Here is a 57,306-nt window from a genome sequence, read left to right as displayed (position 1 = left end):
CCGACTGGACCTATGTCACCCTCTTGATCGTCTCCGGTCTCGCCGCGATGATCGCCATGAACCGCGTCGGCATCCGCACTTTCTGGGCGTCGATTGAAAACACCGTGCCGCGGGTGGTCGTCATCGAGATCACACCCGTCGTCGTGTTGCTCGCCACCTGCATATACCTCAGCGTGCAGGCCGGCCCGACGATGCGCTACATGCAGGCGACGGCGGACTCGCTTCTGAACCCGGCAGGCTATGCAGAACGCGTACTCACCGCACCGCGGGCGGGAGGGCAATAGCCGATGCGCACCTGGTTTCCCTACCCGCTTCTTTCGGCGGGTTTGCTCGCCATCTGGCTGCTGCTCAATCAGTCGGTCGCCCCCGGCACGATCCTCATGGGTTCCGTGCTCGCCACCGGTCTCGGCTGGGTGACGCTCAAGCTCGGTCTCGCCCGTTCGCACCCGCGGCGGGTCCTGCTGATGCTGCGTTTCGGCTTTACCATTGCGCTCGACATCATCCGATCCAACCTGGCCGTCGCTGCCGTCATTCTAAGGGGCCGACGCAGACCGCCGAATTCCGGCTTCCTGACCGTCGATATCGATCTCGATGACGAAAATGCCCTGGCGCTGCTCGCCTGCGTCATGACGGCGACGCCGGGAACGGCCTGGCTCGAATACGATCGCCTGCGCAAATCCCTGCTCTTCCATGTGCTCGACATGGAGAACGAGCGCGTTTGGATCGATACGGTCAAGCGCTACGAGGCCGCCTTGAAGGAGATATTCGGATGATGGAACTCACGATCATCTGGTCGATCCTGATTGCCCAGATCATGCTCGGCCTGGCTATGGCCTTCGCCTTCTACCGCATGGTGAGAGGACCGCGCGCGCAGGATCGCATCCTCGGCCTCGACACGCTCTACATCAACGCCATGCTGATGCTGCTCACCTTCGGCATCCGCACGGCAAACTCGATCTATTTCGAATCGGCGTTGATCGTCGCGCTGATCGGTTTCGTTTCGTCGATCGCCTTCGGCAAGTTCCTGATGCGCGGGGAGATCATCGAATGAGCCATGTCACCGACCTTCCCGTCTGGGCGGCCATTCTGGTCTGCGGGCTCACCGTTCTGGGCGCTGCCATAGCGCTGATCGGCTCGGTCGGCCTGCTGCGGTTTACCAGCTTTTACGAACGGCTGCATGCGCCGACGCTGGCAACCAGCGGCGGCGTGCTGCTGATCTGCACAGCCTCGATCATCTGCTTCGCCGTGCTGCAGAGCCGCTGGGTGTTCCACGAAATCCTGATCATCGTCTTCGTTCTCGTCACCACACCGATGACGCTGATGCTGCTCGGGCAGGCCGCACTCTATCGCGACCGCGTGGAAGAAAAACACGGCGTGCCGCTCAAGCAGCGTCCGCCGCGCGAAGAACCGGTAGAATAGGTTTCAGCTTGCGCAAAGACGCAGAAAGCCGCCAACAAATTTCTGCAATGCGCTGGCCTATTCGCCGCGGCCCCTGAACCGTCGCTGATAGGCGGGATCGTAGAGCGAACTCTCGCGGAAATCGGAGGCTTCGAGCCCCGGGCCGACGAAGATCAGCGCCGTGCGCTCGATCGGCTCTTCCGCGACCTTGGCGGCGATGTCCCCGAGCGTTCCACGCACCACCCGCTCGTCCGGCCAGGAGGCTTTAACGACGATAGCAACAGGGCAATCGGCGCCATAAAGCGGCGTCAGTTCCTCGACCACCTGCTGGAGCGCGTGGATGGCGAGATGGATCGCCAGCGTCGCGCCGGTGGCGCCGAAGGCGGAAAGCGTTTCGCTGTTCGGCATCGGCGAGGCACGGCCGGAGACGCGGGTCAGCACCAAGCTTTGAGCCACCGCCGGAATGGTCAATTCGCGCCCGAGCGCTGCGGCCGCCGCCGCAAAAGACGGCACGCCCGGCGTCATCGTGTAGGCGATGCCGTGCTTCTCCAGTCTCCGGATCTGCTCGGCCACCGCACTCCAAACCGAGAGGTCGCCAGAATGGAGCCGCGCCACGTCGAGGCCTTCGGCAGCTGCCTTCACATATTCCGCCTCGATTTCGTCCAGCGACATCGGCGCGGTATCGACGATACGCGCACCCGGCGGGCAATACTGCAGCAGCTCCGGCGAAACGATCGAGCCGGCATAGAGGCAGACCGGGCAACGCCCGATCAGGTCGCGACCGCGCACCGTGATCAGGTCCGCAGCACCCGGACCGGCGCCGATGAAATGTACCGTCATATCTAGCTCTCTTTTTGTTTCACGCGGTTCCGGACGCCAATCCGCTTCACACTTTTGCTGGAACCGCTCTCTTGTTCTTACGCAATCCCGGACGCAAAACCGCTTCGCAGTTTTGCTGGTACTGCTCTAGCTCTTCATCCAGGACCACTGGGTCACCGGCATGGCCGGCCGCCAGCCGGTCATTGCGCCGACCGGGCCGGCCCTGGCGATATCGATGCGGATCAGCGAGCCGCCGAACCGCGCGTGGTGATCGAGCAGCACCGCTTCCATGTCCGTTGTCACCGCGTTGGCGACCAGACGTCCACCAGGCCCGAGCGCCGCGATCGCCGCCTCCATCACGCCGGCTTCGCTGCCGCCGCCGCCGATGAAGATCGCATCGGGCTGCGGCAGGCCGGCAAGGGCGGCCGGCGCATCACCTTCGACCACCGTCAGCCCGGGCACACCGAACATCGTCGCATTGCGGCCGATGCGGGCCGCACGCTCCGGCGACACTTCGATAGAGATCGCGCGCATGGTCGGGTCGGCGAGCATCCATTCGATACCGATCGAGCCGGAGCCGCCGCCGATATCCCAGAGCAGTTCGCCCTTGCGCGGCGCCAGTGCTGACAGCGTCAAAGCCCTGACCTCGCGCTTGGTGATCTGCCCGTCATGCTCGAACAGCGCGTCGTCGCGGCCGGCCGCAAGCGGCAGGATGCGTGCGCCCTCGTCGGCCGTCACCTCTATGGCGCAGACATTCAAGGGGTGCACGAGGCCGAGCATGAAACGCGAAGCGATTTGCGTCGTGACCCGTTCGCCGGCGCCACCAAGCGCCTCCAGAACCGTCAGCCGCGACTGACCGAATCCGCTTGAAACCAGCAGCTCGGCAAGGTCCCGCGGACCTGCTCCATCCGACGTCAGCGTCAGCACGCGAGCCCCCGGATGCAAATGCGGCCGCACCAGATCGAGCGGGCGTCCGTGCACCGAGACGAGCGTCGCATCCTGCAAGGCCCAGCCCAGCCGCGAGGCGGCAAGGCTGATCGACGACGGTGCGGGGAGCGTGCGGATTTCGGCAGACGCAATACGGCGCGCCAGCGTCACCCCGACGCCGAAGAAGAATGGGTCGCCCGAGGCAAGCACCACCACGGGGCTGCCACGGCGACCGACGATTTCCACCACCGAGCGCTCGAGCGGGCTCTGCCAATGATGAGCCTCGCCTGTGATAAGGGGAGCGGCGAGCTCCAGGTGGCGATGACCGCCATAGACGACGGGTGCCTCGGCGATCAACCGCTTGGCCTCGTCGCCGAGACCCGCTACACCATCTTCACCGATACCGATGACGGTCAGCCAGGGGGAGACGATGGCGGGTTCGCTGTTCGACACGTCAGCCATGGAAAAACCTCGCGTTCTGATATTGGGCGGCACCACCGAGGCGCGCGAACTGGCGCGCCGGTTGGCCGAAGACGCCCGCTACGACACCGCAATCTCGCTTGCCGGTCGTACCGCCGACCCGCGGCCGCAGCCGGTCAAGACCCGCATCGGCGGTTTCGGCGGCGCTGATGGGCTGGCGCACTTCCTGCGCGACGAAAACATCGCCCTGCTGGTCGACGCCACGCATCCCTTTGCCGCGCGCATATCGCACAACGCCGCGGAAGCGGCGCAACGAACCGGAATTCCGCTGCTTGCCCTGCGCCGACCGGAATGGCTGCCCCTGCCCGGCGATCGCTGGACCACCGTCGACAGCGTTGTCGAAGCGGTGAGCGCGCTTGGCGATCGCCGCCGGCGCGTCTTCCTCGCCATCGGCAGGCAGGAGGCTTTCCACTTCGAGGCAGCCCCGCAGCACAGCTACGTTATCCGCAGCGTCGATCCGGTCACTCCACCGCTTAACCTGCCCGACCAGGAGGCAATCCTGGCGACCGGCCCCTTCAAGGAAGCCGACGAGGCTGTGCTGCTCGAGAGCCGGAAGATCGACGTGATCGTCGCCAAGAACAGCGGCGGCAGCGCCACCTATGGCAAGATCGCCGCGGCGCGCCGGCTCGGCATCGAGGTGATCATGGTCGAGCGGCGCAAACCGACGGACGTGCCCGCCGTTAGCAGTTGCGGCGAGGCACTCGACCGCATCGCTCACTGGCTCGCCCCCGCATAGAAGCGCGGCGTGTAGACGAGATCGGGCTGCCCATCCCGCTCGACGATGCGGGTTTCCGGAGAGCCGATGATGACGCAGGTCGCCATGTCGGCGCGATTGGCATCGGCTTCGCTAAGCGGCATCACCGCGATCCGCTCGTCCGGCCGTCCGGCCGCGCGGCCGAAGATGACCGGCACCGTTGCCGGCAGCACACCGCGCAGGATCTCGAAGGCTTCGCCGAGTTGCCACGGGCGTGCCTTGCTGATCGGATTGTAGAGCGCAATGACGAGGCCTGCTTCGGCCGCCAGCCGCAAGCGCCGGGTGATGACTTCCCAGGGCTTCAGGTTGTCGGAGAGAGACATCGCGCAGAAATCATGACCGAGCGGCGCGCCGATACGGGCGGCGACGGCGAGCATCGCGGTCACGCCGGGCGTAATCACCAGTTCGACCGATTTCCATTCCGCCGGCCCCTTGTCGATCGCCTCGCAGACTGCAGCCGCCATCGCAAAGACACCGGGATCGCCGCCGGAGACCATGCAGACCTTCACGCCGGCAGCAGCCCGCGTCAGCGCCACCTGTGCCCGGTCGAGCTCCTCGCGATTGTCGGAGGCGACGCGCAGCTGGTCGGGACGCAGGTTCAGCCGATCGAGATAGGGAAAATAGCCGTAAAACTCTTCCGCCGCCGCAACAGCTTCCGCCGTCTCCGGCGTCATCTGCTTCGGGCTGCCCGGGCCGGTGCCGACCACATAGAGCGTACCGGTCATGGCCTGTCCTTCCAGCCGGGCACGAGCACCAGCGAGAAATAGGGCGCCTCGTCATCGGCCTTGTCGGCCAGCGCCGTCATCGCCGCGTTCTTCATCGTGCCGCGCTCGACATAGACGGCCTGGTCGAGACGACCCGAGGCGGCAAGCGCCCGGCGGATCTTCGGCAGGTTGCGGCCGACCTTCATGATGACGGCGGCTTCCGTGTCCCCAAGTCGCCGGCCAAGCTCGGCCTCGGCCATGGTGCCCGGAAGCACGGAGAGAACATCATCGCCCTGCACCAACGGCAGGCCGGCAAGCGACCAGCAGCCGGACATCGCGGTAATGCCGGGGATTACCTCGACCGGGAAACGGTTGGCCAACCGTACATGCAGATGCATGTAGGAGCCATAGAACAGCGGATCGCCTTCGCTGAGGACCGCGACCGTGCGCCCGGCAAGAAGATGCGTCGCCACGGCTTCGGCGGATGCATTGTAGAAATCGGTGATCTGGCTCTTGTAGGCGCCGTCGTCCTTGTCGATTTCGGTCGTCACCGGATAGTAGAGCGGCAGCTCCAGGAGATCGGGCTTCAGCAGACCTTCGACCACGGCGCGGCCGTTGCCGCTGCGCCCGGCCTTGGCGAAATAGGCAAGCACATCGGCCTCGCCCAGTGCCTTCACCGCCTTGACCGTCAAGAGCTCCGGATCGCCGGGGCCGGTTCCAACGCCGATCAGGCGCCCCACGCCGGCGCCGCTCACAGGCCCGGCCTCGCGAGCGAATTCAGCGCCGCAGCGGTCATGGCGCTGCCGCCGAGGCGACCGCGCACGATGGCGAAGGGAACGCCGTAGGAATTCTCGGCGAGCGCATCCTTCGATTCCGCCGCGCCGACGAAACCGACGGGCATGCCGAGGATTGCCGCCGGCTTCGGCGCTCCGTCCCGCAGCATTTCGAGCAGGAAAAACAGGGCCGTCGGCGCGTTGCCGATCGCCACGACCGAACCGGCCAGACGCTCGCTCCAGAGTTTGAGCGCCGCGGCAGAGCGGGTGTTACCGATCTCGGCGGCAATCTCAGGCGTGCGCGGATCGCGCAGCGTGCAGATCACCTCGTTGCCGGCCGGCAGCCGTGCGCGGGTAACACCGTGAGCGACCATCTCGGCATCGCAGAGGATCGGTGCGCCGGCCTTGAGCGCCGCGCGGGCCGAGGTCACGAAATCGGGAGAGAAGACGAACTGCTTGGTCGCTTCGACCGAGCCGCAGGCATGCACCATGCGCACCGCCAGATCCGCTTCCTCCTCAGAGAAACCGGAAAGGTCGGCCTCGGCGCGGATGATGGCGAAGGAACGCTCGTAGATGGCGTTGCCATCGCGGATGTAATCATACTCAGGCATGTCTATTCCTGTTCGAACGCTGCCGAGACGCGCGCAGCTCCGAGCCGTGTAAGACAGGACTGCGCCGATTCGCCAGCGTCTTTGTTTTGCCGCACCAGCCGGCCGAGCCGGGCGAGCGCGGATTTCACTCCATTCTCATCGGTGTAGGCGCTTGGCAAGCCGTTCGCAGCCCCATTTACGACAAGCCCGTATCCTGATGGCGCACCGGCCAGCGTCAGCTCCGACCGCCTCGGTCGGGCACAGCCCTTGGCGCAGCCGGACAGATGGACGGTAAGCGAGCCGTCGAGCAGCTCGGGCGCCATCTCGACAAGGCTTTGTGCCATGCCCTTGGTCTCCATCCAGGCGGAGGCACAGCCCTTGCTGCCGGCGCAGGTGGCGATCGCGTTGCGCGGGTCGTCTTCGACGATGCGAAAACCATGCGCCGCTGCCAGGCTCTGGGCGACAGCCGCGGTCTCGTGGCTGAGGCCAAGCACGAAGAAGGCGTGCCCCGGCGCAAGCCGGATCGCAGTGGCGCCAAGCTCCTGGACCTGATGGAGGAAGGCCGCCAGCGCGGAGGCTTCCACCTGGGCAAAGGCAAGGCCGAGACCAAGAACGACCCCGGCGTCACCGAGGTCATGACTGCCGGGAATCGAGGCCGAACTCAGAACTGCCGGACATTCGGACAATGCCTCGCACCGACAAAGGGCGCGGATTTCTGCCGGGTCCAGATCGCGCCCGCGCGCCGTCGTGCCGAGGCTCGCCAGTTTTTCGAGAATGGTGATCAAGGCCGGCACGACCGCGTTGCCGGCAAACGTCCCGATGATCGATCCCTTCGCTGCCGTCCCGCCCAGCGACAGCAGCCATCCAGAGCCGTCGGGCGTCGAAAGCGCCTGAAGGCGAATATCGGCAACCACAGCACCAAGACCAAAGCGTCCGCCACCGTCGATGACGACCGACAATTTGGGCGCAAGCCTCAGCATCGGCCGGCGCGCCTGCAGGGCTTCCCGAAGCCCTGCCGCGATCGATCGGGGATCGGCGATCTCTGTCGGATCGATACCGGCCAATGGCGGCACCTCAATCGCAAGGCCCTCGGCGATCATGATCTCGGCATCCCCGATCGCCTGCGCCAGCGCCGGCACCGTCGCCTCGCTCAGGCCGCGCAACTGCAGGTTTCCGCGCGCGGTGATCTCGATGATGCCGTTGCCGAAGGTCTCGGCGGCGGCCGCAAGCGCGATGACCTTGGGAATGGTCAGGCTGCCGTCATCGGGCCTGAGCCGCACGAGCAGCCCGTCGCCGGTCTGCATCGGTGCGGCGAGCGACGGACAGGCGCCGCGCCGCATCGAGGCGCTGGCACCGGGTTCTGCAGTCGATGGAAGGGCACAGGTGCTCATCAAATCCGTCATCGCTCGAGGTTCTCCTCCCTGAAGAAGCCCCTTAAGACGCTATAACACAGCCGCAAACCTTGAGTGAGATCAATCACGGCGCGGTCTGTCCGGCGTCCTCACTCCTCGAAGTCGACACCTTTGCGAAGCAGGTAGATGTCCATGATCCAGCCCATCCTCTCGCGCGCCGCCGCTCGGGTTTCGAGGATCCGGTCCTTCACCTCGGCAACGCGGCCGGAAATGACGATCTCATCCGGCGTACCGAGATAGGCGCCCCAGTAGATCTCGGCATCCGGATCGTCGATCCGCTGAAACGCCTGCTCGCCGTCGAGCATCACGACGGAAGTCTGGCTCTTTTCCGGAAAGCTCTCGTGCAACCGGCGCCCGGTGGTGATCTCCACCGGCTTGCCGACGAGGTTCAGCGGAATGCGGTGGCTGGCGCAGAGCGCCTGCAGGCTGGTGATCCCCGGAACGACGTCATAGTCGAAGGCAACCTGCCCGCGCGCCTTGACCCGCTCGACGATGCGGATGGTGCTGTCATAGAGCATCGGATCGCCCCAGACGAGAAACGCGCCGGTTCCATCCTCGCCCAATTCCTTCGCCAGCAACCCCTCGTAGATCGCGGCAATCTGGGCGTGCCAGTCGTCGACGCTGCCGTCGTAGCTGACGCCCTCGGTGCGGCGCACCGGCACAGCGAATTCGACCGTGCGGCTGTCGCCGCGCGTCACGTAGCGGGCGCAGATGTCGCGGCGCACTTCGGCCAGCTCGGTCTTCTTCGCCCCCTTGGTCGGGATGAACAGCACGTCGGCGCGGTTCAGCGCATTGATCGCCTGTACCGTCATATGCTCCGGATTGCCCGAACCGATGCCGATGATCAGAATTTTGCGCATGTCCTCGCCTCCGCCTGCCTTCTCTCGGCGTGTTTGGCGGATCGCCGTCTCCGGCGCAAGACCTCACCGCGACAGCGGAAACGTCAACGCCGACCTCAGTTCATTTCGGCGACAGCCGGATCTTCGGGAAGCCGCCAGTCGATCGGATCAAAACCCTTGGATTCCAGGAAGGCATTGGCCTGGGAGAAATGCCGGCAGCCGAGAAAACCGGAATGGGCCGACAAGGGCGAAGGATGCGGCGCGCGCAGCACCAGATGGCGCGACCGGTCGACGAAGGCCGCCTTCTTCTGCGCGTAGGAACCCCAGAGCATGAAGACGACGGGATGATCCGCCTCGTTGACCGCGCGGATGATTGCGTCCGTGAACTTCTCCCAACCGCGCCCCTGGTGTGACGCCGCATTGCCGCGCTCCACCGTCAGCACGCTGTTTAAGAGCAGCACACCTTGCTTCGCCCAGCTTTCGAGGAAGCCGTGTCGCGCCGGCGGAATGCCGAGATCTGTATTCAGTTCCTTATAGATGTTGACGAGCGAGGGCGGTGTTCGGATACCGGGGCGCACGCTGAAGCAGAGCCCGTGCGCCTGGCCGTCGCCGTGATAGGGGTCCTGGCCGAGGATGACGACGCGCACTTTGTCGAGCGGCGTCAGGTCGAGCGCGCGGAAGTATTCAGGTCCCCGCGGAAAAATCTGTCTGCCTTCGTTCCTTTGGGCGAGCAGGAACTGCTTGAGCTCGGCCATATAGGCGCTGGAAAATTCCGGCGCCAGCGCTGCCTTCCAGCTCTCTTCGAGCTTCACCGCCGTTTCCATCGCACCTCCGGTCCATCAATTGCCTTTGAGGCCAGCAATTTAGGCCGCCCGACCGCCATCGCAAGCCCCATCGCGGATGTTGCACGGCTTTTGCCTGGAGCGGATGGGCGCGCCGGACGCCGCGCTAGCCGTCTACAAGAGCATTGTATTTCAATGGATACAACGCTAATCAGGAAGCGATATCGTTGTATCCTAAGAGATATCACGCTTCGTTGGAGGAAATCGATGATCAAGAGAAGAGACTGGCTGAAGGGCCTGGTGTTGACACTCTGCCTCGCCTGGGCCGGTACCACCGTCATGCCGGCATCGGCGCAGGCCGAAGAGAAGGTAACGGTCTTTGCGGCCGCTAGCCTCAAGAACGCGCTCGATGCGATCAATGCCGAGTGGCGGAAGGAAAGCGGCAAGGAAACGACCGTTTCCTACGCGGCAAGCTCGGCACTCGCCAAGCAGATCGAACAGGCCGCACCAGCCGATGTCTTCATCTCCGCCGATCTTGCCTGGATGGACTATCTCACGGACAAGAAGTTGATCAAGGACGACACCCGCTCCAACCTGCTCGGCAACCGCATCGTACTCGTTTCCGGCAAGGCCGACGCAGCAGCCGTCGATATGAAGCAGGGCTTCGACCTGGCAGCCATGCTCGGCGACGGTCGCCTCGCCATGGGTGCCGTCGATTCCGTTCCGGCCGGCAAATACGGCAAGGCGGCGCTCGAAAAGCTCGGCGCCTGGAAGGCCGTAGAGCCCAAGGTCGCCGGCGCCGAAAGCGTGCGCGCGGCACTCCTCCTCGTCTCGCGCGGCGAAGCACCCTATGGCATCGTCTACCAGACCGACGCGGCCGCCGACCCGGGCGTGAAGGTCGTCGGTACCTTCCCGGAAGACAGCCATCCGCCGATCATCTATCCGATTGCGATTACCGCCGAGAGCAAGAGCCCGGATGCCGCCGCCTATGTCGACTTCGTCAAGTCGGCGAAGGCAGCCGCCCTCTTCGAAAAGCAGGGCTTCACCGTCCTTAAGTAATCGGCCTGAAAAGACGGTGGATCTCGGCTGTCCAGAGGCAGGCGAAGCATCTATCGTCACGCGTCGCCCGCGCCCAAACGCGGGCGACGCAATCATTCGTCAGAGGCAGGGGCGGATGCAGGCGGACAGCCACATCTCACCAGCCTCGTATCGGGGAGCGACATCTGTTGGACTGGCTTGCAGTGAGCGATGCGGAATGGACGGCGATCCTCTTGAGCCTGCGCGTCGCAACCGTCGCGATGATCTGCAGCCTGCCCTTCGCGCTCGCCATCGCCATGCTGCTCGCGCGCGGCCGCTTCTGGGGCAAGACGCTGCTGAATGGTCTCGTTCACCTGCCGCTGATCCTGCCGCCGGTCGTTACCGGCTTCCTGCTGCTCCTGCTCTTCGGGCGCCGCGGACCGCTCGGCGCCTTCTTTGCCGACTACTTCGGTTTGGTCTTCTCCTTCCGCTGGACGGGCGCGGCGCTCGCCAGCGCGGTCATGGCCTTTCCGCTGATGGTGCGCAGCATCCGCCTGTCGATCGAAGCAATCGACCGCAAGCTCGAGGACGCAGCGACCACGCTCGGCGCCAGCCCGCCCTGGGTCTTTGCCACCGTCACCCTGCCGCTGATCATCCCCGGCATCATCGCCGGCATGATCATCGCCTTTGCCAAGGCGATGGGCGAGTTCGGCGCGACGATCACCTTCGTCTCCAACATTCCCGGCGAGACACAGACGCTGTCGTCTGCGATCTACACCTTCACCCAGGTGCCGGGTGGCGACGCCGGTGCCATGCGACTGACGATCATTTCGGTCGTCATTTCCATGGCCGCGCTCATCTTCTCCGAACTGCTGGCGACATTCGCCGCCCGTCGGGTGGCGGCCCAATGAGCCTCACCATCGAAGCCCGCCACCAGTTCGGCAGTTTCTCGCTCGATGCCGCCTTCACCTCGGACGGCGGCGTTACCGCGCTGTTCGGTCGCTCCGGCTCCGGCAAGACCTCGCTGATCAATATCATCGCCGGGTTGTTGAAGCCGCAAAGCGGTCGCGTTGTGCTCGATGGCGACGTCATCGCCGACAGCGAGCGCCGGATTTTTACCCCGGTGCATCGCCGCCGCTTCGGCTATGTCTTCCAGGAAGCACGCCTCTTTCCGCATTTGAGCGTGCGCCGCAATCTCGCCTATGGCCGCTGGTTCGCCGGCAAGAGCGGCTCCGGTGGCGACTTTGCGCGCATTGTCGAGATGCTCGGGATCGGCCATCTGCTGGAACGCAACCCTTCAGCCCTGTCCGGTGGCGAACGGCAGCGCGTCGCGATCGGCCGTGCGTTGCTCGCCGCACCGCGCCTGCTCCTGATGGATGAGCCGCTCGCCGCACTCGACGAGGCCCGCAAGGCCGAGATTCTGCCCTATCTCGAACGGCTGCGTGACGATGCCGGCATCCCGATCGTCTATGTCAGCCATTCCGTCGGCGAAGTCGCCCGGCTGGCGCGCCGCGTCGTCGTCCTCGAAAACGGCCGGGTCACCGCATCGGGCGCGGCCGCCGAGGTCTTGAGCGCGCCGGCCGCCATGCTCGCCACCGGCAGGCGCGAGGCCGGCGTCCTGCTGGAAGGCGAGGTCGAGGGAACCGATCCGTCCCACGAACTGACGACGGTCCGGGTCGGACGGGAACGGCTGCGCATTGCGGGTGTCAGCGCGGCACCCGGCAGCAGGCTTCGCGTGCACGTCGCCGCGCGCGACGTCATGTTGGCGACATCAAGACCTGTGGAGATCAGCGCGCTCAACGTGCTGGAAGGGCGCATCCTTGCGATCGCGACGGAGGAAGACGGCAGCGTCGATGTCAGGGTGACTTGCGGCGATGCGACGATTGCCGCCCGCATCACTCGGTTTTCACGCGACGCGCTTGCGCTTGTTCCTGGCAAGACGGTCTACGCCATCATAAAATCGGTGGCGATCGATCACTGAGCTTTGCCCGGAACGACCTCGCCAGCGCCTGCTGGCGGATCGCTGCCGCGAACGGATTCGAGCCAGGCAAGATCCTCGGCGATCGCGGCTTGCGTTTTTTCCTCCATCTTGCGGTAGCGCCGGATCAACGTGTCGCCGAAAGGTGTCACCTGCGCCCCGCCACCCTGTTTGCCGCCGCGCTGCGACTCGACCGAAGGCTCGGAGAACATCCGGTTCAAAGCATCGACCAGCAGCCAGGCGCGCCGATAGGACATGTCCATCGCCCGGCCGGCCGCAGAGATCGACCCGGTCTCGCGGATCAACTCCAACAGCATGATCTTGCCGCGGCCGAGCCGGGCGGCGGGCGGAAAATCGATGCGCAGGACGGGGCGAAGATCGGGGCGGCTCTCACTCATGCGGGCGAGCATAGAAGCTCCCCGGGCAAACCGGAAGTCCGCCCGATGGCGAGGCGGACCAGCTTTCCCAAACAAAGTGAGCCGGCAAACCCTAGCTTTCGAGCAATGGCCAGATAGCAGGTCTTGATCTCGCGGCGGCGGCATGCACCGATGACCGTGACACGTCCTGCCCGAAAGTACCTCCCCATGCCCGGTCCCGCGCTTGATCCCATCGCCACCGATACCGCCCTGCCCGCCAAGGCCGACGTCGTCATCGTCGGTGGTGGTATCATCGGCGTCAGCACAGCCCTCTTCCTCGCCGAACGCGGCATCGATGTCGTGCTTTGCGAGAAAGGCATGCCCGGAGCGGAGCAGTCGAGCCGCAACTGGGGCTGGGTGCGGGTCATGGGCCGCGACGAGCGCGAGATCCCACTGGCGATCGAGGCGCTGAGGATCTGGGACACGCTCGACGCCCGCATTGGCGGCGAGACCGGCTTTCGCCGCAGCGGCATTCTCTACATCTCCGAGAATGAACGTGATGTCGCCAACCGCGATGCCTGGCTCGCAATGGCCCAACCCTATGGCGTCGACAGTCGGCAGCTTGGCGCTGATGCGACCGCGGCGGCAATGCCGGGCGCCGCCCTTCGCTATGAAGGTGCGCTCTTCACCCCAAGCGACGGCCGGGCAGAACCGCAAAAGGCCGTGCCCGCGATCGTCGCCGGCGCTCGCCGCGCCGGGGCACGCATCGTCACCGGCTGCGCCGTGCGCGGCGTCGAGAGGACGGCCGGGCGGATCTCCGCGGTTGTGACCGAGAAGGGTCGCATCGAAACTTCGACGGTCGTCGTCGCCGGCGGTGCCTGGTCGCGACTGTTGCTCAAGAGCCTTGGCATCCGCCTGCCGCAACTGAAAGTGCGCAACACGGTCTTGAGAACCGGCCCGGCTTCCGGGGGACCGGAAGGCGCCGGCGCAACCGCAACTTACGCCTACCGCAAGCGGTTCGACGGCGGCTACACGATTGCCGATGGCGCGGCCAATCTGCACGCGATCGTGCCCGACAGCTTCGCGTTCTTCCGCGATTTCCAGCCGGCGCGAAAGGCGGAAGGCGAGGCCGTGCAGGTCGGCCTCAGCGCCCAGAGCTGGAACGAGCTGTTCGAAATCGGCGCCGTCCCGCTCGATCGCCCGGGCGCCTTCGAGCGCCACCGCGTGCTCGATCCCAACCCGGATTCCCGCCGCGCACTTCATGCTCTCGACGCCGCCGCAAAAGCCTTCCCGTTTCTGCGTGAGACCAAGGTGCAGCAGATCTGGGCCGGCCTCATCGACGTGACGCCGGATGCCGTTCCGGTGATTTCAGCGGCAGAAGGCGTTCCGGGACTGATCATCGCGACCGGATTTTCGGGCCACGGTTTCGGCATCGGACCGGGCGCCGGGCACCTCGTTGCGGATCTCGTGACCGGAGATATACCGGTCGTCGACCCCACCCCATTCCGGCTCTCGCGCTTCCTCGACGGGACGCCGATTACGATCGCCCCGCCGGTTTGATCGCCGTACGGCGAAACGCCCGCGAAAGAAAATTACAAGCAGCGACCGGCAAGGCCATGCGCAACACAACGCGTGAGCGCACTCCCGGCAGGATTCTATCTTTCTTCGTCTGCCCCTGCCCCGCAACACGGAAAGACCTTCATAAGCCCCGGAACTCGTGGCAGTCTGTGAGTATTCCCGTCGGGAGAGCGGGGCTTAGGAGGAGTGTACGCAGACCTCAGGCAGAGGAGCCGTGTGAGGTCGGAACGTACGTCTTCGCATATGTCAGTCCGATCGTTTTCCCGATTTAGAGCATTTCCAGCAAAACTGCGTAGCGGTTTTGCGTCCGGAAATGCGTGAAAACAGAGATGAAGAGCGGTTCAATTGGAACCGATCTTTGATTTGGTGCGCTGCGCACTCCGGAGGAGGCCGGAAACTGCATGAGCGATCTCGATCGACTTAGCCTGCATGTCCCCGAACCCGCCGTTCGGCCCGGTGGCCAGCCGGATTTCTCCAACGTCAAGATCCCGAAGGCCGGCTCCGTTCCGCGCCCGGAGGTGGACGTCGCGCCGGAAGAGATGCGCGATCTCGCCTATTCGATCATTCGCGTCTTGAACCGTGACGGCGAAGCGGTCGGCCCCTGGGCCGGTCTGCTGTCCGACGACGAGCTTCTGGCTGGTCTCAAGCACATGATGACGCTGCGCGCCTTCGACGCGCGCATGGTGATGGCGCAGCGTCAGGGCAAGACCTCGTTCTACATGCAGCACCTGGGCGAAGAGGCCGTTAGCTGCGCCTTCCGCAAGGCGTTGGTGAAGGGTGACATGAACTTCCCGACCTATCGCCAGGCCGGTCTTCTGATCGCCGACGGCTATCCCATGGTCGAGATGATGAACCAGATCTTCTCGAACGAGAGCGATCCCTTGCGCGGCCGGCAGCTGCCGATCATGTATTCCTCCAAGGAGCATGGCTTCTTCACCATCTCCGGCAACCTCGCAACCCAATATGTGCAGGCTGTCGGCTGGGCGATGGCGTCGGCGATCAAGCGCGACACCAAGATCGCCGCGGCCTGGATCGGTGACGGCTCGACGGCGGAATCGGACTTCCACTCGGCGCTGGTCTTTGCCTCCACCTACAAGGCGCCTGTCATCCTCAACATCGTCAACAATCAGTGGGCGATCTCCACCTTCCAGGGCATCGCGCGCGGCGGCTCCGGCACCTTTGCCGCCCGCGGCCTCGGCTTCGGCATTCCGGCGCTGCGCGTCGACGGCAACGACTATCTCGCCGTCTACGCAGTCGCCAAATGGGCGGCCGAGCGCGCAAGGCGCAATCTCGGCCCGACGCTGATCGAATACGTCACCTATCGCGTCGGCGCGCATTCGACCTCCGACGACCCGAGCGCCTACCGACCGAAGACGGAATCGGAGGCCTGGCCGCTCGGCGATCCCGTCCTCCGGCTGAAAAAGCACCTGATCCTGCGCGGCGCCTGGTCCGAAGAGCGCCACACCCAGGCGGAAGCCGAAATCGTCGATGCGGTAATCCAGGCACAGAAACAGGCCGAAGGCCACGGCACCTTGCATGCCGGCGGCAAGCCGTCGGTGCGCGACATCTTCGAGGGTGTCTATGCCGAGATGCCGCCGCACATTCGCCGCCAGCGGCAGAAGGCAGGATACTGACATGGCCAGAATGACAATGATCGAAGCCGTGCGTAGCGCCATGGACGTCTCCATGGAGCGCGACGACAACGTCGTCGTCTTCGGCGAGGACGTCGGCTATTTCGGCGGCGTCTTCCGCTGCACGCAAGGGCTACAGGCGAAATACGGCAAGACCCGCTGTTTCGATGCACCGATCAGCGAAAGCGGCATCGTCGGCACGGCGATCGGCATGGCGGCCTATGGGCTGAAGCCCTGCGTCGAGATCCAGTTCGCCGACTACATGTACCCGGCCTACGACCAGATCACCCAGGAAGCGGCCCGCATCCGCTACCGCTCCAACGGCGATTTCACCTGCCCGATCGTGCTACGCATGCCGACCGGCGGCGGCATCTTCGGCGGCCAGACCCACAGCCAGAGCCCGGAAGCGCTGTTCACCCATGTCTGCGGCCTCAAGGTCGTGGTGCCCTCCAATCCCTATGACGCCAAGGGCCTGCTGATCGCTTCGATCGAAGATCCCGATCCGGTGATGTTCCTGGAGCCGAAGCGGCTCTACAACGGTCCCTTCGACGGCCATCACGACCGGCCGGTCATCCCGTGGTCGAAGCATGACCTCGGCGAGGTACCCGAAGGCCACTACACCATCCCGATCGGCAAGGCGGAGATCCGCCGTCAGGGCTCCGCCGTCACCGTCGTCGCCTATGGCACCATGGTGCACGTGGCGCTTGCAGCGGCCGAGGAAACCGGTATCGACGCCGAGGTGATCGACCTGCGCAGCCTGCTGCCACTCGATCTCGATACGATCGTGAAGTCGGTGGAAAAGACTGGTCGCTGCGTCGTCGTGCATGAGGCCACGCTCACGTCAGGCTTCGGCGGCGAAGTGGCCTCGCTCGTTCAGGAGCATTGCTTCTACCATCTCGAAGCGCCCGTCGTGCGCGTTGCGGGCTGGGACACGCCCTACCCGCACGCCCAGGAATGGGACTATTTCCCCGGCCCCGCGCGCGTCGGACGCGCGCTCGTCGAAGTGATGGAGGCCTGAGATGGGCGAATTCGTAATCAAGATGCCCGATGTCGGCGAAGGCGTGGCTGAGGCCGAACTCGTGGAATGGCACGTGAAGCCTGGCGATCCCGTTCGCGAGGACATGGTGCTCGCCGCCGTCATGACCGACAAGGCGACCGTCGAAATCCCCTCGCCCGTCACCGGCACCGTGCTCTGGCTCGGTGCCGAAGTGGGTGACACCGTCGCGGTGAAGGCGCCGCTGGTGCGCATCGAAATCGCCGGTGAGGGGGAAACAGCCGCACCGGCTGTTGACAACAAGCTGGCAGCAAAGGCGGAAGAACAGCCCGCCGTAAAGGTCGAGGCACCCGCCCCAGTCGCCAAGCCTACGCAACCCGTCAAAGTCGAGGCGAAGGCACCGATCGCGAATGGCCACGCGACCGGCGAGCGGCTGGAAAAAGCACTGGCCTCGCCGGCCGTGCGCCTGCGCGCCAAGGAAAGCGGCGTCGACCTGCGCCAGGTGGCCGGCACCGGTCCGGCCGGCCGCATCACTCATGATGATCTCGACCAGTTCATCGCCCGCGGCGCCCAGCCGGCGCCGGCGCCCGCCGGCCTGCAGCGCAAGACCGCGGTCGACGAGATCAAGGTGACCGGCCTTCGCCGCCGCATCGCCGAGAAGATGTCGCTTTCGACCTCGCGCATTCCCCACATCACCTATGTGGAAGAAGTGGATATGACAGCGCTCGAGGACCTGCGGACGACGATGAACCGCGACCGCAAGCCGGATCAACCGAAGCTGACGATCCTGCCCTATCTGATGCGCGCGCTGGTCCGCACCATTGCCGATCAGCCCGCCGTCAACGCGATCTTCGACGACGGTCCCGGCATCATCCACCGCCATCACGCCGTGCATATCGGCATCGCCACCCAGACACCCGCCGGCCTCACCGTCCCGGTCGTGCGCCATGCCGAAGCACGCGGCATCTGGGATTGCGCCACCGAACTCAACCGTCTGGCGGAAGCGGCCCGCACCGGCACGGCCACCCGCGACGAGTTGACCGGATCGACGATCACCATCTCGTCGCTCGGCGCGCTCGGCGGCATCGTCACCACCCCGGTCATCAACCATCCGGAAGTGGCGATCGTCGGCGTCAACAAGCTTGCGATCAGGCCGGTCTGGGACGGCACGCAGTTCGTGCCGCGCAAGATCATGAACCTGTCCTCGAGCTTCGACCACCGCGTCATCGACGGCTGGGATGCGGCCGTCTTCGTGCAGCGGCTGAAAACCCTGCTCGAAACCCCGGCGCTAATTTTCGTGGAGGCCTGAGGCGATCATGAAGGAAATATCCTGCAAGCTGCTCGTGATCGGCGCCGGCCCCGGCGGCTACATCGCAGCCATCCGCGCCGGCCAGCTCGGCATCGACACGGTCATCGTCGAAAAGGCCAAGGCCGGCGGCACCTGCCTCAATGTCGGCTGCATTCCCTCGAAGGCCCTGATCCACGCGGCCGAAGAGTTTCACAAGCTGCGCGCGGCCGCCTCCGGCCGCAACCCGCTCGGCCTCTCTCTGGCCAATCCGTCGATCGACCTCGCCCATACCGTCGCCTGGAAGGACGGCATCGTCGGCCGGCTGAACGGCGGCGTCACCGGGCTTCTGAAAAAGGCCGGCGTCAAGGCCGTGATCGGCGCCGCCCGCTTCGTCGATGGCAAGACCGTCGATGTCGAGACCGAAATCGGGCTGCAGCGCATCCGCGCCGAAGCGATCGTCATTGCCACCGGCTCGGCGCCGGTCGAACTGCCGGACCTGCCCTTCGGCGGGCCGATCATTTCCTCGACGGAAGCCTTGTCGCTGAAGAGCGTGCCGAAGAGCCTCGCCGTCATCGGCGGCGGCTATATCGGTCTGGAACTCGGCACCGCCTTCGCCAAGCTCGGCAGCCATGTCACCATCGTCGAGGCGCTGACGCGCATCCTGCCGCAGTACGACGCGGATCTGACGAAGCCGATCGGCAAGCGCCTAGGCGAGCTCGGCATCGAAGTCTTCACCCAGACGGTTGCCAAGAGCTACTCCGCCGAGACCGGCAGCCTGCATGCCGAGCACAACGGTCGCGCCATCGATGTCGCCGCCGAAAAGGTGCTCGTCACCGTCGGCCGCAAGCCGGTGACCGAAGGCTTCGGCCTGGAGGAGATCGACCTCGACCGCACCGGCCGCTTCATCCGCATCGACGACCAGTGCCGCACCTCCATGCGCGGCATCTACGCGATCGGCGACGTCACCGGCGAGCCGATGCTGGCGCATCGCGCCATGGCGCAAGGCGAGATGGTGGCGGAGATCGTCGCCGGGCATAAACGAAGCTGGGACAAGCGCTGCATCCCGGCGGTCTGCTTCACCGATCCCGAGATCGTCACATCAGGGCTCTCACCCGACGAGGCGCGCGCGAGCGGCATCGAGATCAAGATCGGCCAGTTCCCCTTCCAGGCGAACGGCCGGGCGATGACGACGCTTGCCGAAGACGGTTTCGTCCGCATCGTTGCCCGCGCCGACAACCACCTGGTGCTCGGCATCCAGGCCGTCGGCCACGGCGTCTCGGAACTCTCGGCAAGCTTCAGCCTGGCGATTGAGATGGGCGCGCGGCTCGAAGACATCGCCGGCACGATCCATGCCCACCCGACACAATCGGAGGCCTTTCAGGAGTCCGCGTTGAAGGCGCTCGGGCACGCGCTGCATATCTGACGGTGGCACCCACTAGCGCCAACCATTGCCGTATGGGAGAAAGACATGAGCAGAATTGACCCTATCGTCATCGTTTCGGCGGCCCGCACCCCAATGGGCGCCTTTCAGGGCAGCCTCAAGGATTTGACCGCGCCGGAAATCGGCGCCATCGCGCTGAAGGCAGCACTTGGTCGCGCCGGCCTTGAAGCTGTCGACGAGGTGCTGATGGGCAATGTGCTACCGGCCGGCATTGGCCAGAACCCGGCGCGCCAGGCCGCTCTTGGCGCAGGCCTCGGCAAGGAAACGCCGGCGACGACCATCTCCAAAGTCTGCGGCTCCGGCATGAAAGCGCTGATGCTCGGCCACGACGCGCTCTTTTCGGGCAGCGCGTCGGTGCTGGCCGTCGGCGGCATGGAGTCGATGACCAACGCTCCCTACTTGTTGCCAAAGGCGCGCGGCGGTTTCCGCCTGGGACATGGTGAGATCAAGGACCATATGTTCCTCGACGGCCTCGAAGACGCCTACTCCGGCCGGCTGATGGGCACCTATGCCGAGGATACGGCCGAACACTACCAGTTCTCGCGCACCGATCAGGACGCGTTTGCGCTTCGCTCGCTGGAGCGCGCCAACCGGGCGGCTGAGGATGGTTCCTTTGCCGAGGAAATAGTGGCGGTCAGCGGCGCCGGCAAACGCCAGACCGCCAACCTTGATCGCGACGAGCAGCCGACCAAATCGGATCCTGCAAAGATCCCGAAGCTGAAAGCCGCCTTCCGTGACGGCGGCAGCGTGACGGCGGCCAATTCGTCGTCGATCTCCGACGGTGCAGCGGCGCTGATTTTGATGCGTGCAAGCGAGGCGGAAAAGCGCGGACTGACGCCCCTTGCCATCGTCGCTGGCCATGCCGGCCATGCGCAGGAACCGGCCTGGTTTACCACCGCGCCGATCGGCGCGATCGACAAGCTGATGGCCAAGCTCGGCTGGGAGAAAGGCAGCGTCGGCCTCTACGAAATCAACGAGGCCTTCGCCGTGGTGGCGATGGCCGCGATCCGCGATCTCGGGCTTTCCGACGATATCGTCAACATTAACGGGGGCGCCTGCGCGCTCGGCCACCCGATCGGCGCCTCGGGCGCCCGCATCATCGTGACGCTCTTGCACGCCATGCGCGCGAAGGGCGTCAAGCGCGGCATTGCCTCGCTCTGCATCGGCGGCGGCGAGGCGACGGCGGTCGGACTGGAACTGTTGCACTAACAAATGAGCGCCACCGGTCGAAACGGGTGGCGCTTCTCATTTTCAGCGGACGATTTGTCCCCCGAGCCTCTCACCCGCTTGGCGGCGAGAGGGCCGGATTTCCCATACCTCAGCCCATGCGCTCGGAAGCGTAGGAACCCGGGCTCGGCGGGAAGACGACGACGCGGTTGCCGTTGATGAAGCAGCGGTTGTGGATATGGGCGTGTACCGCACGGGCCAACACCTGGCTCTCGACGTCGCGGCCGATCGAGACATAGTCTTCCGCGCTCTGGGCATGGGTGATGCGGGCGATATCCTGCTCGATGATCGGGCCCTCGTCGAGATCGGCGGTGACATAATGCGCCGTAGCACCAATCAGCTTCACGCCGCGCTCATAGGCCTGCTTGTACGGGTTGGCGCCCTTGAACGACGGCAGGAAGGAGTGGTGGATGTTGATGATGCGGCCCGACATCTTCTTGCAGAGCGCATCGGACAGGACCTGCATATAGCGGGCGAGCACGATCAGGTCGGCGCCGGTCTGTTCGACGAGCTCTAGGAGCTGGGCTTCCGCCTTCGGCTTGTTCTCCTTCGTCACCTTGATGTAGTGGAAGGGAATGTCGTGGTTGACCACCACCTTCTGATAGTCGAAGTGGTTGGAGACGACCCCGACGATATCGATCGGCAGCGCGCCGATCTTCCAGCGGTAGAGCAGGTCGTTGAGGCAATGGCCGAAACGCGACACCATCAGCAGCACCTTCATGCGCTCTTCGCTGTCGCGGATCTCCGCATTCATGTCGAAGCGCTTGACCACCGGCTCGAAGCCCGCTTTCAGCTCGTCGAGCGTGGCGCCCTCCTGGCTGATGAAGGTGAGGCGCATGAAGAACAGGCCGGTTTCGAGGTCATCGAACTGCGAACTGTCCGAAATGTAACAGCCCTTTTCGGCGAGATAGCCGGTGATGGCGGCAACGATGCCACGGGTGGTCTTGCAGCTGACGTTCAGCACATAGCTTTTCATCGGTAGATCTCTCGCTCCAGAGGTTTTTCCGGCCCCCCTTATACGGCCAGTCACACAAAAACTAGCGCGGCCTTGGCCCGGCCGTCGATCCATTCGCGACATCCGTTTGACGGAACCGGCCAGATGAGGCCGGTCAGCACAAGGCAGCTTCAGTCAGATGATGTCTGAAGGAACGGAACGGACAACCGCACCGGTCAGCGCGTCGTGCGATCCGGGTGAGCGCGGGCGAATGCCTCGATCTCCGAACAATTCTGATCGATCGCGACAAGCCGTGGGCAAGCGCTGAGATCCACCTCCCAGCGGCGGGCATTGTAGACCTGCGGCACGAGGCAGAAATCCGCCATCGACGGGCTGTCGCCATGGCAGAACCGGCCGGTTGCGGGATGGTCGAGCAGCTGTTCGAAGGCGGCAAGTCCCTCGCCGATGAACTTGCGCATCCAGTTGCGCCGCGCCGCCTCACCGTCCTCGGCATTGGCCATGACATAGGAGATCACGCCGAGATTGCAGACGGGATGGATGTCCATCGCGATCGCGTAGGAGAGCATGCGCACCCGCTGGCGCCCGACGGCATCGTCAGGCAGGAAACCGGCATTGCTGCGTGTCTCGGCGAGATATTCGATGGTGGCGAGCGATTGCGTGAAGCGCTCGCCATCGATGTCGAGAACGGGCACGAGCCCCTGCGGATTGCGCGCCAGATGCTCCGGCGCCTTGTGCGCCTTGGCGAGCAGATCGACCGGCACCGAACGATAGCTTTCGCCGAGGCTGTTGAGCGCAATGCGCACCCGATAGCTCGCCGACGAACGCCAGTATTCGTAAAGGACGGTCTCGCTCATGCCTTTGCCCGTTCTTGTCGTTCAGCCGTTTAGGCCTTGTTGTAGGCTTCGACGGTCTGTTCGATAGCGCCGAAGATCGAATGGCCGGTCTTGTCCTTCATCTCGATGCGCACGACGTCACCGACCCTCAGGAAATGCGTCTTCGCCGCACCACCGACGATGGTTTCGATCATGCGCAGCTCCGCGATGCAGGAATAACCGGCACCGCCCTCTGCGACCGGCTTGCCCGGTCCGCCGTCAAGCTTGTTGGAGACCGTGCCCGAGCCGATAATCGTGCCGGCAGAAAGCGGCCGGGTCTTGGCCGCATGCGCGACCAGTTGGGCGAAATCGAAGGTCATGTCGATGCCGGCATTGGCTCGGCCGAAGGGCTTGCCGTTGATGTCGACGCAGAGCGGCAGATGCAGCTTGCCGCCGTCCCAGGCCTCACCCAATTCATCCGGGGAAACGGCGACCGGCGAAAAGGCAGAAGACGGCTTTGACTGGAAGAAGCCGAAACCCTTGGCAAGCTCGGCCGGGATGAGGCCACGCAACGATACGTCGTTGACCAGCATCACCAGGCGGATCGCAGCGCGCGCCTCGTCATTGGTAGCGCCCATCGGCACGTCGTCGACGATGACGGCGACCTCGCCCTCCATGTCGACGCCCCAGCTTTCGTCGGCAAGCGGGATCGGATCGCGCGGCGCGATGAAGCTGTCGGAGCCGCCTTGATACATCAGCGGGTCGGTCCAGAAGCTTGCCGGCATTTCGGCATTGCGGGCCTTGCGGACGAGCTCGACGTGATTGACGTAGGCCGAGCCGTCGGCCCATTGGTAAGCGCGCGGCAACGGCGACAGGGCGTCGTGTTCATGGAACCGGATCGTCGGCTGCGAGCCGGTCTCGATCCCCTCGGCCACGCGGGCAAGCCGCGGGCCTGCGTGTTCCCAGTCGTCGAGCGCTGCCTGCAGCGTACGGGCGATATGCCCGACCTCGGAGCAGCGGGTGAGATCGCGAGAGACGACCACGAGCTTTCCGTCGCGCGTACTGTCCTTGAGTGTCGCCAGTTTCATGCAGTCCTCCCTCTCAATCTTCTCATTGTTCCGGACCGAAAGCCGCTGCGCGGCCTTCGCGGAGTTGTTTTAAGCGGGCGAATCGTCCGCAAGTCTCACAACAAGGCCGTCGGCGGCGATCGTCAAGGCGCCTGCCCAGCTTTTGCGGGTCGCCGCAATCCAATGGCCTTGCGTTATCTCGGGATCATCGGCCGGAATGAGGTGGTGCAGCACCAGCCGACCGACGCCGGCGGACGTTGCGATCGCGGCCGCCTGTTCGGCGAATGTGTGGCTCGCAAGCAGGTGCTCCTTCAATCGCGCGCCGTTGCCGGTGCGCGCCACCAGCCGGTCGACGCCTTCGGCGAGCATCGCTTCGTGCACGAGAATGTCAGCCCCTCGGGCGAAATCAGCGAGCGGCGGAAAATAGGCCGTATCAGCGGAAAAGACGACCGAGCCCTCCGCATGATCGAACCGCAGCGCGAAACAGTCGGTGACTGGCGGATGATCGACGCGTAGCGCCGACACGGTCAGGCCGTTCTCCGAAAAGACCGCGCCCTCGGAAAACTCGACGACGTCGACAAGAGCGCACAGGTCCGGCCGGCCTTCATCGACGATGCGAATATCGATGTCGAAGGCCATCGCCTGAAGGAAGCCCTGCCAATAGGCGCGTGTCCCGGCGGGGCCGAAGACGCGCACTGGATGCGCGAGCCCCGCGGTCCAGGCCGTGTGGATCAACGGACCAAGCTCAAGCACATGATCCGAATGCAGGTGGGTGATGACGATCAGGTCCAGCGCCTTCAGCGGCACGCCGGCATCCGTTACTCCGCGGGTAACGCCAAGGCCGCAATCGACCACGATCGAACGGCCGCCGATTTGAAGCAATGACGAGGTCGGCCACGGGCCGCCCGGCCGGATCGCCGGACCACCCTTGCTGCCAAGCAAAACGAGGCGTGAACTCAAGACCAATCGCCTTCCGGCGTCCCGTTGAAGCGCTTCTTGAGATCCGTCCAGCAGTCGATGTAGTTGTCCTGCAACGTCTTCAGTTCGGCGGCGTAGCGGGTCAGCTGCTGCGGGAAGCGGGTCTCGAACATGAAGGCCATCGTATGGTCGAGCTTCACCGGTTTCAACTCACTGTTTGTCGCCTTGTCGTAGCCCGATGCATCCGGCCCGTGCGCCAGCATCATGTTGTGCAGGCTCATGCCGCCGGGCACGAAACCTTCTTCCTTGGCGTCATAGCGGCCGTAGATCAGCCCCATGAACTCGCTCATGATGTTGCGGTGGTACCAGGGCGGCCGGAAGGTGTGCTCGGCCACCAGCCAACGCGGCGGGAAGATGACAAAATCGATGTTCGCCGTACCCTCTTCGCCCGAGGGTGCCGTCAGCACCGTGAAGATCGACGGGTCCGGATGATCGAAGAGGATGGCGCCCACCGGCGAGTAGGTCTTGAGGTCGTATTTGTAGGGCGCGTAGTTGCCGTGCCAGGCGACGACGTCGAGCGGTGAATGGCCGATCTCGGTCACATGGAAGCCGCCGCACCACTTCACATGCACGCGGCAGGGCGTCTCCTTTTCCTCGAAGGCGGCGACCGGCGTCTTGAAGTCGCGCGGATTGGCGAGGCAGTTGGCGCCGATCGGGCCGCGATCCGGCAATGTGAACTTGGCGCCATAGTTCTCGCAGATATAGCCGCGCCAGACCTTCTCTTCACCAAGCCGCGTCACCTTGAACATGGTGCCGCGCGGCACGATGCAGATTTCCGAGGGCTCCACATCCATCTTGCCGAGTTCCGTGAAGACCTGGATCGCGCCCGCTTCCGGAACGATCAAGAGTTCGCCGTCGGCATTGAAGAAATAGTCGTCCACCATGTCGGCGTTGAAGGCATAGGCGTGGGCCGCCATTCCGGTCTGCGTCGGCGCATCGCCCGCCGTCGTCATGGTGCGGATGCCCTCAAGGAAGTTCAGTTTTTCCGAGGGCGCCGGCAACGGGTTCCAGCGCAACTGGCCGAGCGCCAGGGAATGCTCGGCCACATGCGGCGCCGTCTTCCAGTGCGGATAGTCGATCTTGGAAAACCGCCCGGTGTGGCGGACGCTCGGGCGGATGCGGTAGAGCCAGGAGCGCTCGTTGGTGCCGCGCGGCGCGGTAAAGGGCGAGCCGGAGAGCTGCTCGGCATAGAGCCCGTAGGCGCATTTCTGTGGACTGTTCTGGCCCTGCGGTAGAGCTCCCGGCAGGCTTTCGGTCTCGAAATCATTGCCGAAACCCGGCATGTAGTTGAGCGCCTCGGCTGCGTCAGTCCGTGCCTCGGCCCGTTTTCCTGCCTTGTCGAGCATGGTTCTATCCTCCTCCCTTGAGCATCCGGCTCCAGCTCTCGCAGCGGGGCCAGCGCAATCCCAAACACCGCCCGCAACGGCCCCATCCATGGTGGACGCGAGCCTCGCCTTCGGCATATTAGTTGCAATCGTAACTATCGATTTTGTAACTATCAAGGAAACACCGATGGCCGCCGACGGCTTCGAGCTCAATGCCTTCCTGCCCTATCGGCTGAACCGCGCAGCCGAATTCGTCGCCCTGCGCTTTGCCGCACAATACAAGGCGCGCTACCAGCTCACTCGCCCGGAATGGCGAACGCTGGCAGCCCTCGGCAGCACCCGTCGTCCAATGACGGCAACGGAAGTGGGCGCGCATTCCGCCATGCACAAGACCAAGGTGAGCCGCGCGGTCTCAGCACTCGAAGAGCGGCGCTGGCTGACGCGCAATGAAAACGAAGGTGATCGCCGCCTCGAACATCTCCAGCTGACGAAGGCGGGCCTGCGTGCCTATGTCGAATTGACGGCGCTTGCGGCCAACTACCAGGCCGAACTCGACGCTTTGGTGGGAGCCGCCGGAATGCAGGCGCTGACGGCTGGTCTCGAGGCGATTGAGCGCGCCATCGGCAAAGTGGAGAAACCCCGCCGCGAGGGGTGAAACGTCAGCCCTTCATCCGCTCCGGGATCGGCACGCCCTCGAAGCTCTTGAGGGTTTCGAGCACGATCGACGTCTTCACGTGCTGCACGCTGTCATGCGGCAAAAGCACGTCGTTGACGAAGCGCGACAGCCCCGCGAGGTCAGGCGTCACCACCCGCAGGTGATAGTCCATCTCACCGGTCAGCGCATAGGCCTCCAACACCTCGGGCAAACTCGAAATGAGCTTGCCGAAGCGCTTGGCATTGTCGCGGTTGTGGGTGGCGAGCGTCACCGAGATCACCACCATCAGATCGAGGCCGAGCTTCTGCCGGTCGATCTGTGCCTGATAGCCGGTGATGTAGCCTTCGGCTTCGAGCCGGCTACGCCGCCGTGAGCATTGTGACGGCGAAAGTGCGATGCGCTCCGACAGCTCATTATTGGTCAGATGTCCGTCGCGCTGCAATTCGCTGAGGATCTTGAGATCGAACCCGTCAAGCTGCTCCATTCCTGCATCCTAATTCACTATTATGCATGTTCCGTGCGCCATCCTGTCTAAACCGCGCAAGAATACAAGCATCATGCATGGGAATTGCGTCATACTCCAGCAAAGTTTGGAAGAACAAGAGGAGACTTCCGATGGGCCCCTTCCCGCATGACGCCCCGCCGGCAACGATTACCGCTGAAAACCCCGCTGGCACCGACGGCTTCGAATTCGTCGAATTCGCCCATCCGGAACCGGAGAAGCTCGCCGAGCTTTTTGCTCGCATGGGTTACAGCCCGGTTGCCAAGCACAAGACCAAGAACATCACGGTCTGGCGGCAGGGCGACATCAACTACATTCTGAACGCCGAACCCGGCTCGCATGCCATGCGCTTCGTCGATGAGCACGGCCCCTGCGCCCCGTCCATGGCCTGGCGCGTCGTCGACGCAAAGCACGCCTTCGACCATGCGGTTTCGAAGGGCGCGATCCCCTATGAAGGCAAGGACAAGTGCCTCGATGTTCCGGCGATTGTCGGCATCGGCGGTTCGCTGCTCTATTTCGTCGAGACCTACGGCGCCAAGGGCTCTGCCTATGAGACCGAATTCGAGTGGACCGGCGAGCGCAATCCGAGGCCCGAGGGCGTCGGATTCTATTATCTCGACCACCTGACGCACAACGTCTATCGCGGCAATATGGACAAGTGGTGGGCCTTCTACCGCGAGCTGTTCAATTTCACCCAGATCCACTTCTTCGACATCGACGGCCGCATCACCGGCCTCGTCAGCCGGGCGATCACCTCGCCCTGCGGCAAGATCCGCATTCCCTTGAACGAGTCCAAGGACGATACGAGCCAGATCGAGGAGTATCTGCGCAAATACAAGGGCGAAGGCATCCAGCACATCGCCGTCGGCACCGAAGGCATCTACGACGCCACTGACAAGCTGGCGGACAATGGCCTGAAATTCATGCCAGGCCCGCCGGAGACCTATTACGACATGTCGCATGACCGTGTTCACGGCCATGACGAACCGATCGACCGGATGAAGAAGCACGGCATCCTCATCGACGGCGAAGGTGTGGTGAACGGCGGCATGACGAAGATCCTGCTGCAGATCTTCTCGAAGACAGTGATCGGCCCGATCTTCTTCGAGTTCATCCAGCGCAAGGGCGACGAAGGCTTTGGCGAGGGCAACTTCCGCGCCCTGTTCGAATCGATCGAAGCCGACCAGATCCGTCGCGGCGAACTGGGGCCGCAGGCGGCCGAGTAAATCGCAGCCGACAACGCCGGCACTTCTAACTCGAGCCTCTCGCCTCAAGCGAGGGGCTTTTCTGCAAGTAAGGGCATCCAGCCAAACGAGATGCTTGAGCTTTCTCGCGCGCCCGTTCAGAGCGCGCTACTGCCGGCAATGTCAGTTCGTGGTCTGGTTGACCACGCGCCAGTTCGGCCGGCCGAGATTGTGCGGCCATTCGATGACGTCACGGTCGTTGAAGTAGACGACTTCGGCCAGGTTGGGGAACTGCGGGTCCGGTTGTGTCGCGGTGTTCATCCAGGGCTGCATATAGGCCGGGCTGCCTTCCCATCCGAGCTCGGCGACCCAGATCGGCTTGTTGTACTTGGCCACCAGGTCGTAGCCGGGCTTGAGCGCCTGCGCGAACGTCCTTGGCGTCCCATATTCGATCTGATCGAATGGTTCGAGCCCGAAGACCGACAGCCCGACGAGATCGACGTAATCGTCACCCGGATAATAGGCATCGAGGTTCGGCAAACCCTTTGGCGACCACATGATCTGCGCCTTCGGCGCCTTCTTGCGCACGATGTCCATCGCATGCTTGTAGGCCTTGATCCAGTCCTGTGGCGCCCAGCCAGCCCAGGAGAACCGTCCGGACGTGTCTTCCATCTCCTGGCCCCAGCGCACGATGACCGGGCTCTTCAGCTCGGCGATCATGTCGGCGATCGCCTCCATGTTGACGTCGTATTCACCCCTGAGCATCCGGTCGCGGAGCTGCGCCGGCGTCAATTTCCAGTCGAGCGACCAGGACCAGGGCTCGATGGTGATCAGCAGATTGCGTCCCCGCTGAAGGGCATACTCGTCAGCGGTGCGCAAGGATGCGAGATCGACGTCCTCCCAGGGCAGGAACAGAGCTTCGGTCGTCACATCGCTTTGGGCGCCGAAATCGCCATGCGGGTCATAGGCGCCGAATCTCGTTCCGCCAGGGTGCATGACGGGACGTTTGTCGATCATGGTCTGGGTCTGACCGGCATTGCCCGCAGGATTGGCTTGCTCCTGCGCCAACGCGGATACCAAGCTGCCGAAGTCCAGTTGCAGGGCCAGGGCAGTGCATAGGGCGAATGCCAATTTGCGTTTCATTTCATCCTCCTGCTGCGTCTATTTTTTGGCCAGGAACTGTTCCTTGAGACGCAACGCCTTTGCTGTGATGTCGTCCTGGGCGACGAGGCTGTAGTAGGCGTCATTGGGCTTGGGTTTTGCATGCTTGAAGACATACCATTCGCCGTTTGGCACCTTCCGCTGATAGATCGTGTCGCCGATCTTGGCATGGCCGAAGCAGGTCCGCGCATCGCCGGCCTCGGCCGCGGTCGTCCAGATGGCCTGCATGCACATCATGCCGAGATCGCTGACGTACCAATTGCCTTCGGCAAAGGATCGGTTGCCGTTGCCCTTGTCGACAAAGGCCACGAGTTTGCGGTCATGCGCGGTGAAGCGTGCACCGCCGGTGGACCATTGCCAGGTCTTGTTGCGGTAGAGGGAATAGACTTCGTAAGCGCTGAGCGGCGTCGGCTTGACTTCCATCTTCGCCTTGACCGGCTGGGCGCCCAAGTAGACCGCAGCGGCTGCAACCGGCAGCAACAGCGGCAGAACCATGACTTTTATCGACCCTTTCATCCACTTTCTCCTCACATTGGAGATTACACACTCGACTGTTCGCCGCCGTCATGACGGCACGTAGTATCGGCCGACCTTCTTTGTCGTCCTGGTTTCCCGGTACTTCGTTTCACTGACACTCCTTCTTCCGGCATTGTTAGAGGTGGCCCGTGATACGGCAGGTTCGATCCGCGCCCCGCTCTCGGGCGGCTGAGAAAAGCCTTTCCATTGCAAATGGAAGCGAACGATCCTGAGTTTCGTACCGTGTCCGGCGCCGGCGACCGTGTATTTCGCCTCGGTGAAGGTCACGAAACCCAAGCCATGCGACAGGGCCTCCGTTGCCTCGGCGCCGTGACGCACCGCCGATTGGGCCGACAGCACCGAAACCAGCACCAGAGAGCCGGCCGTCATTGCGGTCATCGTCGAACGCGGCATAAGCGGCAGCCCGTTCTCGCGGGCGTGTCGAACGTGGATCACCACCACGAGCCCGGCATAGACGAGGGCGTTGATCTCGGCGAAGACGTAGAAGCCGCGTGCCGTTCCGGCATCGGAAATCAGCCAGACGGCGAGCGCCGACATCAGGGAAAGCACGAAATAGGGCATCAATATCCGAAGCGGCAGGGGAGCCGCGGCACCGCCGCCTTTCGGCGTGATGCGAAAATCGACGAACGAGCCGGTCAGGTGATCGCGCACCGCCGCCAGACAGCCGAGCAGCGACCAGGGCCACCGCGCGAACAGGAACAGGACCGTCTCCCAACTCAGCACCCGCGCGTCGTGCGGCCGGAACGTACCGGTCGAACGCCAGAAATAGGCGAGCACGACCAGAACCACTGACAAAGGCACGAAATGCAGCAGAAAATCGGGATAGTCGACGTCAACGAAGGCCCGCCCCATCAACAGCGCCACGATCGGCATCAGGAACATCAGCGCCATGAAGCACGAAAACAGCGGGTACCAGAGTTGCGAAAACAGGAACTGGAACTGCAGCCGCGGCCGCAGCTTCGGCACATACAAAGGCGAATATTTCAGCAGGATCGCGACGAGGCTGCGAGACCACTGGAACTCCTGAACCACGAGATCGGCAAAGTTCGCCGGCCCGTCGCCATGGGCTATGGCGTTGAGGGCATGCACGCCGCGCCAGCCATGGGCATTCATCATCAGCGTGGTCGAATGATCTTCGGCGAGTTCCGGCCCCAATCCGCCGATCTGCTTCAGGGCCTTTGTCCGCACGGCGTAGTGGGAACCGATGCATAGGGGCGCCCAGCCATTGTTGTAGCCGACCTGAAGGGAGCCATGCAGGCTCGCCTCCGCGTAAAGCCGCCCGCGAGCCGACCAGCTTGCCGCGGCATTCGCGTCGCATATGCTCGGCGCCGAGACATAGCCGACCGACGGGTCGTTGAAGGGACGCAGCACCTCGACGAGATAGGTGGCTTCGGGCACGTGATCGGCGTCGAATTGCGCCACGAGATCGTAGCGGTCATAGCCGTGGTGATCGTAGAAATAGGCAAGGTTTCCTTCCTTGCAGCGCGTGCGGCGCGGCCAGGCGGCGCGATGATATTCGGCGATACCCTTTCGCGTGGAGATGAAAACCCCGTGGGCCGCACACCAGGAAACCGTTTCCGGCGACGGGTCTTCGTCCGCCAGCCACACATCGAAGTCGCAGCCGGTCTGGTCCAGCATCGCCTGCAACGTCTTGCGTACAACGGCAAACGGCTCGGACGGCGCCTTGGTGACGACCATCGCGATCCGCCCCTGGGGCACCGGCCCCGTGCTCACCGTGGCCACCTTCGCGCCGGAAAAGATCGTGATGAAGTAGACCGGCAGCAGGGTGATCCACCCGACGACGACGGTGATAAGGACGTAGGACGGCCAGTCCAGAACATGGGCCGGATCGAGCCACCACCACCAGAAATACGTGAAGGCCGCGAACCACGCGGTAACCCCCAGCATGTTCAGGATCTGCAAGCGCCCGGAAAACAGCGTCGTCAGACGCGGCCTGACAGGCCCCGCACGCGCAAGATCGGCGTAGCGCCGAAATCCATCGACTGTGGCTGCCCAGCTCATCGCCGCACCTCCAGCCCGAAACCCAGCGCCGCCGTGCGGATGATGGTTTCGATATCCGAGAAGGCCGGCCGGAAGCCCAGTTGCTGCCGCGCCCGGCTGGTGTCGGCATAGAGCACGGGAGGATCGCCCGGGCGACGCGGCAACATCTGCACGGGAACCTGTCGCCCGGTAACGCGATCGATCGCTTCGAGAACCTCCCGGATCGAGGTTCCATGTCCGGAGCCGAGATTGGCGCGCAGTACCTCGCCGCCGTCATTCAGATAGTTGACGGCCGCGACATGGGCGTCGGCAAGGTCGGTCACGTGAATGTAGTCGCGAATGCAGGTTCCATCCGGCGTCGCATAGTCGTCGCCGAAGATGTCGAGCCGTTCGATCCCGCCGGCCGCCGCCATCAGGGCACGCGGTATGAGATGCGTCTCGGGATCGTGCCGTTCCGTGAGCTGTCCTTCCGGATCGGCGCCTGCGGCGTTGAAGTAGCGCAGCGCGACGGAGCGGAAATCATAGGCGCGCGCATAGTCGCCAAGCATCAGCTCGATCATCAGCTTCGTGCGCCCATAGGGGTTGATCGGAAACTGTTCCGTATCCTCGGTGATCGGAAGCCGCTGCGGCACGCCATAGGTGGCGCAGGAACTGGAAAACACGATGCGTGCCAGCCCGGTCGCGCGGCAGGCTCCGAGCAGCGCGATGCTGCCTGCGACGTTGTTGCGGTAGTATTTTCCCGGGTCTTCGACGGATTCCCCGACATAGGCGGAAGCCGCAAAGTGGATCACGCATTCAGGCAGGAACGTCCGGACGGCCGTTGCCAGCCGTTCCGTATCCTCGAGATCGCCTTCAACGAGGGGACCCCAGCGTACGTTGGCCCTATGTCCCGTCGACAGGTTGTCATAGACGACGGGGACGAAACCCTGCTGGGCAAGGCGTTTGCAGGTGTGGCTTCCTATGAAGCCGGCACCGCCGGTGACGAGTACGACGCGGGACATCTCATACCGCCTGTCCCGCCGTTGCGCGATCGGCCGCGCTGAGGCGCCCCTCGAAGTAGGCGATCGTGCGCTCAAGCCCGTCGCGCAGGATGACCTTCGGCTCCCAGGCGAGTTCGGTCAGCGCCTGCGAGATATCGGGACGGCGCTGGCGAGGATCGTCGACGGCCGCCGCCTGGTGAACGATGCGCGAGCGCGACCCGGTCAGAGACCGCACCATCTGCGCAAGTTCGAGAACGGTGAACTCCCCAGGATTGCCAAGGTTGATCGGGCCGATGCAGTCATCCGCCGAGACCGAAAGCCGGAGAAAGCCGTCGATCAGGTCGTTGACATAGCAGAAGGACCGGGTCTGCTGCCCGTCGCCATAGATGGTCAGGTCCTTGCCGAGCAGGGCCTGAACGACGAAATTGGAGATCACCCGGCCATCGTCCGGACGCATGCGCGGACCGTAGGTATTGAAGATGCGCGCGACCTTGATCTTGACCCGATGGGATCGGTGGTAGTCGAAGAACAGGGTTTCGGCCGACCGTTTTCCTTCATCGTAGCAGGCACGCGGGCCGATCGGATTGACATTGCCGAAATAGACCTCGCGTTGCGGGCTGAGGAGCGGATCGCCGTAGACTTCCGAAGTCGAGGACTGGATGACCGTGGCGCCGGTGGCGCGCGCATTTTCGAGTGCATGCAGCGCGCCAAGGACGTTCGTCATGAGAGTGCCAACCGGATCGGCCTGATAGTCGGGCGGCGATGCGGGAGAGGCAAAGTTGAAGATGACGTCGGCGTCAATCAGATAGGGTTTGCGAACGTCATGATCGATGATGTGGAAATGCGGGTTCTGCACCAAATGAGAGAGGTTTTCACGCCGTCCGGTTGAAAAATTGTCGAGACAAATAACCGTATGACCTAGAGAAAGAAGTCTTTCGCAAATATGAGAGCCAAGAAACCCGCCTCCACCTGTTACTAGAATTCTCCTTGGTATTCCTGAAATCTTCTTTAGAAATTCCCGTTGCCCGACGACAGACAACGGCCCCGGAACGACCTTTCGCATACGCACCTCCAATTATTGTACACACCATTTCTCATGGTGATTGGAGACGGGCTGCCAATGTAAATATAATAAGGAGTTTGTTCTTTATTACAAATTCACGCACAACCCGACAGAAATAGAATTCTACAATTCATCCCAAAATCTACTTATCTTCAATTTCAATATTAGTTAATTATCAAATAACCATTAGCGCGTCAACTAAAACAATAAGGATTGATATAATGTAATCTGAAATAGGAATGAGATAATCGGAAACATAATCACGAATAGTTACATTATAATCCAATCAACAAAATCATCTAATACCTTGTTAACCATCTTGAAGTCACAGCGGGCTATCGGATCGCTCAAGAAACATTGCCATTCTCAGGGGAGTAGACCATACGGGTGCCGGTCGCGTGTTCCGCCCTGGCGACCACGCTTCGCCACAGACCAGATCACGGGAACCCGGCAAACGGGGCCTCATAGACGATATCCAAACACCAACATCTGCGCTCTCGACCACGTCGAGGCACAGAAATGGAGTGTTTGGTCGACGCTGCCGAGCCTAGTTCTTCGAGCCTAGTTCTTCCAGCGCGACGAAAGCGTGTCGCCACCCCGTTCGGCCGCCGCATCGTTGGTGAAGTAACGCGACGCCGCCTCCGTGCGGTTGCGGACGTTCATCTTCTTGTAGATGTTGCGGACATGAACCTTGACGGTATTTTCCGACAATCCAAGACGATCCGCGATGATCTTGTTTTGCGTTCCCTTGCAGATCAGATCGAGGATCTGAACTTCGCGGGTCGTCAGTCCGTCAGGTCCGGCATCGCGCTTGCGCCGACCTGCGCCTGCGGCCGGACCGGATCCGGACAGCTCTGCCCGCCGGCCATAGAGACTGCTCGCGGCGAAGGGCTCGGGCGAAAGCCGTCGCAGTAAGGCGGCTGGGAAGTGCTCGCCTCCCTTCATCAGTAAATCGATGGCCGCAAGGCAGACGTCCAGGTTCAGGTTCAACGGCAAAACGCCATGGATCAACCGCTCTTCAACGAAGCCGGCAATCGACGGATCGAGCTCGTCGGCATTCTCCACCACCAGACCGATCGAGGTCTTGGGGTGGAACTCGTGGATCGTCCGCAAGATTGCTGGAAAGGACTTGGCCGGCATCCGGTAGAGCATGATCAACGTCACGTCGACGAGACTGCCGTCCAACAGATTGTCCGGATCGGAAAAGCAGACGATGTCGTGCCCCTGAAACCGCGAGCCGACCGCCTGCATCAGGCACTCGGCAAACAGATCGATCTTGGCAAGCATGACAATCTTTTTTTTCTGCGATAAAGCCTTGTTGTTTTCTTCAAAATCACCAACGCTGGAGCTTCCCGGATACATTACGCCCTCCTAGGATTTTTCCATTTGTTTTTATGGGTGCTGCGTTTTTCCCGCTGTGCACCACACTTTCAGAAAATTTATTCGGAACCACTATGCATCACGATATCTTCCCGCCCCGGGAAAATTCGCGATAGCTAATGTAACGTAAAGATCTTCATTACGAAACAACCCAAAAGGATTAGAGGCGCTTCATAAGCGTTCTTAAATCGTTATAAATCGAACCATCTTTGGGTTACACTGCGATCGACCCCCTTATTGGGGGCGTGAAAAACGTCATCAAGATGGCAGTGATCGCCGTTCCGCCGCACACGACGGGCCATCCATTTCCGCGAGGCGCAACCCTTCCGAGACGAGAAAACGGATTAGCTGCCGAGGTATTCCCGGTACCGCCTACTCATTTCGCGAGGTCGATATACCTAATAATACTTCGTTAGAGCTAGTAAACTTGCGCTTCGGGCGAAGCGGGTCGACCGTTCGCGCGAGGAAGCGGGGCACACAACCGCATGTTTGGTGCCCACAGTCGCGCTGGTGCGCGTGAATCTTGACGCCATAACAACGGCTTGGGACTGCGGATTACGCCACAAACAGCCAATAATTACAAACCACTAACCAGAATTGGTAGCTTCCGCGCGCCCGCGTTTGGAGTCACATTGGCGTTTCGTTCCTGAGTATGAACGAAAACAGCCTGGGTTTCGGAGGATCTTAATCCGCTAATGCCCTTCAACCCAGCGCGTGGCGTAAGCGTAAACCAGAGTAAGCGTAAAGAATACATTGATTGATTGCGGATTTCGTTCCGCTTTGTCATTTAAAAAAAGCATAAAATTCGAAATGTATTTTAATGAAAGCGATATAAATCAAGTTACAATATTGTTTATTCCTCAAAAACGGAGCCAACCCAGAAAAATACCGTAAGATCTAAAGGTATTTGGTGTTGGCTCCCCTTTTAACTTTAACCCCAAAAACGCCGTCTCAGCGTCCTTGAAACGGCTCCTCGCCCGTCAAGCCCTCTTCTCGCTCTCACTCCAGTCGAGTGCCTTCAGCTCTTCCCGAAAGGAAGCCGCTGGACGCTTTCAGCATGATCTGCTCCTCCTGTCGGGTCTCCCTGAACAATGAAACGGCCGCGAGAGATATGTTCGCGGCCGTCCGATCACATCGCACTCAGCGAGCGCTGCCGCCCGAGCCCTACTTCTTCTCGAGTGCCTGCGTGAGCTGGTCGACGATATCCTGCTGCGACTTCAGGCCGGAGGCCGTCAGATAGAGCTTGGCGGAGTCGAGGTAGACGACGTGGCCGTCCTTCCAGGCCTTCGTCTGGCGCACCAGTTCGTTGTCGAGCAATGCCGCTGCGGGCTGCGCCTGCTGGCCGATTGCCGCATCGCGGTCGACGACGAAGATCCAATCGGGATTGGTCTCGAGAATGTACTCGTAGGAAACCGCCTGACCGTGGGTCGCTACCTGCAGTTCCGCATCGGCCGGCTTGATGCCGAAGACATCGTGCAACACGCCGAAACGCGATCCCTTGCCATAGGCGCTGATCTTGCCGCCGGTGGTGAGCAGGATCAGCCCGGTGCCCTTCTCAGCCGCAATGCCGCGAAGCTTTTCGATCGAGGCATCGAGCTTTTCGACGCTCGCTTTGATTTCCGCTTCCTTGCCGAAGACCTGGCCGAGAATCTCGGCATTCTTCTTGACGCTGCCGATGAGGTCCTTGTCGTCGGAGGTCAGATCGATCGTCGGTGCGATCTTGGCGACATCGGCATATTTCGCCTGCGATCGACCACCGACGATCACCAGGTCCGCCTCTGCGGCATTGATGGCTTCGTAGTCGGGCTCAAACAGCGTGCCGATCTTCGGATAGCTGTCGGCCTTGTATTTTGCGAGCGAAGGCGGGATTGCCGCGCCGGGAACGCCGGCAACGGGAATGCCGAGCATATCCAGCGTCTCCAGCATGCCGAAGTCATAAACCAGCACCGTCTTCGGGTTTTTCTCCACGTCGGTGACGCCGCTGCTGTGTTCGATCTTCAGCGTCTCGGCCATGGCGGTCGGCGCGCCGGCGATTGCGAACGCCGCCGCAATGACGAGGCTGCGCAGACCATTAGAAATCGAATATATATTCATGACTATTTTCCTCATCTTTTATCGGCCGTCGTAGCGCGATTTTCCGGCGAGGGCAATGCACAGCTTCCGCTTGCCGAAGATGCCGCAGAAAACTTGACGAAGCCGATCATATATAAGACTAAGGCGAACCGTCCGCGGAGTGCCACTGCGCGGTGGCAAGCTTGAGCCTTCCACGAGAGCGTCGAGCGCAAACGGGCAAGGGACATGCAGGCGGTGGTCAAAACGAACAACAGGCAGAGCAGGCCCGAATGATGAAGCCGGCCCTGATTGCCATCCCCGTCATCCTCCTGCTTGCCGCCGTCAGCGTCTTCACGGGCGTCGGCAGCCTTGCCGCAGCCGACGACGGGCGTGGCTGGTTCCTGGTGGTCGAGAGCCGCCTGCCGCGCACGCTTGCGCTGATGCTCGCAGGCGCCGGCCTCGCGGTCTCCGGTACGATCATGCAGATGCTGGCGCGCAACCGCTTCGTCGAACCGTCGACGGCGGGCACCGCCGAGTCCGCCGCGCTCGGAATGCTGCTCGCCGTGCTCATCGCCCCCAACCTGCCGGTCGCCGGCAAGATGGTTTGCGCGGCGCTGACAGCGCTTGCCGGCACAGCCCTGTTCCTGCAGATCCTGCGGCGCATTCCCTTGCGTTCGGCCCTGATGGTGCCGCTCATCGGCCTCATGCTCGGCGGCGTCGTCAACGCCATCACCACCTTCATCGCCTATCGCTACGACCTGATGCAGTCGATGGGCGCCTGGATGTCGGGTGACTTCTCGGTGGTGCTGCGCCGTCGCTACGAGCTGTTGTGGATCGGTCTCGCGCTCACCCTCGTCGCCTATGCGACCGCCGCGCGCTTCACCGTCATCGGCATGGGCGAGGCGATCGCGCGCAATGTCGGCCTCAACTACGACAGGGTCGTAGCGCTCGGGCTCGCCATCGTCTCCATGGTTACGGCAACGATCGTCGCCACTGTCGGCATGATCCCATTCCTCGGCCTCGTGGTTCCAAACATCGTCAGCCTGATCATGGGCGACAATCTCAGGCGCACGCTGCCCGTAGTCGCCGTCTCCGGCGCCGGCCTGGTGCTCGCCTGCGATATCGTCGGGCGGCTCCTGATCGCTCCCTACGAGATCCCCGTGGGAACCGTCATGGGCGTTATCGGCAGCCTGATCTTCCTCCAGCTCCTGCTTTCGAGGCGCTCCCATGCAGGCTGATGCCAAGAGGATCGCACCCTCCACCATCCTGCTTGCTTCGGCCGTGCTTGCACTCGTGTCGATGGTCGCTTTCATGACCATCGGTGCCAAGGGGAGCTGGTCCTTCCTTCTCTCTTTCCGCGGCACGAAACTGCTCGGCATGGTGCTGGTCGCCTATGCGATCGCCGTCTCGACGGTCCTGTTCCAGACGATCTCCGGTAACCGCATCCTGACGCCATCGATCATCGGCTTCGATGCCATGTATACGTTGCTGCAGACGATCATGGTGTTTTTCCTGGGTGCTGCGGGCGCCGGCAGCGTCGATCCGCGGCTGCAGTTCCTTGTCGAAACGGCGGTGATGGTCGGCCTTTCGCTTCTGCTGTTTCGGGCGCTTTTTTCCGGCGCCAGCCGCAGCCTGCACCTTCTGATGCTGGTCGGCGTCATCCTCGGCGGCCTGTTCCGCAGCCTTTCGTCTTTCCTGCAGCGCATCCTCGATCCCAATGAGTTCGTAGTACTGCAGGACAGGCTGTTTGCAAGCTTCAACAGCATCGATGCCAATCTGCTCGGCATTGCCGCCGTCGCTACCCTGGCCGTGACCTTCGTTCTATGGCGCCTTTCGCCGACCTTCGACGTGCTCTCGCTTGGCCGAGAAGCGTCGATCGGCCTTGGCGTCGATCATCAGCGCGTCGTCACTCTTCTGCTGGTGCTGATCGCCGTGCTGGTGTCGGTCTCGACTGCGCTCGTCGGGCCGGTGACATTCTTCGGCCTGCTGGTCGCAAGTCTCGCCCGGCAGCTGACGCCGACCGCCAGCCACCGCTACGTGCTGCCGGTCGCCGTTTGCATCGCGATCGCCACGCTCGTCGGCGGCCAGGTCATCCTCGAGCGGCTGTTCTCCTTCAACACGACGCTCAGCATCGTCATCGAATTCTTCGGTGGCCTTGTCTTCATCTTCCTGCTGGTTCGAGGTTCCGCCCGATGATCGAAATCCACGAGGTGACGAAATCCTACGGTGGCAATGCGGTGGTCGACCGGGTGTCGCTGACGCTGCCGGCTGGCGGTCTGACCTCGATCATCGGTCCGAACGGTGCCGGCAAGTCGACGCTGCTGTCGATCGTCAGCCGGCTGATGCCGATGGATACGGGCAAGGTGCTGGTCGACGGTCTCGACGTCAGCCGCACGGCTGGCGACGTGCTTGCCCGGCGGCTCTCGATCATGCGCCAGGACAACCACATCACCGCCCGCCTCAGCGTGCGCGACCTCGTCGCCTTTGGCCGTTATCCCTATTCCAAGGGGCGGCTGACGGCAGCCGACGCCGAACATATCGAGCGCTCGATCGCCTATCTCGGGCTTGAACCCTATCAGAACCGCTTTCTCGACGAACTCTCCGGCGGCCAGCGTCAGCGCGCCTTCATTGCCATGGTGCTCTGCCAGGACACCGACTACATGCTGTTCGACGAGCCGCTGAACAATCTCGATATCAAGCATGCGGTCGAGACGATGAAGCTGTTGCGGCGCCTCGCCGACGACTTCGACAAGACCGTGGTCGTCGTTCTGCACGACATCAACTTCGCCTCCGCCTATTCCGACCGCATCGTCGCGATGCAGGCCGGTCGCCTCGCCTTCGAGGGGTCGCCGGAAGACATGATCGTGCCGTCCCGCCTTCAGGCGATCTTCGACGTCGATTGCCGCGTTCACGCTGTCGGCGAAACGCGGCTGGTCAACTATTTCGAATAGGTCGGGAACGCAAAGCGCGCTGCACGAAAATTCCGTGCAACGCGCCTTGATCGATTGAGCCAGCACTTGTGCTCGCCACCCTAGCCGGCGACGCCGCGCGCACCCTCCTTGCCGATCCGCGCAGCATCCGCGGCATGATCCTCGTCCGTCACCGAAGAGAGCCTCTTCAGCCGACGGCCGAGCTTCGTGTTGATGTCGTCCATCACGGTGAACATCACGGGCACGAAGACGAGGCTCAGCATCGTCGAGGTGATCAGGCCTCCGATCACCGCGATTGCCATCGGCGCCCGGAAGGCGGCATCGGCGCCGACGCCGATCGCGGCGGGAACCATGCCGGCCACCATGGCGATGGTCGTCATGATGATCGGTCGCGCGCGGGTGACGCCTGCCGTCAGCAGGGCCGTTCGCCGATCGGCACCCTCGTTGCGGCACTCGATCGCATGGTCGACAAGCAGGATCGAGTTCTTGCAGACGATGCCCATCAGCATGAGGATGCCGATCGTCGACGAGAGATCGAGCGAAGCGCCGAAGAGCAGCATGGCGAGCGCCGCTCCGCCGATCGACAGAGGCAGGGCCACCAGGATGGTAATCGGCTGCAGGAAGTCCTTGAAGAGCAGCACCAGAACCGCCGCGACCATCAGGATGCCGGCCAGCAGTGCAAGCGCGAAGTTGCGGAACATCTCCGACATATATTCGGCTTCGCCGTAGTTGGCCTGCGACACGCCCAGGGGCAGTTCGGTCATGGCCGGTAGCGCCGAGATCGCCTCGAACGCAGTCCCGAGCGTGATGCCGTTGAGATTGGCCTCGACGGCGATCAGACGCTTGCGATCGAGACGTTCAACGCTGCTTTCCTCCGCACCGAAGGATATATCGGCGACCGAGGTCAGCGGCACCACCGTGCCGGCATTCGTGCCGACCCTCAGATTGCGTAGCGTGTCGACGTCACCTCTGGCCGCCTGGTCGAGCATGACCCGGATCGGCACCTGGCGGTTGCCAAGGTTGAAGCGCGCCGAATTGCTTTCGCTGTCACCCATCGTGGCGATGCGGGCGACGGTGCCGATCGAGGTCACCGAGACACCGAGCCTTGCTGCCTCGTCGAAGCGCGGCTTGACCAGCAGTTCCGGCGAAAGCAGCGGCTCGGTGGACTGGACGTTGACCAAGCCCGGAAGCGCACGCATCTCCTTTTCAAGACGCCGTACCGAAGCCATCAGCGCTTCCGGATCGTCACTCGTCAGATAGATCGAGAGATCCTTGGCTCCCTCGACGGACGAGAACGTTGCCTGGATATCGGGCGTTGCAGCCAGCAGCGGGCGGAGCGACAGCTCGAAGGACTTGCGATCGAGCCCGCGCTCCTTGCGCGGCTTGAGCTTGATGCGCAGGGAGACCTCGTTGAGGTTTTCCGCCGTCGCCAGAACGTTTTCGACCTCCGGCCGCGCCTTGATCTGGCCGACCAGATCATCGGAAATGCGGGCGGTTTCTTCGAGCCGCGTGCCGGGGGGCAAGATGATCTTGAGTTGCGAGACGTTGCTGTCGCTCGTCGGTAGGAAGCCGGTCGGCAGCATGGTCAAGAGCCCGATCGAGCCGATGAAGATCAGCGCGACCAGCGACAAAGCCGTCTTGCGATGATCCAGGGTCCAACCGAGCAAGCGTCGATAGCCGTTGGCGATACGCGATGGCTTGCCGGCATGGCCATGGCCGCCCCTCGGTCGCAGCAGGTAGGCCGCCATCAACGGCGTCAGCAGGCGTGCCACCGCCAGCGAGAACAGCACGGCGATCGCGACCGTCAGGCCGAACTGCTTGAAGTACTGCCCGACGGCGCCGCCGATGAAGCTGACCGGCGCAAAGACCGCGACGATCGTCAGGGTCGTGGCGACGATGGCAAGACCGATCGCATCGGCCGCGTCGATCGCCGCGATGAACGGGCGTTTGCCCATGTCGACGTGGCGTTCGATATTCTCGATCTCGACGATCGCGTCGTCGACGAGAATGCCGATGACGAGCGTCAGCGCCAGCAGGCTGATGCCGTTGAGCGTGAAGCCGAGCAGGTCCATCACCGCGAAGGTCGGCAGGATGGAGAGCGGCATGGCAAGTGCAGAAATCAGCGTCGCTCGCCAGTTGCGCAAGAAGGCGAAGACAACGACGACCGTCAGGATCGCACCTTCGATCAGGGCGGTGACAGCCGCGTCGTAGCTTTCTTGCGTGTATTCGACGAGCGAGATCAGCTCCGTGAATTCGACGCCGGGCATACGTGCGCGGATCTCCTTCAACCGCGCGGCAACGGCGTCGGCAACGACGGTGTCACTCGATCCCTTGCTGCGCGAAACCGAGAAGCTGACGACCGGCTCGCCGTCGACGCGCGCGAAGTTGCGCGGCTCGGACGACGTATCCTCGATCGTCGCTATGTCGGAGAGCTGCACCCAGCGGCCACCTGACAGCGGGATCGACAGGCGCGAGAGCTCCTCGACCGAGCCGGCGCTGCCGACCGTGCGGATCGACTGCTCGCGGCCGCCGATCTCCCCGCGTCCGCTCGGGATATTGGTGTTGATCTCGCGCAGTGCCGTATTCACCTGGTCGGCCGTCACGCCAACCGCCAGCAGACGCTCGGGATCGAGCGATACCCGGACCTCGCGATTGACGCCGCCGAGCCGCTGCACCTTCTGCACGCCGGGCAGCGTCAGCAATTCGCTGTTGATCGTATCGTCCACGAACCAGGAGAGCTCCACGGGCGACATGTCGGGGGCGCGTACGGCGTAATAGACGATGGCGCTGCCATCCACATCGAGGCGCGAGACGATGGGTTCCTGGATCGACTGCGGCAGGTCGGAGCGGATCTGCGCCACGGCCTCGCGCACGTCGTTGGCGGCACGGTCGGGATCGGTGCCGATCTTGAATTCGACCGTGGTCGTCGACACGCCATTGGTGATGGTCGAGCGCATATGGCTGACCCCGACAAGGCCGGCGGCCACGCCTTCGACACGGCGCGTGACCTGCGTTTCCATTTCGGCCGGCTGGGCGCTCGGCTGCGTGATCGTCACCGTCACGACCGGAAACGACACACTCGGATTGGCGTTGACCGGCAGCCGCAGGAACGAGGCGATGCCCATCAATGTGAGGACAACGAAGAGAACGATCGTCGGAACGGGCCTTCGGATCGCCCAGGCAGAAATGTTGCTGGTCATTGCTGCTTGCCCGTCTGCGCCGGCTGGACATCTTTCGCCAGGACCGCTTCGCCTTCACGCAGCGACACCCCGGCCTTGAGAACAATCCGGTCACCGGCTGCAAGCCCGGAGACGATCTCGACCTTGCCACCCTGGCGCATGCCCGGCTGAACCGTCTTGCGCGCCACTTTGCCCGCATCGACGACGAAGACCGAAACCGTGCCGTCGGGAGCCCCGTAAAGCAGCGCGGAATCGTCGACCATGATCGCCTTGCGTTCGGCCACCACGATCTCCGCCCGGCCGAAGGTGCCGGCAAAGGGCGGCTTGCTGGTATTCAGCGTGACCTGCGCGGTTCCGAGCCGGGTTTCGCGGTCGATCTTCGGATTGATCACGCGCACTTTGCCCTCGATCCAGTCACTGCGGCCGGAGAGCTTGACCTTGACGACCTGGCCGACGGCAAGTAGCGGCAGTTCCGTTTCCGGAACTTCGGCCGCAAACTCGATCTCGCCCTCGCGGATCAGCTTGACCAGCGGGTCAGAGCCCGCAAGCGCACCGGCACGGGCGAGCCGCTCGGAGACGATGCCTGCGGCGGGAGCCACGATCACGGCGCGTTCGAGTTTACGGCGTGCCTCGGCCTCGAGTGCTTCCGCCTGTTCGTAGTCGGCCCGTGCGACCTTCACCGCCTGTTCGGCGATCGCAAGCGCAGAGACACGCTCCTCGAGAATGGTTTCGGCCTGAAGGTGGCGCAATTGCCGGGCCCGGGCGAGCTTCCTCTGCTCCTGCGTGACCGTTTCCGCCTCCCGCGCCATCGTGGCACCCGCACGGGCCACCCGGCCCTCCGCCTCGCGCAGAAGGTTTTCCAGCATGTCGGTCTCGAGCCGGGCAATCACCTGCCCGGCCGCAACCCGGTCGCCGATCTCGACTTCGACTTTGGCGATACGCTGATCGGTCAAGGTCGTGCCGACCGCAATCTCCTCGCGAGCGACGAAGATGCCGGCGAAGGACCGGGTCCACTCCTGCGGGCGGCTGTCGGCCACGAGTGTCGACACCGTACGGCTGATAGCCGCGCTATCGACAGGAACGGACGCGGCCGCCTCCCCGGAGGCGTGCGCCACACCACCCGTCATGGCGAGCGCAATGAGCGCAGCAAGCATGACTTTCAACTCAACTGTACGTCTCATTTCATTGGCTTTCCATTGGTGAGGCCAGTCGGATCGCAAACACGGGCGCTCCAAGCTGCCGGCCTCGAGATCGGGCAATCTGCATCGAATAATTATTAGATTAGTCAATCTAATAATTTGATCCATCAAACGCGACAATTGTAGGGCAGATTACATACTATCATTGCGGGAAGATGGCGGAGTTCCTGTCGGCTGGCGACCTTGACACCGGCGCACCACCCCACGAAATTAGAGTGCTCGCTCTAATAATGAGATTGCCCTGCAAGGAGAATTGGCGATGCGCAAGGTCGACCCCGAGAAACACGCCGCCAAACGTCGACTGATCCTCGATGCGGCAATCACCTGTTTTGCGCGCAAGGGCTTCCACGGCACGTCGACTGCCGAAATCTGTGCCGAGGCAGGCATGAGCCCGGGCAATCTCTTCCATTATTTTCCGACCAAGCACACCATTATCGCGGCGATCGTGGAGGAGGAACGTCAAGAAACGGCGGAGATCTTCCGCAAATTGGGTGAAGCCGAAGACCTCTTTGCTGCTCTGCTCGGTTTCATGGACACCGTTCTCGAGCTTGCGGGCGACCCGACCTATTCGAGCCTCGCGCTCGAAATCGCCGCTGAAGCGATGCGTGACGAACGGATCGGTACGCTCGCCGCCGCCAATGACGCAGAGCTTCAGGGAGCCCTTGCAGCGCTGCTTCGGGGTGCGGCTAGCCTAAATCAGATCGATCGGACTGTGGATGCGGACGGTGCTGCCCGATGGATTGCCGCAATCATCGACGGCATCTTCAGCCGGGTCGCTATCGACCCCGGCTTCAAGCCGAAGCACGAAGGCACGATGCTGCGGCTTCTCCTGACCCGGTTTCTGCGCCCGCAGGGCTGACGCCTTCGAACGGAATGACCGCAGCGAGCATTCTCTCGCCGCGGTCGTTGATTTCAGGCCCACCAGCTTTCGCCGGAGGTTCCCTCAAGACGGAAGCAATATCAGGAATGCTTCTGGATGATGCCGTAGACGATGTTCCGGTTGGCACCGAACTGGACGCGCGCATCGACGGCAGCTTTGCCCGCGCTCTTGTGGATGATGTTCCACATGTCCGCCTCCGAACGCAGCAGCAGTGCCCAGTTCATGAAGGTCTCCATGTAACCGTCAACGCCGATATCCTGGGCGAAGTTGGCAAACAGGAAGACACCATTCGGCTTCAGCATCTGCAGGCAGCGGTGGGTCAGCTTGATGGCCACCTTGTCGGCAAGATAGTCATAGAGGCCGGCAGCATAGATGAAGTCGAACTTGCCGAGCTTCTGATCGCGGCCAAGCAGGCTGCGGACGGAGCCATCAACGCCTTCGATGCAGGTTCCGGCGAAGTCGCGGCTGATCGAACCGACGCTGAGCGGGTCCTGGTCGAGCGCCACCCAGCGCTTGATCCGACGCTCCTCAAGCGCCACCGAGCGATTGGCCTCGCGCAAGTGGCCGGCTGCAATCGTCAGAATTTCCGCCTGCGAACCGCGGCTGGCCGCGATCTCGTCGACGTGACGGGTCAGGAGGTCGCGACGCTCGCGCACCGCAACCGAGGAGGACGCGTCCTTGGTGTAGTCATAGAGCGCTCGCCCGGTGGGCGATGCCCGCTCGATCTCCTTGGCAACGCTTGCATGACCATAGATGAAGTCAAGCAACTGCGCGTCGCCCGAGTAGCCCCTGGGCTTTTCGGAGGACCATCGGGTGAACGGGTCCTGGAGGAAATATTCCGACACCGGGTGTGCCTGGGCGATCGGTATCAGTTCCTGCCAGACGTTCGGGTGGAACTTGGCCCTGGTTTCATGGAGAGCGGCTGCAAGCCGGTCGATAATCTTCGCCGGGTCCGTTCCCTGCAGGAACTGCTCCTGGGCAATCCTGAGAATCACTGCGAGCTCGGCCCTGCCGACCGTGAGCTGTTCGTCGTGCCGCTCGCCCCTGGGCGAAACGAACTCATCAGCCATCGCCTTGGGAGTAATCAGGCTTTGACCATCGAAAACCGTCTGAAATTGGCGCACGCGAGACCATCCGTTAATGCTTTGTTAACAATGGTCGCGAAGATGCGCGCATTACGGCTCGGTTTGCAAGTTTTTGTATATAATAAGGTAAATTCTCGTGCTTCCTCCCTTTGGGTTACGCCTAATCCTAGGCGTTCCGGCCCTTTAATTTAACAAAACTTAATGGACACCTCCTATCATCCCACCCGCACCACTCGTCCCTGTTGCAGGCGTAAAGTGGGGGGCAAGCATGGAGTGTCCGAAACAACGTCCATTGATGGAAAAGCGACGACAGATTTCCGTTGACCGTGACGCAGCGCGATGGATCAGTGCATGAAGCACACGTTGGCCGACGTAGTTGACATCGACCTACATAAGCAGCCGCACAGGCCGCATTTGGCTGAGCTTCAGACACTCTATCGAATGGAGGGCGAGGCTGGCCGGCGTGCGGCGACGAGGCAGGGCCTCTGGGTCGCGGTTGCCGTCTATCTGTCGTTTTTCGCGATCGACATTCTGCTGGTCCCTGATGTCGCCTTCAATACGATACTCGCGCGCCTCGTCGTCGGCATCGGCGCGCTTTTGACCTTCGAGATCCTGTATCGCATCAAGGCCCGAACCAAGTGGCTCGACGGCACCTGCGCCGCTGCACTGGTCTTCGGCTACATCGGCTGGCTCGTGCCTGCGATGATGACGGCCGACGTCGGCAGCATGTCCTACTACATGATCTTCGGCGCGATCTTCATGATGGGCGCCAATCTCTTCTTCAGTTTCCGCTTCCGCCTCTCGGTCGTCGCCTCCGGGATCGTGTTGACGACGTTCTTCATCGCTCTCTCGTTCTTCTCCGAGCAAGATCCTGCCTATCTGATCGCCTTCGGGACCTTTTACGTCTCCTGCTTCATCTTCACCTCCTATGTAAACTGGAAGCTCAACCGCGAGCGCTACAAGGTGTTCCTCAACGCCTTCGAGGCGAAGATCCAGCAGAACGAAGCCTCGGAACGAGGAATGGCGCTGCTGCGGCTATCCAACACCGATCCCCTGACCGGTCTGGACAACCGCCGCGCCATCGACCAGCAGCTGCGCGACTATTGGAACGATTGGCAGAAGCTCGGAAAAAGCTTTGCCGCTATGCTGATCGACGTTGATTTCTTCAAGAAATACAATGACTGCTACGGCCATCAGGAGGGCGACCGCTGCCTCGTTCTGGTGGCCAATGCGCTCGGCGAGGCGATCAAGGACTATAACGGTTCCATCGGTCGCTATGGCGGCGAGGAGTTCATCGTTCTTGCCCGCCTGGACACTCTGGAGCAGGCAGCCGAGCTGGCCGAGGTGATCTGCCGTACCGTCGAGAACATGCGGCTAGTGCATGAGCAGCGCCGCGATGGCGTCTCCATCGTCACCGTCAGCGTCGGTGCCGCCTTCACGCGCAATCAGACCGGCGCCAAGCTCGAGAAGATCATCCACGAAGCCGACCGTGCGCTCTATGCCGCCAAGGCGAGCGGCCGAAACTGCGCGAAGCTGTTCGACCCGAACGACCCGCAAAGCAGCGACGAAAGCGAGAACATTGCCGCGCTTCTGAAGATCGCGGTCGATCAGAACCTGGTATCGCTCGTCTACCAGCCGATCAGGAACGTGATGACCGGTGAGGTCGAGGCCGTCGAGGCCCTGATGCGGCTGACGATGCTGGACGGCACGTCGGTTCCGCCGAGCCTTTTCATTCCGGTTGCCGAGCGAACCGGCGCAATTCTCGACCTCGGTCGCTGGGCGATCAAGACCGTCTGCCGCGAACTTCTCGTCGACAACCATATCCCGCTCGTCAGCGTCAACGTCTCACCGATCCAGCTGAAGACTCCGGGCTTTGCAACCTCGGTCGCCGCGATCCTCGGAGAGACCGGCGTGGCCGGCAGCCGTCTTGCCTTCGAGATCACCGAAGGGCTCGAAATGGAGATGCATTCGGGCATCCTGCGCTGCATCAGCGACCTCGAAACGCTGGGCATCAGGATATGGCTGGATGACTTCGGCACGGGCTTTGCCGGCCTCTCCTGGCTGCGCCTGATCGAATTCGATACCGTAAAGATCGACCGGTCGTTCCTGCACGATTGCAATACCCCCAAGGGGCGCGCCATGCTGCAGGACATCATCGGGCTGGTGCGAAACCGCGGCCACAAGATCCTGATCGAAGGCGTAGAGACCGACGAGCAACTGGCGCTGATGCGGCGCTTCCGGATCGACCAGGTCCAGGGCTTCCACGTCGGCCGCCCTGCGCCGGCAGAGACTTTCCGTACGCCACCGGACAAGCCGCGCATGCCGCTGCGAAACGGCGCCCGATCCTAGCCGGGCCCACGCTCGATCCGGAAGCGCATAGTGCGCGCTTCGGAGCCGGCTTCAGCCAAAACACAACCTTAACATAGCCCGCGAATACATGTTGCGCTTCGACCGGGTGGAGACGTAGTATACCGGAGCTTACAGTGCCGCCGGATACAATCTCACATTGTGACCATGGGAGCGTGCATGACCATGGAAAGTCGGCAGGACAGCCGGGTCAAGTCGGCAGTTGCCCCACCCACCGACGCGGAAATTCTGGCACAACTCGATCGAATTCGCCGCAGCGCCGAGTTCGATGCGCCGGAGCGTGATCGCAAATTCCTGACCTATGTCATCGAGGAAACGATTGCGGGCCGAGGAGATCGCATAAAGGCCTATTCGATTGCAACCGAGGTCTTCGGCCGGGATTCCTCTTTCGACCCGCAGACGGATCCGGCGGTGCGGATCGAAGCCGGCCGCATTCGCCGGGCGCTCGAACGCTACTACCTCGTTGCCGGGCGAACCGATCCGATCGTCATCAGCATCCCCAAGGGCGCTTACGTGCCAACTTTCGAACGGCGCATCGATGCGTGGCTCCCGTCGCACACGGAAGCCAAGGAAAGTGCCGCACAAAAACCAGCCACGCTACGCACCCGGCGAGGAGCCTGGCTCACGGCGGCAGCCATGGTCTGCGTCGGTGGCGGCCTGGCAGCCGGGGCGCTCCTCCTTCACGAGGATGACAAATCGATCGTTCGCCTGCAGCCGACGATCCCGAAGCTCGTCGTCACACCATTTGAAGACCTGTCAGGAACCTCCCAATCGGCGAAAATGGCCCGCGGGCTCACTGACGAGGTCGTCGGCAACATCGCCAAGTTCAAGGAGATCACCGTCACCACCCGTGAAGGGCCCGATGCCTCGCCGCAGGGTGGTCCGGTCTTTGCCCTGGAGGGTCGGGTCCGGTTCGACGGCGAAAGACTGCGGCTCGTGGCGAGACTCATCCAGCGGTCCGATGGATCGGTGGTATGGACGAATGCCTACGACGAGCGTCTGGAAACCGGCAAGACTATCGACCTGCAGGTGAAGGCGGCCGCCGCTGTGGCTGGCGCCGTGGCACAGCCCTATGGTGCCATTTTCCAGGCAAACGCCACGGCGTTCAAACAGTCGGTTCCCGATGACTGGCAAGCTTATGCCTGCACCTTGAGCTATTACGGCCATCGCGGCGACGTCGGTGCGCAAGGCCAAGCCGGGGTGCAGGAATGTCTGCAACAGGCGACGCGACAGGTGCCAACCTACGCGACGGCCTGGGCCTTGCTGTCGATGTCCTATATCGACGCCTTCCAGGATCGTCTCGATCGCTCCTCCTCGGTAACGCTGGAGCGGGCAACCGAAGCTGCAGCCCGTGCTGTGGAACTGGATCCCCAGGACGTGCGCGCCCTTGAGGCGCGAATGCTTGCCCTGTTCTTCCGCGGCGATGTCGATGCTGCCCTGGCCGTCGGCGCGCGCGCACTTGCGATCAATCCCAACGACGCCGAGCTCGCCGGCGAATACGGGTTCCGGCTGGCGCTTTCAGGCCAATGGGATTCCGGCTGCAAGCTGCTGTCGGAAAGCGTCGCCCGCAACTTTGGTCCCGCCCGCTATTTCGAAGGAGCGCTTTCGGTCTGCTCCTACTTCGGGGGCGACTATGTCACCGCCGAGCGATGGGCGCGCATGGCCGATCTTCGCACCCATCCGTTCTCCCGCGTCATGCTTCTGGCCACGCTGGGCAAGCTTGGCAAAGATGCACAGGCGCAGGAAGAAAGGAAGTGGATCGAAACCAACCTGCCAGGCCTGCTTGAAGGTATCCCACAGGAGGTCGCTCTGAGGCTGCGCCGTCCGCAGGATCGGCAACAGCTTGTTGATGGCTTGCGCAAGGCGGGCGTGCCGATTCCCGAAACCGAATTCGAACAGGCACGCACAGACAGTTCGATCCACTGACCAAGGCGCGGCTCAAACCGGCCGCGGCGATTGCGATGCGTCGGATTGGGGTTTTTCGCGTACGGTGCCCCCCTGCATCCAGACCATCAGCAGATCGTGGACCACACTGAGGACGATGGGGCCCAGGAAGAGGCCGATCAGCCCGTAGGAAAGCGTGCCGCCGAGCACCCCGAGCAGGATGACCAGCGTCGGCGTCGAAAGTCCGCGAGCCACCAGGATCGGCTTCATCACATTGTCGATGACGAAGAGCGGGACCAGCAGAATGGTCATAAGCAGCGCTGGACCGAAATCCATCGTCACCCAGGCCCAGATGATCACCGGAAGCAGGACCAGCGCGGGCCCGATCTGGATGATGCAGAGAACAAGCACGACGAATGCGATCGCACCCGGCGCCGGAACATGGAACAGGCCGAGCACCAAGGCACAGAGAAAGGCCTGCAGCAACGCGACGCCGATGACCCCGCGTGCCACGTTGCGGATCGTCGCTGCCGCCAGACGCAGGAAGCCGATGCCCCTGTCACCACCGATCCTGCCGGAGAAACGTTGCGCCATCTCCGCCAGCCGTTCGCCGGAGCCGAAAAGAAAGCCGGCCACCAAGACGGACACCACGAAGCTCAGCACCTCGGCGCCGATGCTCGCAATTTTGCCGAGCGCCTTGCTGCCCGCCTGCACCAGCGAAGGTTCGAGCTTGCTCAGGAGAGCTTCGAAATTATCCGATGCCATGCTCCAGGCGGCATGAACCCGTTCACCGACGATCGGCCACTCGCGAACATATTCCGGTGGTACCGGCACTCTGAGCGAACCGTCGGCAAGTTTTGCGAGCAGCGCCTGGAGCCCTTCGGCAAAGCTGACCGCAATCGCGGTCAACGGGGCGACGATGACGGCCAGACAGGTCAGCGTGATGAGAAATGAAGCCAATCGCCGCGAGCCGAGAAGGCGGCCAAGTCGGGCATAGGCCGGGTAGAGCGCCACGGCAAGGATGGCCGCCCAGATGAGAATGATGGCGAATGGCGCAATCAGCGTCAGGGACCAATAGGCAAAAAGCCCGACGATGCCGATCCTGGCGATATCGGTGATCTTCGCCTCGAAGGACGGGGGACCGGTTGGCCCATCGCGAACCGCGCCCGTTCGGGAAGGATCATCAACCATTCTCGCCCCTCACCCTTGATGTGGCAAATCAATGCGCCGCTGCGGCTTCTCGGGGCCCGCGTGTCACTGAATCCAGTATGGCTGGACCTGTCCCAGACAGGCAGCATACCGTCCCTCGTGCAACAGTCATGCGGATCGTACGCTGGCGATGGCCGATAGGCAGTAACATACAGTAGCATACGTCATTCGGGCTTCCCCATCGGCTAGCCTCCCCTAGAGATACCTGTGACAGACGGCAGTAGAAATATAAGCTGCGACAGCATCAAGCTCTGGTTGCAGCAGAAGCGTCGACAGGGGGCTGTCACGCGCGCTTGTCCAAGCGCCCGCGCGCCTCAGCCAACAAAGGGAGGCTGGATAGATGATCCGGAAAACGATCATCGCGCTCGGCAGCGCAGTGACGATACTGGTTTCAACGCCCATCACGGCCGTCATGGCCCAGCAGACAGCGAGTGCGCCAGCCGCTGAGCAGCAGACAGCGCCGGAACCACTCAGCGACGACGAACTCGAAGTTCTGGTCGCGCGCATCGCGCTCTATCCGGACGAGCTGGTGGCGCTTATTTCCGCTGCCGCGCTCTATCCGCTGCAGATAGTCGAGGCAGAACGGTTTCTGGAGGCTCGCCAGAAGAAACCCGACATGAAGCCAAAGGACGATTGGGACGGTAGCGTCATTTCGCTGCTCAACTATCCCCAGATCGTCAAGATGATGAGCGAAGACCTCGAGTGGACGCAGGCTTTCGGCGACGCGATCGCCAATCAGCAGAAAGATGTGCTGATCGCGATACAGCAGTTGCGCGACGAGGCCGTCGCCAAGAACATCATCAAGAGCGACGACAAGGTGAAGGTGGTCCAGGAAGGCGACAACGTCATCATCCAGGCAGCCAACCCCGAAACGATCTACGTTCCGCAGTATCCGCCGGAGATGCTGTACGAGCCGAATTATGCACCGGCGCCGATCGGCTACTATGAAGAACCCTATCCGGCCTATTGGTATCCGGGGGCGGCCTTCTTCGCCGGCGCGGTGACTGGGGCTGCCTTCGCGGCGATCGTCGACTGGGACGATTGGGGCGTCTGGGGCGGCCGCTGGAACGGCGGCGACATGGACATCGACTGCAACAACTGCTTCAACAACATCAACGGCAAGGTGAAGTGGAACGACATCGACTGGAAGAATGTCGATCGCAGCAAGATCAACTTCGACCGCGACCAGCTTCAGCATTTCGACCGAAACAGCATCAAGAACAACATCAAGGCAAACGGCAACAACAACCTGCGCAACCGCGCCGCTGAGATCAACCGCGATCGGCCGAACGCGCGGCCCGGCGGTGGTGGCGGCGGTCAGATCCGGGACGTGCGCAAGAGCACGCTCGATGGGCTGAAGGCCCAGCAGAGGCCGGCAGCGCGGCCCGGTGGTGGCGGGCAGGGGGTTGCGAAAGCGCGGCCCGGCGACGGCAAGCCGAGCCTCAACCGCCCTGGCGGCAACAAGCCTTCGCAAGTGAACCGTCAGGGCGGCAAGAAGAAGATGGCCGCCAAGGCGCAGAACCGACCGAACAGGCCGTCGGGCCTCGGCAACGTCAATCCCGGGCGGCGTGAAATCAACTCGTCACGCCGCGGCGGTCAGAGCATGGGCGGTGGCCACCGCGGCGGCGGGCGGCCACAGATGAGCCGCGGCGGCGGCAGGCCGCCAATGCACCGCGGCGGCGGTGGTCGCGGCGGCGGCGGCGGACGCAGGCGTTGAACGGATCATAGGAGAACGACCATGGCAAAACTCTTTCATCCGTTTCTCCTCGGAACGGCGATCGCCCTCACGCTGGCCGCCGTGCCACTCAACGCGTCTTTCTCGCAGACACAGACGCCGGCGGAACAGGCGCCAACGGATCAAATGGCCGCAGGCCTCGATGCCTATGCGGCCGACGAGGATCCGCCGATCTTCGATGATCCCGCCAAGGCGGTCGACGACTTCAAGGCGAAGCTCGCCGCCAACGATTTCGACGGTCTGGCAAAGCTTCTGGGGCTCAATGCGGAGAAGCTGAAGGCCGGTGAAGGGGCGATGGATACCTTTGCGCTCATTCGCGAAGGTGCCGCCCGCAACGTCGTCGTCCGCGATCTCGAAGGGCGCAAGATCATCCAGCTCGGCGATCGGCTCTGGCCCCTGCCCTTCCCGATCACCAAGGGCGAGGACGGCAAATGGGCTTTCGACACCTATGTCGGGCTTGAGGAGATCGTCAATCGCCGCGTCGGCGAGAACGAGCTCGAGGCAATCGATACGGTACAGGCCTATGTCGATGCGCAGAAGGAATACGCCTCGCAGGATCGCGACGCCGATGGCGTGCTCGAATATGCCCAGAAGCTGATCAGTACACCTGGCCAGACGGACGGGCTCTACTGGCCGGCCGATCAGGGCGATGGCGAAAGCCCGGTCGGCGACGCGATCAGCGAGGCAGCCTTGGAAAAGGCCAAGGCCGGCCAAGGCTACTTCGGCTACCGCTTCCGCATCGTGACCTCGCAAGGCGATAACATTGCCGGCGGGCGATATGACTATGTCATCAACGGCAACATGATCGGCGGTTTCGCCTTGATCGCCTGGCCAGTCAGTTATGCCGAGACCGGCGTCAAGACCTTCGTCGTCAACCAGCAGGGCATCGTCTACGAGCGGGACCTCGGGCCGAGCACCGAGCAGATCGTGCCCTTCATCGATCGTTTCGATCCCGATGACAAATGGGACGTGGTGCCCGATTGAGCGCCGATCTCAGTTGACGATCTCCTGTCGGGCCGGATTTCCCCCCCGGCCTGAATGGGCGAACGGATCGACGACATCGGTTGCCGAGGTCTTCTGACGGTTTCGACCACCTATGCGTCAACTTGTGCAAATCTCAGCGGCATGTGCAGCGAAACGCGATAGCGCGTCGGCCCGACATGACCGGCGGTCAACGATGCACCTTCCGGAAAATGCGTCCTGACTCGATGAGCGACATTGGCAAGTCCAATGCCGAGGCCCTCGCCCGCCTTGCCGGAAGCGGACGTGGCAACGTCGTTTTCGACGGACAGATTGAGCGTCCCTCCAACCCGAGCCGCCCGGATGTGAATTTCGACCTCGCCGATCGAACGGCCGACGCCGTGCTTCACCGCGTTCTCGACCAACGGCTGCAGGATCAGGCTTGGAACCATGGCACCCTCGAGTTCGGGAGGGATGTCGATACGAACGACCATTCGATCCGAAAACCGCTCCTTCTCGATATCGAGATACTCTTTCTGCAGAGCCATTTCGTCCGCAAGCCGTAATTCGCGCATCGGATCGAGCTGCAGCGTCGACCGCAGAAACCCCGAGAGCGACATGATCATCCGCTCGGCCCGCTGCGATGCCCCCTCCTCCACCAGGCCGGTGATGGAGTTGAGCGTATTGAAGAGGAAATGCGGGTTTATCTGATATTGCAAGGCACGCATCTGCGCCGCCAGCGCCTCTTCGCGCGAGGCAATCAGTTTCAAATCCCGATCGCGGACCTCCATGTGATTGAGCAACGCCACGAAGAGAAACGACCAGCCAAAGAAGATCGACATGCGGTAACAGACCGCGTAGCCGTAATCCATGATGTTGAACGGCGCGACGACGGGCGACATGATCAGCGTGTAGAGGTAGTAGTCCAGCAGCGACATACCGAGGGAGCTGACCAGGGAAAGCAGCAGGCACACGAAAATTTGCGTGGCATACCGCTGCCTTCTCATGCGGCTGAGCAGATGCGCAAACAGAATGGCCAGAACGACAAAGACCGCTTCAAGGACAAGCTTGCCAACGAACGGCTTAAGGGGATTGTCACCGATTGTGAGCCAGATCGGACTACTGATCAGCAATTCGGCGGCTGCATAGATCAAAGCCAGGCGCAGGGTCGTTGCGGGAAATCGACGGCCATCCAGGAAGCTGTCGGTCGGAATGGTGATGTGTTTCATGCAAACTCTATCACGCTGGTTTCAGGTGGCTTTGTTCGGGCGACGTGACCGCCTGGCTGCGCCCGGTTTGGGTTATTTGAAAGGGCAAACAAAGAAATTTAGCAACTAAAAGGTTTACTCACCGTTCTCAACCGCGCCAAGATTGCGTCGGGAGGGGAGACCGATCGGTCGTTGGGGGCGCTGATGTACTGCCGACGATCCGCCTGTCGAACGAGATCATCGAGGAGACCCGCACTTGGCTGGCCTTGGAGGATTGGGATTTCGACGGGTAATTTTGAGAAGCTGGTCTGCCTTGCCGTCTTCCGTCGTGGTCCGGAGGGTGGACCGACGCATTGGCTAGGGCTGTGCCTAGAACGTCAAAAAGCCCGCGGACGTTTGTGTCCTGCGGGCTTTTTGGATGTTTGGTTGCGGGGGCAGGATTTGAACCTGCGGCCTTCAGGTTATGAGCCTGACGAGCTACCGGGCTGCTCCACCCCGCGTCATCGCGGTAAATCCCTATGGGATTTATCCGCTCTTTCCGGGTTTTGCCGAAGGCAAAATCCCGTTTAATCCGGTCCGAGTTTTGCGAAGCAAAATCTCGTTGTTTGTCTGTGCCGAGCAAATCNCGTCATCGCGGTAAATCCCTATGGGATTTATCCGCTCTTTCCGGGTTTTGCCGAAGGCAAAATCCCGTTTAATCCGGTCCGAGTTTTGCGAAGCAAAATCTCGTTGTTTGTCTGTGCCGAGCAAATCGGTAGGATTTGTCTCGTGTTATCCGTGTCGATCCTAGCAAAACAAAAGGGCCGCTTGGTGGCGGCCCGTGTTCGGCAGGGCCGAAGTGTGTGTCGAGAAGATGTTTCGGTTTGTTTCCGCCGCTACCTTATCCTTCTCGGCGATGCCTCGAAGGGGAGCGGCGGTTGTTTCTCTTGCGCTTTGCAGACCTGGCAGCGACCTACTCTCCCGCGTCTTAAGACGAAGTACCATCGGCGCTGGGGCGTTTCACGGCCGTGTTCGGAATGGGAACGGGTGC

51 protein-coding genes, 1 tRNA gene and 1 rRNA gene (1 of these 53 only partly in view) are annotated in these 57,306 nt (G+C 62.6%); 24 read left to right on the top strand and 29 right to left on the bottom strand.

Annotated features, from left to right (window positions below; translation table 11 throughout):
• The 4 genes in view from ASE60_RS26205 to mnhG are tightly spaced (at most 3 nt apart) and all read left to right on the top strand, a layout consistent with a single transcriptional unit that may run on beyond the window.
• A protein-coding gene (locus ASE60_RS26205) for a monovalent cation/H+ antiporter subunit D (RefSeq protein ID WP_057254532.1) crosses the window boundary here: on the top strand, positions 1–284 show its end. It extends 1,333 nt beyond the left edge of the window; only the last 284 of its 1,617 coding nucleotides appear in the window; the start codon falls outside the window, past its left edge; the stop codon is at positions 282–284.
• 3 nt (positions 285–287) lie between these two features.
• Positions 288–773, top strand: a complete 486-nt coding sequence (locus ASE60_RS26200; RefSeq protein ID WP_057254531.1) for a Na+/H+ antiporter subunit E — start codon at positions 288–290, stop codon at positions 771–773.
• On the top strand, positions 770–1,051 hold the full coding sequence (locus tag ASE60_RS26195) for a K+/H+ antiporter subunit F (protein WP_057254530.1): 282 nt from the start codon (positions 770–772) through the stop codon (positions 1,049–1,051). Before ASE60_RS26200 ends, ASE60_RS26195 begins: the two co-directional genes overlap by 4 nt.
• Positions 1,048–1,419, top strand: coding sequence for a monovalent cation/H(+) antiporter subunit G (gene mnhG, locus ASE60_RS26190; protein WP_057254529.1), 372 nt, complete (start codon positions 1,048–1,050; stop codon positions 1,417–1,419). The genes ASE60_RS26195 and mnhG overlap by 4 nt, the downstream gene beginning before the upstream one ends.
• 57 nt (positions 1,420–1,476) lie before the next feature.
• Here mnhG and cobM read toward each other — a convergent pair whose 3' ends face one another.
• A complete protein-coding gene (gene cobM, locus ASE60_RS26185; protein ID WP_057254528.1) occupies positions 1,477–2,238 on the bottom strand; it encodes a precorrin-4 C(11)-methyltransferase in 762 nt (253 codons plus the stop codon).
• A gap of 126 nt (positions 2,239–2,364) precedes the next feature.
• Positions 2,365–3,606 carry a bifunctional cobalt-precorrin-7 (C(5))-methyltransferase/cobalt-precorrin-6B (C(15))-methyltransferase gene (locus ASE60_RS26180; RefSeq protein ID WP_057254527.1) on the bottom strand — a complete coding sequence of 414 codons (1,242 nt, stop codon included), beginning with the start codon at positions 3,604–3,606 and terminating at the stop codon, positions 2,365–2,367.
• Here ASE60_RS26180 and ASE60_RS26175 point away from each other — a divergent pair.
• Entirely contained in the window at positions 3,575–4,360 is a 786-nt protein-coding gene (locus tag ASE60_RS26175) for a cobalt-precorrin-6A reductase (protein WP_057254815.1), read from the top strand. The genes ASE60_RS26180 and ASE60_RS26175 overlap by 32 nt on opposite strands.
• Here the strand turns inward: ASE60_RS26175 and ASE60_RS26170 are convergent.
• The 6 genes from ASE60_RS26170 to ung form a co-directional block, all read right to left on the bottom strand.
• A complete protein-coding gene (locus tag ASE60_RS26170; RefSeq protein ID WP_057254526.1) occupies positions 4,339–5,103 on the bottom strand; it encodes a precorrin-3B C(17)-methyltransferase in 765 nt (254 codons plus the stop codon). The genes ASE60_RS26175 and ASE60_RS26170 overlap by 22 nt on opposite strands.
• The gene (locus tag ASE60_RS26165) at positions 5,100–5,837 is read right to left on the bottom strand and encodes a precorrin-2 C(20)-methyltransferase (RefSeq protein WP_057254525.1); all 738 of its coding nucleotides are present in this window, start codon (positions 5,835–5,837) and stop codon (positions 5,100–5,102) included. Before ASE60_RS26165 ends, ASE60_RS26170 begins: the two co-directional genes overlap by 4 nt.
• The gene (locus tag ASE60_RS26160) at positions 5,834–6,466 is read right to left on the bottom strand and encodes a precorrin-8X methylmutase (protein WP_057254524.1); all 633 of its coding nucleotides are present in this window, start codon (positions 6,464–6,466) and stop codon (positions 5,834–5,836) included. Before ASE60_RS26160 ends, ASE60_RS26165 begins: the two co-directional genes overlap by 4 nt.
• Positions 6,467–6,468: 2 nt before the next feature.
• Entirely contained in the window at positions 6,469–7,785 is a 1,317-nt protein-coding gene (cobG, locus tag ASE60_RS26155; protein WP_156414734.1) for a precorrin-3B synthase, read from the bottom strand.
• Positions 7,786–7,946: 161 nt separating this feature from the next.
• Positions 7,947–8,717 carry a precorrin-6A synthase (deacetylating) gene (gene cobF / locus ASE60_RS26150; protein WP_057254523.1) on the bottom strand — a complete coding sequence of 257 codons (771 nt, stop codon included), beginning with the start codon at positions 8,715–8,717 and terminating at the stop codon, positions 7,947–7,949.
• A 95-nt stretch (positions 8,718–8,812) separates the two neighbouring features.
• Positions 8,813–9,520 carry a uracil-DNA glycosylase gene (gene ung, locus ASE60_RS26145; protein ID WP_057254522.1) on the bottom strand — a complete coding sequence of 236 codons (708 nt, stop codon included), beginning with the start codon at positions 9,518–9,520 and terminating at the stop codon, positions 8,813–8,815.
• Between the two features lie 225 nt (positions 9,521–9,745).
• Here ung and modA point away from each other — a divergent pair, with 225 nt between their 5' ends.
• The 3 genes from modA to modC all read left to right on the top strand — a co-directional run bounded on the left by modA (position 9,746) and on the right by modC (position 12,476).
• Positions 9,746–10,537 carry a molybdate ABC transporter substrate-binding protein gene (gene modA / locus ASE60_RS26140; RefSeq protein WP_057254521.1) on the top strand — a complete coding sequence of 264 codons (792 nt, stop codon included), beginning with the start codon at positions 9,746–9,748 and terminating at the stop codon, positions 10,535–10,537.
• A 167-nt stretch (positions 10,538–10,704) separates the two neighbouring features.
• The gene (gene modB, locus ASE60_RS26135; protein ID WP_057254520.1) at positions 10,705–11,406 is read left to right on the top strand and encodes a molybdate ABC transporter permease subunit; all 702 of its coding nucleotides are present in this window, start codon (positions 10,705–10,707) and stop codon (positions 11,404–11,406) included.
• Entirely contained in the window at positions 11,403–12,476 is a 1,074-nt protein-coding gene (modC, locus tag ASE60_RS26130) for a molybdenum ABC transporter ATP-binding protein (RefSeq protein ID WP_057254519.1), read from the top strand. The genes modB and modC overlap by 4 nt, the downstream gene beginning before the upstream one ends.
• Here modC and ASE60_RS26125 read toward each other — a convergent pair.
• A complete protein-coding gene (locus ASE60_RS26125) occupies positions 12,470–12,871 on the bottom strand; it encodes a winged helix-turn-helix domain-containing protein (RefSeq protein WP_057254813.1) in 402 nt (133 codons plus the stop codon). The genes modC and ASE60_RS26125 overlap by 7 nt on opposite strands.
• A gap of 186 nt (positions 12,872–13,057) precedes the next feature.
• Here ASE60_RS26125 and ASE60_RS26120 point away from each other — a divergent pair, with 186 nt between their 5' ends.
• From ASE60_RS26120 to ASE60_RS26095, 6 genes are all read left to right on the top strand, one after another.
• A complete protein-coding gene (locus tag ASE60_RS26120; protein ID WP_057254518.1) occupies positions 13,058–14,389 on the top strand; it encodes an FAD-binding oxidoreductase in 1,332 nt (443 codons plus the stop codon).
• 419 nt (positions 14,390–14,808) lie between these two features.
• Positions 14,809–16,041 (top strand): 3-methyl-2-oxobutanoate dehydrogenase (2-methylpropanoyl-transferring) subunit alpha, encoded by a 1,233-nt coding sequence (locus ASE60_RS26115; protein WP_057254517.1) that lies wholly within the window; start codon positions 14,809–14,811, stop codon positions 16,039–16,041.
• 1 nt (position 16,042) lies between these two features.
• Entirely contained in the window at positions 16,043–17,056 is a 1,014-nt protein-coding gene (locus ASE60_RS26110) for an alpha-ketoacid dehydrogenase subunit beta (RefSeq protein ID WP_057254516.1), read from the top strand.
• 1 nt (position 17,057) lies between these two features.
• Positions 17,058–18,341, top strand: a complete 1,284-nt coding sequence (locus ASE60_RS26105; RefSeq protein ID WP_057254515.1) for a dihydrolipoamide acetyltransferase family protein — start codon at positions 17,058–17,060, stop codon at positions 18,339–18,341.
• Positions 18,342–18,348: 7 nt separating this feature from the next.
• A complete protein-coding gene (gene lpdA / locus ASE60_RS26100) occupies positions 18,349–19,743 on the top strand; it encodes a dihydrolipoyl dehydrogenase (RefSeq protein ID WP_057254514.1) in 1,395 nt (464 codons plus the stop codon).
• A 45-nt stretch (positions 19,744–19,788) separates the two neighbouring features.
• A complete protein-coding gene (locus tag ASE60_RS26095) occupies positions 19,789–20,970 on the top strand; it encodes an acetyl-CoA C-acyltransferase (RefSeq protein ID WP_057254513.1) in 1,182 nt (393 codons plus the stop codon).
• Between the two features lie 109 nt (positions 20,971–21,079).
• On the opposite strand, the gene purU is transcribed toward ASE60_RS26095, so the two are convergent.
• From purU to hmgA, 5 genes are all read right to left on the bottom strand, one after another.
• Complete coding sequence (gene purU, locus ASE60_RS26090; protein WP_057254512.1) at positions 21,080–21,964, bottom strand: formyltetrahydrofolate deformylase; 885 nt, start codon at positions 21,962–21,964, stop codon at positions 21,080–21,082.
• A 194-nt stretch (positions 21,965–22,158) separates the two neighbouring features.
• On the bottom strand, positions 22,159–22,797 hold the full coding sequence (gene maiA / locus ASE60_RS26085; protein WP_057254511.1) for a maleylacetoacetate isomerase: 639 nt from the start codon (positions 22,795–22,797) through the stop codon (positions 22,159–22,161).
• A gap of 29 nt (positions 22,798–22,826) precedes the next feature.
• The gene (locus ASE60_RS26080) at positions 22,827–23,843 is read right to left on the bottom strand and encodes a fumarylacetoacetate hydrolase family protein (protein ID WP_057254510.1); all 1,017 of its coding nucleotides are present in this window, start codon (positions 23,841–23,843) and stop codon (positions 22,827–22,829) included.
• A 69-nt stretch (positions 23,844–23,912) separates the two neighbouring features.
• Positions 23,913–24,782 (bottom strand): MBL fold metallo-hydrolase, encoded by an 870-nt coding sequence (locus ASE60_RS26075; protein ID WP_057254509.1) that lies wholly within the window; start codon positions 24,780–24,782, stop codon positions 23,913–23,915.
• A complete protein-coding gene (gene hmgA / locus ASE60_RS26070) occupies positions 24,779–26,146 on the bottom strand; it encodes a homogentisate 1,2-dioxygenase (RefSeq protein WP_057254508.1) in 1,368 nt (455 codons plus the stop codon). The genes ASE60_RS26075 and hmgA overlap by 4 nt, the downstream gene beginning before the upstream one ends.
• A 166-nt stretch (positions 26,147–26,312) precedes the next feature.
• Between hmgA and ASE60_RS26065 the strand changes: the two genes are divergently transcribed.
• Positions 26,313–26,780: a MarR family transcriptional regulator gene (locus tag ASE60_RS26065; protein ID WP_057254507.1), complete on the top strand. Its 468-nt coding sequence runs from the start codon at positions 26,313–26,315 to the stop codon at positions 26,778–26,780.
• 4 nt (positions 26,781–26,784) lie between these two features.
• On the opposite strand, the gene ASE60_RS26060 is transcribed toward ASE60_RS26065, so the two are convergent.
• Positions 26,785–27,264 (bottom strand): Lrp/AsnC family transcriptional regulator, encoded by a 480-nt coding sequence (locus ASE60_RS26060; RefSeq protein ID WP_057254506.1) that lies wholly within the window; start codon positions 27,262–27,264, stop codon positions 26,785–26,787.
• Between the two features lie 131 nt (positions 27,265–27,395).
• Here ASE60_RS26060 and hppD point away from each other — a divergent pair, with 131 nt between their 5' ends.
• Positions 27,396–28,508, top strand: a complete 1,113-nt coding sequence (hppD, locus tag ASE60_RS26055; protein WP_057254505.1) for a 4-hydroxyphenylpyruvate dioxygenase — start codon at positions 27,396–27,398, stop codon at positions 28,506–28,508.
• A gap of 141 nt (positions 28,509–28,649) precedes the next feature.
• On the opposite strand, the gene ASE60_RS26050 is transcribed toward hppD, so the two are convergent.
• The 7 genes from ASE60_RS26050 to ASE60_RS26020 form a co-directional block, all read right to left on the bottom strand.
• Complete coding sequence (locus ASE60_RS26050; RefSeq protein WP_057254504.1) at positions 28,650–29,609, bottom strand: glycosyl hydrolase; 960 nt, start codon at positions 29,607–29,609, stop codon at positions 28,650–28,652.
• Between the two features lie 18 nt (positions 29,610–29,627).
• Positions 29,628–30,143, bottom strand: coding sequence for a DUF995 domain-containing protein (locus tag ASE60_RS26045; RefSeq protein ID WP_057254503.1), 516 nt, complete (start codon positions 30,141–30,143; stop codon positions 29,628–29,630).
• A 48-nt stretch (positions 30,144–30,191) separates the two neighbouring features.
• A complete protein-coding gene (locus ASE60_RS26040) occupies positions 30,192–32,186 on the bottom strand; it encodes a glycosyltransferase family 2 protein (protein ID WP_063893335.1) in 1,995 nt (664 codons plus the stop codon).
• Entirely contained in the window at positions 32,183–33,166 is a 984-nt protein-coding gene (galE, locus tag ASE60_RS26035; RefSeq protein ID WP_057254502.1) for a UDP-glucose 4-epimerase GalE, read from the bottom strand. Before galE ends, ASE60_RS26040 begins: the two co-directional genes overlap by 4 nt.
• 1 nt (position 33,167) lies before the next feature.
• Positions 33,168–34,208, bottom strand: a complete 1,041-nt coding sequence (locus tag ASE60_RS26030; RefSeq protein ID WP_082616131.1) for a UDP-glucuronic acid decarboxylase family protein — start codon at positions 34,206–34,208, stop codon at positions 33,168–33,170.
• Between the two features lie 561 nt (positions 34,209–34,769).
• Positions 34,770–35,570 carry a response regulator transcription factor gene (locus tag ASE60_RS26025; protein WP_057254501.1) on the bottom strand — a complete coding sequence of 267 codons (801 nt, stop codon included), beginning with the start codon at positions 35,568–35,570 and terminating at the stop codon, positions 34,770–34,772.
• A gap of 1,182 nt (positions 35,571–36,752) precedes the next feature.
• Positions 36,753–37,682 carry a siderophore ABC transporter substrate-binding protein gene (locus tag ASE60_RS26020; protein WP_057254500.1) on the bottom strand — a complete coding sequence of 310 codons (930 nt, stop codon included), beginning with the start codon at positions 37,680–37,682 and terminating at the stop codon, positions 36,753–36,755.
• A 251-nt stretch (positions 37,683–37,933) separates the two neighbouring features.
• Between ASE60_RS26020 and ASE60_RS26015 the strand changes: the two genes are divergently transcribed.
• The 3 genes from ASE60_RS26015 to ASE60_RS26005 are packed head-to-tail and all read left to right on the top strand — an operon-like array spanning position 37,934 to position 40,591.
• A complete protein-coding gene (locus tag ASE60_RS26015; protein ID WP_057254811.1) occupies positions 37,934–38,878 on the top strand; it encodes an iron chelate uptake ABC transporter family permease subunit in 945 nt (314 codons plus the stop codon).
• Complete coding sequence (locus ASE60_RS26010) at positions 38,868–39,836, top strand: iron chelate uptake ABC transporter family permease subunit (RefSeq protein ID WP_057254499.1); 969 nt, start codon at positions 38,868–38,870, stop codon at positions 39,834–39,836. The genes ASE60_RS26015 and ASE60_RS26010 overlap by 11 nt, the downstream gene beginning before the upstream one ends.
• A complete protein-coding gene (locus ASE60_RS26005) occupies positions 39,833–40,591 on the top strand; it encodes an ATP-binding cassette domain-containing protein (protein WP_057254498.1) in 759 nt (252 codons plus the stop codon). The genes ASE60_RS26010 and ASE60_RS26005 overlap by 4 nt, the downstream gene beginning before the upstream one ends.
• An 80-nt stretch (positions 40,592–40,671) precedes the next feature.
• On the opposite strand, the gene ASE60_RS26000 is transcribed toward ASE60_RS26005, so the two are convergent.
• Entirely contained in the window at positions 40,672–43,770 is a 3,099-nt protein-coding gene (locus ASE60_RS26000; RefSeq protein WP_057254497.1) for an efflux RND transporter permease subunit, read from the bottom strand.
• Complete coding sequence (locus ASE60_RS25995) at positions 43,767–44,930, bottom strand: efflux RND transporter periplasmic adaptor subunit (protein WP_162261329.1); 1,164 nt, start codon at positions 44,928–44,930, stop codon at positions 43,767–43,769. Before ASE60_RS25995 ends, ASE60_RS26000 begins: the two co-directional genes overlap by 4 nt.
• A gap of 277 nt (positions 44,931–45,207) precedes the next feature.
• On the opposite strand from ASE60_RS25995, the gene ASE60_RS25990 reads away from it, so the two are divergent.
• Positions 45,208–45,807 (top strand): TetR/AcrR family transcriptional regulator, encoded by a 600-nt coding sequence (locus ASE60_RS25990; RefSeq protein ID WP_057254495.1) that lies wholly within the window; start codon positions 45,208–45,210, stop codon positions 45,805–45,807.
• Between the two features lie 101 nt (positions 45,808–45,908).
• On the opposite strand, the gene ASE60_RS25985 is transcribed toward ASE60_RS25990, so the two are convergent.
• Positions 45,909–46,952 carry a class I SAM-dependent methyltransferase gene (locus ASE60_RS25985; RefSeq protein ID WP_057254494.1) on the bottom strand — a complete coding sequence of 348 codons (1,044 nt, stop codon included), beginning with the start codon at positions 46,950–46,952 and terminating at the stop codon, positions 45,909–45,911.
• Between the two features lie 312 nt (positions 46,953–47,264).
• On the opposite strand from ASE60_RS25985, the gene ASE60_RS25980 reads away from it, so the two are divergent.
• Positions 47,265–49,262, top strand: a complete 1,998-nt coding sequence (locus tag ASE60_RS25980; protein ID WP_057254493.1) for an EAL domain-containing protein — start codon at positions 47,265–47,267, stop codon at positions 49,260–49,262.
• Between the two features lie 177 nt (positions 49,263–49,439).
• The gene (locus ASE60_RS25975; protein ID WP_057254491.1) at positions 49,440–51,206 is read left to right on the top strand and encodes a hypothetical protein; all 1,767 of its coding nucleotides are present in this window, start codon (positions 49,440–49,442) and stop codon (positions 51,204–51,206) included.
• 12 nt (positions 51,207–51,218) lie between these two features.
• On the opposite strand, the gene ASE60_RS25970 is transcribed toward ASE60_RS25975, so the two are convergent.
• Positions 51,219–52,355 (bottom strand): AI-2E family transporter, encoded by a 1,137-nt coding sequence (locus ASE60_RS25970; protein ID WP_057254489.1) that lies wholly within the window; start codon positions 52,353–52,355, stop codon positions 51,219–51,221.
• A 358-nt stretch (positions 52,356–52,713) separates the two neighbouring features.
• Here ASE60_RS25970 and ASE60_RS25965 point away from each other — a divergent pair, with 358 nt between their 5' ends.
• Together ASE60_RS25965 and ASE60_RS25960 are read left to right on the top strand one after the other, a co-directional pair.
• Positions 52,714–54,090, top strand: coding sequence for a DUF3300 domain-containing protein (locus tag ASE60_RS25965; RefSeq protein ID WP_057254487.1), 1,377 nt, complete (start codon positions 52,714–52,716; stop codon positions 54,088–54,090).
• Between the two features lie 21 nt (positions 54,091–54,111).
• Positions 54,112–55,092, top strand: coding sequence for a DUF2950 domain-containing protein (locus ASE60_RS25960; protein WP_057254484.1), 981 nt, complete (start codon positions 54,112–54,114; stop codon positions 55,090–55,092).
• A gap of 110 nt (positions 55,093–55,202) precedes the next feature.
• Here the strand turns inward: ASE60_RS25960 and ASE60_RS25955 are convergent, their stop codons facing one another.
• The 3 genes from ASE60_RS25955 to rrf form a co-directional block, all read right to left on the bottom strand.
• On the bottom strand, positions 55,203–56,297 hold the full coding sequence (locus ASE60_RS25955) for a histidine kinase (RefSeq protein ID WP_057254482.1): 1,095 nt from the start codon (positions 56,295–56,297) through the stop codon (positions 55,203–55,205).
• Between the two features lie 402 nt (positions 56,298–56,699).
• Positions 56,700–56,776 (bottom strand) — tRNA-Met (locus tag ASE60_RS25950).
• Between the two features lie 439 nt (positions 56,777–57,215).
• A 5S ribosomal RNA gene (gene rrf, locus ASE60_RS25945) occupies positions 57,216–57,306 on the bottom strand; the annotation flags it as partial.

This window comes from Ensifer sp. Root278, from assembly GCF_001429285.1.
In the GTDB taxonomy this organism is placed as follows: Bacteria; Pseudomonadota; Alphaproteobacteria; order Rhizobiales; family Rhizobiaceae; genus Ensifer.
Note: the sequence above shows the minus strand (reverse complement) of the source record. Positions and strands in the feature narration are given on the sequence as shown.

Coding starts and splice junctions, on each gene's coding strand:
- ASE60_RS26200 (WP_057254531.1), top strand. CDS start 288: ATGCGCACCTGGTTTCCCTACCCGCTTCTTTCGGCGGGTTTGCTCGCC.
- ASE60_RS26195 (WP_057254530.1), top strand. CDS start 770: ATGATGGAACTCACGATCATCTGGTCGATCCTGATTGCCCAGATCATG.
- mnhG (WP_057254529.1), top strand. CDS start 1,048: ATGAGCCATGTCACCGACCTTCCCGTCTGGGCGGCCATTCTGGTCTGC.
- cobM (WP_057254528.1), bottom strand. CDS start 2,238: ATGACGGTACATTTCATCGGCGCCGGTCCGGGTGCTGCGGACCTGATC.
- ASE60_RS26175 (WP_057254815.1), top strand. CDS start 3,575: ATGGCGGGTTCGCTGTTCGACACGTCAGCCATGGAAAAACCTCGCGTT.
- ASE60_RS26180 (WP_057254527.1), bottom strand. CDS start 3,606: ATGGCTGACGTGTCGAACAGCGAACCCGCCATCGTCTCCCCCTGGCTG.
- ASE60_RS26170 (WP_057254526.1), bottom strand. CDS start 5,103: ATGACCGGTACGCTCTATGTGGTCGGCACCGGCCCGGGCAGCCCGAAG.
- ASE60_RS26160 (WP_057254524.1), bottom strand. CDS start 6,466: ATGCCTGAGTATGATTACATCCGCGATGGCAACGCCATCTACGAGCGT.
- cobG (WP_156414734.1), bottom strand. CDS start 7,785: ATGCGGCGCGGCGCCTGTCCGTCGCTCGCCGCACCGATGCAGACCGGC.
- cobF (WP_057254523.1), bottom strand. CDS start 8,717: ATGCGCAAAATTCTGATCATCGGCATCGGTTCGGGCAATCCGGAGCAT.
- ung (WP_057254522.1), bottom strand. CDS start 9,520: ATGGAAACGGCGGTGAAGCTCGAAGAGAGCTGGAAGGCAGCGCTGGCG.
- modA (WP_057254521.1), top strand. CDS start 9,746: ATGATCAAGAGAAGAGACTGGCTGAAGGGCCTGGTGTTGACACTCTGC.
- modC (WP_057254519.1), top strand. CDS start 11,403: ATGAGCCTCACCATCGAAGCCCGCCACCAGTTCGGCAGTTTCTCGCTC.
- ASE60_RS26125 (WP_057254813.1), bottom strand. CDS start 12,871: ATGAGTGAGAGCCGCCCCGATCTTCGCCCCGTCCTGCGCATCGATTTT.
- ASE60_RS26120 (WP_057254518.1), top strand. CDS start 13,058: ATGCCCGGTCCCGCGCTTGATCCCATCGCCACCGATACCGCCCTGCCC.
- ASE60_RS26115 (WP_057254517.1), top strand. CDS start 14,809: ATGAGCGATCTCGATCGACTTAGCCTGCATGTCCCCGAACCCGCCGTT.
- ASE60_RS26110 (WP_057254516.1), top strand. CDS start 16,043: ATGGCCAGAATGACAATGATCGAAGCCGTGCGTAGCGCCATGGACGTC.
- ASE60_RS26105 (WP_057254515.1), top strand. CDS start 17,058: ATGGGCGAATTCGTAATCAAGATGCCCGATGTCGGCGAAGGCGTGGCT.
- lpdA (WP_057254514.1), top strand. CDS start 18,349: ATGAAGGAAATATCCTGCAAGCTGCTCGTGATCGGCGCCGGCCCCGGC.
- ASE60_RS26095 (WP_057254513.1), top strand. CDS start 19,789: ATGAGCAGAATTGACCCTATCGTCATCGTTTCGGCGGCCCGCACCCCA.
- purU (WP_057254512.1), bottom strand. CDS start 21,964: ATGAAAAGCTATGTGCTGAACGTCAGCTGCAAGACCACCCGTGGCATC.
- maiA (WP_057254511.1), bottom strand. CDS start 22,797: ATGAGCGAGACCGTCCTTTACGAATACTGGCGTTCGTCGGCGAGCTAT.
- ASE60_RS26080 (WP_057254510.1), bottom strand. CDS start 23,843: ATGAAACTGGCGACACTCAAGGACAGTACGCGCGACGGAAAGCTCGTG.
- hmgA (WP_057254508.1), bottom strand. CDS start 26,146: ATGCTCGACAAGGCAGGAAAACGGGCCGAGGCACGGACTGACGCAGCC.
- ASE60_RS26065 (WP_057254507.1), top strand. CDS start 26,313: ATGGCCGCCGACGGCTTCGAGCTCAATGCCTTCCTGCCCTATCGGCTG.
- ASE60_RS26060 (WP_057254506.1), bottom strand. CDS start 27,264: ATGGAGCAGCTTGACGGGTTCGATCTCAAGATCCTCAGCGAATTGCAG.
- hppD (WP_057254505.1), top strand. CDS start 27,396: ATGGGCCCCTTCCCGCATGACGCCCCGCCGGCAACGATTACCGCTGAA.
- ASE60_RS26050 (WP_057254504.1), bottom strand. CDS start 29,609: ATGAAACGCAAATTGGCATTCGCCCTATGCACTGCCCTGGCCCTGCAA.
- ASE60_RS26045 (WP_057254503.1), bottom strand. CDS start 30,143: ATGAAAGGGTCGATAAAAGTCATGGTTCTGCCGCTGTTGCTGCCGGTT.
- ASE60_RS26040 (WP_063893335.1), bottom strand. CDS start 32,186: ATGAGCTGGGCAGCCACAGTCGATGGATTTCGGCGCTACGCCGATCTT.
- galE (WP_057254502.1), bottom strand. CDS start 33,166: ATGTCCCGCGTCGTACTCGTCACCGGCGGTGCCGGCTTCATAGGAAGC.
- ASE60_RS26030 (WP_082616131.1), bottom strand. CDS start 34,208: ATGCGAAAGGTCGTTCCGGGGCCGTTGTCTGTCGTCGGGCAACGGGAA.
- ASE60_RS26025 (WP_057254501.1), bottom strand. CDS start 35,570: ATGTATCCGGGAAGCTCCAGCGTTGGTGATTTTGAAGAAAACAACAAG.
- ASE60_RS26020 (WP_057254500.1), bottom strand. CDS start 37,682: ATGAATATATATTCGATTTCTAATGGTCTGCGCAGCCTCGTCATTGCG.
- ASE60_RS26015 (WP_057254811.1), top strand. CDS start 37,934: ATGAAGCCGGCCCTGATTGCCATCCCCGTCATCCTCCTGCTTGCCGCC.
- ASE60_RS26010 (WP_057254499.1), top strand. CDS start 38,868: ATGCAGGCTGATGCCAAGAGGATCGCACCCTCCACCATCCTGCTTGCT.
- ASE60_RS26005 (WP_057254498.1), top strand. CDS start 39,833: ATGATCGAAATCCACGAGGTGACGAAATCCTACGGTGGCAATGCGGTG.
- ASE60_RS26000 (WP_057254497.1), bottom strand. CDS start 43,770: ATGACCAGCAACATTTCTGCCTGGGCGATCCGAAGGCCCGTTCCGACG.
- ASE60_RS25995 (WP_162261329.1), bottom strand. CDS start 44,930: ATGAGACGTACAGTTGAGTTGAAAGTCATGCTTGCTGCGCTCATTGCG.
- ASE60_RS25990 (WP_057254495.1), top strand. CDS start 45,208: ATGCGCAAGGTCGACCCCGAGAAACACGCCGCCAAACGTCGACTGATC.
- ASE60_RS25980 (WP_057254493.1), top strand. CDS start 47,265: ATGAAGCACACGTTGGCCGACGTAGTTGACATCGACCTACATAAGCAG.
- ASE60_RS25975 (WP_057254491.1), top strand. CDS start 49,440: ATGACCATGGAAAGTCGGCAGGACAGCCGGGTCAAGTCGGCAGTTGCC.
- ASE60_RS25970 (WP_057254489.1), bottom strand. CDS start 52,355: ATGGTTGATGATCCTTCCCGAACGGGCGCGGTTCGCGATGGGCCAACC.
- ASE60_RS25965 (WP_057254487.1), top strand. CDS start 52,714: ATGATCCGGAAAACGATCATCGCGCTCGGCAGCGCAGTGACGATACTG.
- ASE60_RS25960 (WP_057254484.1), top strand. CDS start 54,112: ATGGCAAAACTCTTTCATCCGTTTCTCCTCGGAACGGCGATCGCCCTC.
- ASE60_RS25955 (WP_057254482.1), bottom strand. CDS start 56,297: ATGAAACACATCACCATTCCGACCGACAGCTTCCTGGATGGCCGTCGA.